This is a genomic window from Streptomyces sp. NPDC022910 (assembly GCF_055561075.1).
In genome coordinates this window covers 56520-112694 of the sequence record NZ_JBVHHL010000023.1, presented here as the reverse complement: position 1 = coordinate 112694, position 56175 = coordinate 56520, and the positions used below count along the sequence as shown (strand labels likewise).

The 56175-nt window shown below is 70.0% G+C and carries 48 protein-coding genes and 7 pseudogenes (2 of these 55 running past the window's edge); 24 read left to right on the top strand and 31 right to left on the bottom strand.

Annotation, left to right across the window (positions count from 1 at the left end):
* The 7 genes from ACZ3TS_RS22440 to uvrC all read right to left on the bottom strand — a co-directional run.
* Positions 1 to 216 carry the beginning of a phosphoglycerate kinase gene (locus tag ACZ3TS_RS22440; RefSeq protein ID WP_467620503.1) on the bottom strand. 996 nt of this gene lie to the left of the window's left edge, so only the first 216 of its 1212 coding nucleotides appear in the window; the start codon lies at positions 214 to 216; its stop codon lies beyond the left edge, outside the window.
* A gap of 150 nt (positions 217 to 366) precedes the next feature.
* Positions 367 to 1374 carry a type I glyceraldehyde-3-phosphate dehydrogenase gene (gene gap / locus ACZ3TS_RS22435; RefSeq protein WP_467620500.1) on the bottom strand — a complete coding sequence of 336 codons (1008 nt, stop codon included), beginning with the start codon at positions 1372 to 1374 and terminating at the stop codon, positions 367 to 369.
* 226 nt (positions 1375 to 1600) lie between these two features.
* Positions 1601 to 4558 (bottom strand): M14 family metallopeptidase, encoded by a 2958-nt coding sequence (locus ACZ3TS_RS22430; protein WP_467620496.1) that lies wholly within the window; start codon positions 4556 to 4558, stop codon positions 1601 to 1603.
* Between the two features lie 150 nt (positions 4559 to 4708).
* A complete protein-coding gene (gene whiA / locus ACZ3TS_RS22425) occupies positions 4709 to 5698 on the bottom strand; it encodes a DNA-binding protein WhiA (RefSeq protein WP_467620492.1) in 990 nt (329 codons plus the stop codon).
* On the bottom strand, positions 5689 to 6756 hold the full coding sequence (locus tag ACZ3TS_RS22420; RefSeq protein ID WP_467620489.1) for a gluconeogenesis factor YvcK family protein: 1068 nt from the start codon (positions 6754 to 6756) through the stop codon (positions 5689 to 5691). Before ACZ3TS_RS22420 ends, whiA begins: the two co-directional genes overlap by 10 nt.
* Complete coding sequence (gene rapZ, locus ACZ3TS_RS22415) at positions 6753 to 7766, bottom strand: RNase adapter RapZ (RefSeq protein WP_467620486.1); 1014 nt, start codon at positions 7764 to 7766, stop codon at positions 6753 to 6755. Before rapZ ends, ACZ3TS_RS22420 begins: the two co-directional genes overlap by 4 nt.
* Positions 7763 to 9796 (bottom strand): excinuclease ABC subunit UvrC, encoded by a 2034-nt coding sequence (uvrC, locus tag ACZ3TS_RS22410; RefSeq protein WP_467620484.1) that lies wholly within the window; start codon positions 9794 to 9796, stop codon positions 7763 to 7765. Before uvrC ends, rapZ begins: the two co-directional genes overlap by 4 nt.
* A 341-nt stretch (positions 9797 to 10137) precedes the next feature.
* On the opposite strand from uvrC, the gene ACZ3TS_RS22405 reads away from it, so the two are divergent.
* Positions 10138 to 11085, top strand: coding sequence for a hypothetical protein (locus ACZ3TS_RS22405; protein WP_467620524.1), 948 nt, complete (start codon positions 10138 to 10140; stop codon positions 11083 to 11085).
* 18 nt (positions 11086 to 11103) lie between these two features.
* On the opposite strand, the gene ACZ3TS_RS22400 is transcribed toward ACZ3TS_RS22405, so the two are convergent.
* Positions 11104 to 11532, bottom strand: coding sequence for a Rieske (2Fe-2S) protein (locus ACZ3TS_RS22400; protein WP_467620481.1), 429 nt, complete (start codon positions 11530 to 11532; stop codon positions 11104 to 11106).
* A gap of 181 nt (positions 11533 to 11713) precedes the next feature.
* Between ACZ3TS_RS22400 and ACZ3TS_RS22395 the strand changes: the two are divergent.
* The 3 genes and pseudogenes from ACZ3TS_RS22395 to ACZ3TS_RS22385 form a co-directional block, all read left to right on the top strand.
* Positions 11714 to 12166, top strand: a pseudogene (locus ACZ3TS_RS22395) (LacI family DNA-binding transcriptional regulator); the annotation flags it as partial.
* Positions 12167 to 12592: 426 nt separating this feature from the next.
* A pseudogene (locus ACZ3TS_RS22390) lies at positions 12593 to 13168 on the top strand (LacI family DNA-binding transcriptional regulator); the annotation flags it as partial.
* Positions 13165 to 14076 carry a carbohydrate kinase family protein gene (locus ACZ3TS_RS22385; protein ID WP_467620478.1) on the top strand — a complete coding sequence of 304 codons (912 nt, stop codon included), beginning with the start codon at positions 13165 to 13167 and terminating at the stop codon, positions 14074 to 14076. The pseudogene ACZ3TS_RS22390 and the gene ACZ3TS_RS22385, both read left to right, overlap by 4 nt.
* Before the next feature lie 173 nt (positions 14077 to 14249).
* On the opposite strand, the gene uvrA is transcribed toward ACZ3TS_RS22385, so the two are convergent.
* On the bottom strand, positions 14250 to 17285 hold the full coding sequence (uvrA, locus tag ACZ3TS_RS22380; RefSeq protein WP_467620476.1) for an excinuclease ABC subunit UvrA: 3036 nt from the start codon (positions 17283 to 17285) through the stop codon (positions 14250 to 14252).
* Positions 17286 to 17508: 223 nt separating this feature from the next.
* Here uvrA and ACZ3TS_RS22375 point away from each other — a divergent pair, with 223 nt between their 5' ends.
* From ACZ3TS_RS22375 to ACZ3TS_RS22365, 3 genes and pseudogenes are all read left to right on the top strand, one after another.
* Complete coding sequence (locus ACZ3TS_RS22375) at positions 17509 to 18213, top strand: maleylpyruvate isomerase family mycothiol-dependent enzyme (protein WP_467620473.1); 705 nt, start codon at positions 17509 to 17511, stop codon at positions 18211 to 18213.
* 22 nt (positions 18214 to 18235) lie between these two features.
* The gene (locus ACZ3TS_RS22370) at positions 18236 to 18892 is read left to right on the top strand and encodes an MBL fold metallo-hydrolase (protein ID WP_467620470.1); all 657 of its coding nucleotides are present in this window, start codon (positions 18236 to 18238) and stop codon (positions 18890 to 18892) included.
* Positions 18893 to 19168: 276 nt separating this feature from the next.
* A pseudogene (locus ACZ3TS_RS22365) lies at positions 19169 to 19526 on the top strand (ATP-binding cassette domain-containing protein); the annotation flags it as partial.
* A gap of 73 nt (positions 19527 to 19599) precedes the next feature.
* Here the strand turns inward: ACZ3TS_RS22365 and aroQ are convergent.
* Positions 19600 to 20073 carry a type II 3-dehydroquinate dehydratase gene (aroQ, locus tag ACZ3TS_RS22360; RefSeq protein WP_467620467.1) on the bottom strand — a complete coding sequence of 158 codons (474 nt, stop codon included), beginning with the start codon at positions 20071 to 20073 and terminating at the stop codon, positions 19600 to 19602.
* A gap of 102 nt (positions 20074 to 20175) precedes the next feature.
* Between aroQ and ACZ3TS_RS22355 the strand changes: the two genes are divergently transcribed.
* Positions 20176 to 20715, top strand: coding sequence for an LD-carboxypeptidase (locus ACZ3TS_RS22355; RefSeq protein WP_467620464.1), 540 nt, complete (start codon positions 20176 to 20178; stop codon positions 20713 to 20715).
* Positions 20716 to 20815: 100 nt separating this feature from the next.
* Positions 20816 to 22120 carry an MFS transporter gene (locus tag ACZ3TS_RS22350; protein WP_467620461.1) on the top strand — a complete coding sequence of 435 codons (1305 nt, stop codon included), beginning with the start codon at positions 20816 to 20818 and terminating at the stop codon, positions 22118 to 22120.
* Between the two features lie 11 nt (positions 22121 to 22131).
* Here ACZ3TS_RS22350 and ACZ3TS_RS22345 read toward each other — a convergent pair.
* From ACZ3TS_RS22345 to ACZ3TS_RS22320, 6 genes and pseudogenes are all read right to left on the bottom strand, one after another.
* A pseudogene (locus ACZ3TS_RS22345) lies at positions 22132 to 23233 on the bottom strand (calcium:cation antiporter).
* A 126-nt stretch (positions 23234 to 23359) separates the two neighbouring features.
* Complete coding sequence (locus ACZ3TS_RS22340) at positions 23360 to 24358, bottom strand: TerC/Alx family metal homeostasis membrane protein (RefSeq protein ID WP_467620458.1); 999 nt, start codon at positions 24356 to 24358, stop codon at positions 23360 to 23362.
* Between the two features lie 288 nt (positions 24359 to 24646).
* Positions 24647 to 26635 (bottom strand): TerD family protein, encoded by a 1989-nt coding sequence (locus ACZ3TS_RS22335; protein WP_467620455.1) that lies wholly within the window; start codon positions 26633 to 26635, stop codon positions 24647 to 24649.
* Between the two features lie 45 nt (positions 26636 to 26680).
* Positions 26681 to 27259: a TerD family protein gene (locus ACZ3TS_RS22330; protein WP_467620452.1), complete on the bottom strand. Its 579-nt coding sequence runs from the start codon at positions 27257 to 27259 to the stop codon at positions 26681 to 26683.
* Positions 27260 to 27419: 160 nt separating this feature from the next.
* Positions 27420 to 29558 carry an excinuclease ABC subunit UvrB gene (gene uvrB, locus ACZ3TS_RS22325; protein WP_467620449.1) on the bottom strand — a complete coding sequence of 713 codons (2139 nt, stop codon included), beginning with the start codon at positions 29556 to 29558 and terminating at the stop codon, positions 27420 to 27422.
* Between the two features lie 40 nt (positions 29559 to 29598).
* Positions 29599 to 30465 (bottom strand): MHYT domain-containing protein, encoded by an 867-nt coding sequence (locus ACZ3TS_RS22320; protein WP_467620446.1) that lies wholly within the window; start codon positions 30463 to 30465, stop codon positions 29599 to 29601.
* 277 nt (positions 30466 to 30742) lie between these two features.
* On the opposite strand from ACZ3TS_RS22320, the gene ACZ3TS_RS22315 reads away from it, so the two are divergent.
* Both ACZ3TS_RS22315 and ACZ3TS_RS22310 read left to right on the top strand, forming a co-directional pair.
* Positions 30743 to 31615: a glycerophosphodiester phosphodiesterase gene (locus tag ACZ3TS_RS22315; RefSeq protein WP_467620444.1), complete on the top strand. Its 873-nt coding sequence runs from the start codon at positions 30743 to 30745 to the stop codon at positions 31613 to 31615.
* 91 nt (positions 31616 to 31706) lie between these two features.
* Complete coding sequence (locus ACZ3TS_RS22310) at positions 31707 to 32261, top strand: methylated-DNA--[protein]-cysteine S-methyltransferase (RefSeq protein WP_467620441.1); 555 nt, start codon at positions 31707 to 31709, stop codon at positions 32259 to 32261.
* A gap of 35 nt (positions 32262 to 32296) precedes the next feature.
* On the opposite strand, the gene ACZ3TS_RS22305 is transcribed toward ACZ3TS_RS22310, so the two are convergent.
* On the bottom strand, positions 32297 to 32725 hold the full coding sequence (locus ACZ3TS_RS22305; RefSeq protein ID WP_467620438.1) for a VOC family protein: 429 nt from the start codon (positions 32723 to 32725) through the stop codon (positions 32297 to 32299).
* A gap of 98 nt (positions 32726 to 32823) precedes the next feature.
* On the opposite strand from ACZ3TS_RS22305, the gene ACZ3TS_RS22300 reads away from it, so the two are divergent.
* A complete protein-coding gene (locus ACZ3TS_RS22300) occupies positions 32824 to 33729 on the top strand; it encodes a pseudouridine-5'-phosphate glycosidase (RefSeq protein WP_467620435.1) in 906 nt (301 codons plus the stop codon).
* On the top strand, positions 33726 to 34631 hold the full coding sequence (locus tag ACZ3TS_RS22295; RefSeq protein WP_467620432.1) for a carbohydrate kinase family protein: 906 nt from the start codon (positions 33726 to 33728) through the stop codon (positions 34629 to 34631). Before ACZ3TS_RS22300 ends, ACZ3TS_RS22295 begins: the two co-directional genes overlap by 4 nt.
* A 26-nt stretch (positions 34632 to 34657) precedes the next feature.
* Here ACZ3TS_RS22295 and ACZ3TS_RS22290 read toward each other — a convergent pair whose 3' ends face one another.
* Positions 34658 to 35452, bottom strand: a complete 795-nt coding sequence (locus ACZ3TS_RS22290; protein WP_467620429.1) for a methyltransferase domain-containing protein — start codon at positions 35450 to 35452, stop codon at positions 34658 to 34660.
* 243 nt (positions 35453 to 35695) lie between these two features.
* Between ACZ3TS_RS22290 and ACZ3TS_RS22285 the strand changes: the two genes are divergently transcribed.
* Positions 35696 to 36823 carry a magnesium and cobalt transport protein CorA gene (locus tag ACZ3TS_RS22285; RefSeq protein WP_467620428.1) on the top strand — a complete coding sequence of 376 codons (1128 nt, stop codon included), beginning with the start codon at positions 35696 to 35698 and terminating at the stop codon, positions 36821 to 36823.
* Positions 36824 to 36845: 22 nt separating this feature from the next.
* Here ACZ3TS_RS22285 and ACZ3TS_RS22280 read toward each other — a convergent pair whose 3' ends face one another.
* From ACZ3TS_RS22280 to ACZ3TS_RS22270, 3 genes are all read right to left on the bottom strand, one after another.
* Positions 36846 to 37274 (bottom strand): CBS domain-containing protein, encoded by a 429-nt coding sequence (locus tag ACZ3TS_RS22280; protein ID WP_467620426.1) that lies wholly within the window; start codon positions 37272 to 37274, stop codon positions 36846 to 36848.
* A gap of 118 nt (positions 37275 to 37392) precedes the next feature.
* Positions 37393 to 37806, bottom strand: coding sequence for a PPOX class F420-dependent oxidoreductase (locus ACZ3TS_RS22275; RefSeq protein ID WP_467620424.1), 414 nt, complete (start codon positions 37804 to 37806; stop codon positions 37393 to 37395).
* Between the two features lie 58 nt (positions 37807 to 37864).
* On the bottom strand, positions 37865 to 38506 hold the full coding sequence (locus tag ACZ3TS_RS22270) for a nucleoside/nucleotide kinase family protein (protein ID WP_467620422.1): 642 nt from the start codon (positions 38504 to 38506) through the stop codon (positions 37865 to 37867).
* A 239-nt stretch (positions 38507 to 38745) separates the two neighbouring features.
* Here ACZ3TS_RS22270 and ACZ3TS_RS22265 point away from each other — a divergent pair, with 239 nt between their 5' ends.
* The 3 genes from ACZ3TS_RS22265 (at position 38746) to ACZ3TS_RS22255 (ending at position 41715) form a co-directional block, all read left to right on the top strand.
* Positions 38746 to 39435, top strand: a complete 690-nt coding sequence (locus ACZ3TS_RS22265; protein ID WP_467620419.1) for a DUF2293 domain-containing protein — start codon at positions 38746 to 38748, stop codon at positions 39433 to 39435.
* A gap of 207 nt (positions 39436 to 39642) precedes the next feature.
* Complete coding sequence (locus ACZ3TS_RS22260) at positions 39643 to 40119, top strand: anthrone oxygenase family protein (RefSeq protein ID WP_467620416.1); 477 nt, start codon at positions 39643 to 39645, stop codon at positions 40117 to 40119.
* Positions 40120 to 40224: 105 nt separating this feature from the next.
* Positions 40225 to 41715 (top strand): glutamate synthase subunit beta, encoded by a 1491-nt coding sequence (locus ACZ3TS_RS22255; RefSeq protein ID WP_467620413.1) that lies wholly within the window; start codon positions 40225 to 40227, stop codon positions 41713 to 41715.
* Positions 41716 to 41818: 103 nt separating this feature from the next.
* Here the strand turns inward: ACZ3TS_RS22255 and ACZ3TS_RS22250 are convergent, their stop codons facing one another.
* The 3 genes from ACZ3TS_RS22250 to ACZ3TS_RS22240 all read right to left on the bottom strand — a co-directional run bounded on the left by ACZ3TS_RS22250 (position 41819) and on the right by ACZ3TS_RS22240 (position 43840).
* Positions 41819 to 42634: an SAM-dependent methyltransferase gene (locus tag ACZ3TS_RS22250; RefSeq protein WP_467620411.1), complete on the bottom strand. Its 816-nt coding sequence runs from the start codon at positions 42632 to 42634 to the stop codon at positions 41819 to 41821.
* A gap of 91 nt (positions 42635 to 42725) precedes the next feature.
* Complete coding sequence (locus tag ACZ3TS_RS22245) at positions 42726 to 42980, bottom strand: DUF397 domain-containing protein (RefSeq protein WP_467620408.1); 255 nt, start codon at positions 42978 to 42980, stop codon at positions 42726 to 42728.
* Complete coding sequence (locus tag ACZ3TS_RS22240) at positions 42980 to 43840, bottom strand: helix-turn-helix domain-containing protein (protein WP_467620406.1); 861 nt, start codon at positions 43838 to 43840, stop codon at positions 42980 to 42982. The genes ACZ3TS_RS22245 and ACZ3TS_RS22240 overlap by 1 nt, the downstream gene beginning before the upstream one ends.
* Positions 43841 to 44095: 255 nt before the next feature.
* Here ACZ3TS_RS22240 and ACZ3TS_RS22235 point away from each other — a divergent pair, with 255 nt between their 5' ends.
* From ACZ3TS_RS22235 to ACZ3TS_RS22225, 3 genes and pseudogenes are all read left to right on the top strand, one after another.
* Positions 44096 to 44818, top strand: coding sequence for an ATP-binding protein (locus ACZ3TS_RS22235; protein ID WP_467620403.1), 723 nt, complete (start codon positions 44096 to 44098; stop codon positions 44816 to 44818).
* The gene (locus ACZ3TS_RS22230; RefSeq protein ID WP_467620400.1) at positions 44815 to 45273 is read left to right on the top strand and encodes a hypothetical protein; all 459 of its coding nucleotides are present in this window, start codon (positions 44815 to 44817) and stop codon (positions 45271 to 45273) included. The genes ACZ3TS_RS22235 and ACZ3TS_RS22230 overlap by 4 nt, the downstream gene beginning before the upstream one ends.
* A 120-nt stretch (positions 45274 to 45393) precedes the next feature.
* Positions 45394 to 46204 (top strand): annotated as a pseudogene (locus ACZ3TS_RS22225) (hypothetical protein).
* Between the two features lie 15 nt (positions 46205 to 46219).
* Here ACZ3TS_RS22225 and ACZ3TS_RS22220 read toward each other — a convergent pair.
* Positions 46220 to 46393, bottom strand: coding sequence for a hypothetical protein (locus ACZ3TS_RS22220; protein WP_199835986.1), 174 nt, complete (start codon positions 46391 to 46393; stop codon positions 46220 to 46222).
* Between the two features lie 193 nt (positions 46394 to 46586).
* Positions 46587 to 47960: an amidohydrolase gene (locus ACZ3TS_RS22215; protein WP_467620398.1), complete on the bottom strand. Its 1374-nt coding sequence runs from the start codon at positions 47958 to 47960 to the stop codon at positions 46587 to 46589.
* 136 nt (positions 47961 to 48096) lie between these two features.
* Here ACZ3TS_RS22215 and ACZ3TS_RS22210 point away from each other — a divergent pair, with 136 nt between their 5' ends.
* The gene (locus ACZ3TS_RS22210; RefSeq protein ID WP_467620396.1) at positions 48097 to 49050 is read left to right on the top strand and encodes an endonuclease/exonuclease/phosphatase family protein; all 954 of its coding nucleotides are present in this window, start codon (positions 48097 to 48099) and stop codon (positions 49048 to 49050) included.
* Between the two features lie 147 nt (positions 49051 to 49197).
* On the opposite strand, the gene ACZ3TS_RS22205 is transcribed toward ACZ3TS_RS22210, so the two are convergent.
* From ACZ3TS_RS22205 to ACZ3TS_RS22195, 3 genes and pseudogenes are all read right to left on the bottom strand, one after another.
* Positions 49198 to 50997: an FUSC family protein gene (locus tag ACZ3TS_RS22205; RefSeq protein WP_467620393.1), complete on the bottom strand. Its 1800-nt coding sequence runs from the start codon at positions 50995 to 50997 to the stop codon at positions 49198 to 49200.
* 687 nt (positions 50998 to 51684) lie between these two features.
* Positions 51685 to 51753: pseudogene (locus ACZ3TS_RS22200) on the bottom strand (DUF7873 family protein); the annotation flags it as partial.
* A 24-nt stretch (positions 51754 to 51777) separates the two neighbouring features.
* A pseudogene (locus ACZ3TS_RS22195) lies at positions 51778 to 52089 on the bottom strand (IS110 family transposase); the annotation flags it as partial.
* A 178-nt stretch (positions 52090 to 52267) separates the two neighbouring features.
* Here ACZ3TS_RS22195 and ACZ3TS_RS22190 point away from each other — a divergent pair.
* Positions 52268 to 52789: a hypothetical protein gene (locus tag ACZ3TS_RS22190; RefSeq protein WP_467620390.1), complete on the top strand. Its 522-nt coding sequence runs from the start codon at positions 52268 to 52270 to the stop codon at positions 52787 to 52789.
* 148 nt (positions 52790 to 52937) lie between these two features.
* Positions 52938 to 53354 carry a RidA family protein gene (locus ACZ3TS_RS22185; RefSeq protein ID WP_467620387.1) on the top strand — a complete coding sequence of 139 codons (417 nt, stop codon included), beginning with the start codon at positions 52938 to 52940 and terminating at the stop codon, positions 53352 to 53354.
* Here the strand turns inward: ACZ3TS_RS22185 and ACZ3TS_RS22180 are convergent.
* Positions 53311 to 54057, bottom strand: a complete 747-nt coding sequence (locus tag ACZ3TS_RS22180) for an aspartate/glutamate racemase family protein (RefSeq protein WP_467620384.1) — start codon at positions 54055 to 54057, stop codon at positions 53311 to 53313. The two genes, ACZ3TS_RS22185 and ACZ3TS_RS22180, sit on opposite strands and share 44 nt — an antisense overlap.
* A 2-nt stretch (positions 54058 to 54059) precedes the next feature.
* A complete protein-coding gene (locus ACZ3TS_RS22175) occupies positions 54060 to 55535 on the bottom strand; it encodes an NCS1 family nucleobase:cation symporter-1 (protein ID WP_467620381.1) in 1476 nt (491 codons plus the stop codon).
* Between the two features lie 152 nt (positions 55536 to 55687).
* Here ACZ3TS_RS22175 and ACZ3TS_RS22170 point away from each other — a divergent pair, with 152 nt between their 5' ends.
* Positions 55688 to 56175, top strand: the 5' portion of a protein-coding gene (locus ACZ3TS_RS22170) for a GntR family transcriptional regulator (protein ID WP_467620378.1). 184 nt of this gene lie beyond the right edge of the window; 488 of the gene's 672 nt are visible here — the first part of the coding sequence; the start codon lies at positions 55688 to 55690; the stop codon falls past the right edge of the window.

The window sequence follows — 56175 nt, the reverse complement described above, 5'->3', positions numbered from 1 at the left end:
GAATGCCGGGTCCGCAGCACCCTTGGGACGGCCCAGGTGTGAGGCGACCACCACCTTGGCGCCCGCGTCGGCGAGGGCCTTGACGGTGGGCAGGACGGCGCGGATGCGGCCGTCGTCGGTGATGAGGCCGTCGGCCAGCGGGACGTTCAGGTCGGCGCGGACGAAGACCCGCTTGCCGTCCACGCCTTCGGAGAGGAGTTCGTCGATCGTCTTCATAAGGGGACTCCTGGGGAGGGCTCTTGATCGTACGAGGGCTTGATGGATCTGCACGCGAGCCGGGGCTCGCTGTACGTGCGGCAGGGCTCGGGCAGCGCGACCGTGCGCTGCCCGAGCCCTGCTATCGCATCGGGATGCCTGCTTCGGCGATCAGAGCTGGTTGCCGACGAAGACCGTCAGGTCGACGAGGCGGTTGGAGTAGCCCCACTCGTTGTCGTACCAGCCGATGACCTTCACGTTCTTGCCCTCCTGAACCATGGTCAGGGAGGAGTCGAAGGTGCAGGACGCCGGGGCGTTGACGATGTCGGAGGAGACGATCTGGTCCTCCGTGTAGTCGAGCAGACCCTTGAGCTCACCCTCGGCGGCCTTCTGGAAGGCGGCGTTGACCTCTTCCTTGGTGACCTCGCGGCTGAGCTCGACGACCAGGTCGGTGACCGAGCCGGTGGGGACCGGGACGCGCATGGCGATGCCGTCCAGCTTGCCCTTCAGCTGCGGCAGGACCAGGGCGGTGGCCTTGGCGGCGCCTGTGGTGGTCGGGATGATGTTCTCGGCGGCGGCACGGGCGCGGCGCAGGTCCTTGTGCGGGAAGTCCAGGATGCGCTGGTCGTTCGTGTACGCGTGCACCGTGGTCATCAGACCCTTGACGATGCCGAAGTTCTCGTCGAGGACCTTCGCCATCGGCGCCACACAGTTGGTGGTGCAGGAGGCGTTGGAGATGACGTGGTGCTTCGCCGGGTCGTAGGTGTCCTGGTTGACGCCCATCACGATGGTGACGTCTTCGTTCTTGGCCGGCGCCGAGATGATGACCTTCTTGGCACCACCGGCGATGTGCTTCTCGGCGTCTTCCTTCTTGGTGAAGATGCCGGTCGACTCGATGACGATGTCGACGCCCAGCTCGCCCCACGGGATCTCGGCGGGGTTGCGCTCGGAGAGGACCTTGATCGTCTTGCCGCCGACGGTGATGGTGTCCTCGGTGTGGGACACCTCCTCCTTCAGCCGGCCGAGGATGGTGTCGTACTTCAGCAGGTGAGCGGTGGTCGCGGTGTCACCCAGGTCGTTGACAGCCACGATCTCGATGTCTGCACCCTGCTCCAGCAGCGCGCGGAAGTAGTTACGACCGATGCGGCCGAAGCCGTTGATTCCTACGCGGATCGTCACGAACCGATCTCCTCGTTGGTACGCCGACTTTCGACGCCGGCGAGCTGTATGGGATGTCCCCGACCACCCACGACCCTACCTCCCTGCGGCCCCCGCAGTGACATCGAGATGCCCCATACACGGCAGGGCGGTCCGTACCCGTCAGTAGAGGTACGGACCGCCCTGGGACAAGGGCCCGATCACTCGTTCCGGCGATACGGGACCATCTGCCATTGACCACTGTCCGTCAGTTGTTGAGTGCGGCCAGTGATTTCTTGATGAACGTCGCCCGGTCGGCCGCGGAGGCGACGTGTTCGAGACCGAAGCCCAGCAGCACGGTGCGGTCCGTGGTGACGGCTCCGTACGTCGAGAACAGAGCCCCGGCGCGTGCCCAGTCCTTGAGGACGGCAGGGCTGCCCGCCGGCGGTCCGGCCACGCTCCAGGCGCCGAGCGACGTCTCGAAGCCCTCGGTCTCGGTGGCCGCGCCGCCGACGACGAGCGAGGCGTCGTCGGCGAGGACGCCGTGGCCGCCGTTGCCCGGGTCGGTGATGTAGCTCAGCGCGACCTCGACCGTCTTGCCTGCGTACGCGCTCAGGTCGAAGTTCACCTCCTGCCAGCCGGTGGAGGCGCCGGTGAAGCTGTGCCATGTGCCGGTGGTGCCGGTCGCCGTGCAGCCGCTCGCCGCCACGGTCAGATAGTGCTTGAGCCACGGGTGCTCGCCCACGAGGAACCCGGCCTCGCACTCCGTCGGCACCGCGTCCCCGGTCGCACCGCCGGCCTCCGGCAGCGTCGTCCAGTCGTCGGCTCCCGCGGTGTGGATCTCCACCGCCGCGTGGTCGTAGCCCGGTTCGGTGTCCCACAGCAGCCGCGTGCGCAGGGCGGGTTTGGCGGCCGCGCCCACCTTGGTGAGGTCGATGGTGCGGGTGAGCCGCTTGTACGCGTCGTCGGTATGGACGGCGGCAACCATGTAGGAGCCCGTGTACGGCCCGTACGGGTTGACGGTTCCAGCGAACTGGCCCGCACCGGCACTCGCGAACTGGGGGTACGTGTCCACGGGCAGCTCGTCCGAGGTGACGCCGTATGTACCCGCCTTGTCCAGCGGGTTGCCGGCCGCGGCGCCGAGCGCACCGGTGAAGCCGTCGAGACCGCCTGAGCCGGTGAAGCCGGTGGCCCCCGGGGTCGACGTACGCGAGTAGGCGCCCAGGTAGTACTGGCTGAAGTCATCCGAAAGAGTGCCGTCACCGAGGTCGACGGCGCCGCCCGCCTGTTCGCCTGCCTCGATCAGCTTGCCGCCCTCGTTGAGGAACGCGCGCAGCTGGAGCTGGGTGGCGTTGCCCGGGACGCCCGCTCCCGTGTAGTGGACGACCGTCTTGAAGTGGTCCATCACTCCCAGCGCGTCGGGCGCGCCCTGAGTGGCGACGTCCCAGACGATCGCCTTGCGGCCGTTCGCCTTCAGGGCGTCCAGGTAGGTCTGCGCCTGGGTGGCCTTGGCCCCCTCCTCGGCGACCACCAGGGTCTCCGCTTCGGGCCGTTCGGCCACGGTGTAGGTGAAGTGCTGACTGGACGTCCGCTTGCCGTTCCTGGCCTCGCCGGTGAACCACACCTCGACCTTGTCGCCCGGTTCGCCGCCCTGGACCTTGGCCCGGTACTCATCGAAGTAGAGGTTGTCGTCGCCGCCGTAGGTCTCACCGCCCTTCCAGGGCCTGAGCGCCTGGTCCTCGACGCGGCCGCCGTTGACGCGGTACTTGAGCTCCTTGTCGCGCACGGACTTCCGTACCACGACCGAGACCTCCTGGTCCGCGCCGCGCGAGTACGACGTCGAGAACGTGGCCGGGGTGAAGTCGGGCGCGTCGATGCCGACCGAGGACGACGGCCGGTCGGGGTGTGAGGCCGTCTCGGCCACGGAGAGCGCGAAGGGGATGTTCTTCTCGAACTCCTGCTGGATCAGCTTCTCGTCGTCAGGGAAGTTGAAGACCGACTGGCAGTCGGCCGCGTTCCAGGTGTCGCTCGGATCGATGTTCGACGCCGTTTGGCAGGTCGACATCTCGGGTGTGAACATCGCCATGCCGTTGACGTTCGACGCATGGCCGTCCGCCTCGCCGTTGGTGGTGTACAGCTCCGAGGAGACCTGCGAGCGGTAGCCGGGGACGGCCGGGTTGTCCGGCGTGCCGGCGAGCGCCTTGTACAGGACGTCGTCCGGGGTCGGCGTGGCGACCTGCCAGCCCACACCGTAGAGGAGAAGTTCGGCGGCGGAGTGGTAGTTGATGCCGTACGAGAACCCGATGCGCTTCTCGAAGTGGTCGAGCGCCCGGGTCTCGGGCTCCGACCCGGGGCTCGCGCCCCGGTAGGTCTGGCTGGTGGGGTTGGGGGATGATCCCTCGTCGTCGTAGCCCCACTTGTAGGCGAAGTTGCGGTTGAGGTCGACACCGTCTCCGGTGCTGATGACTCCGTCGCCGTTGACGTCCCGCAGGTTCTTGCGCCACAGGCGGGTGGTGGAGTCCTTGAAGGTGTAGTCGTAGCCGTCGGGGTTGGCCGAGATGACGAACCACAGCTCGGTGGAGTCGACGATCTTCCTGATGCGCTTGTTCGTGGCGTAGTTGTCCAGGTAGTAGTGCATCAGCCGGCGGGTCATCTCCGGTGTGATCCACTCGCGCGCGTGCTGGTTGGAGACGTACAGCACCGAGGGCTTCGAGCCGTCCTCGGACTTCTTCGCGTTCTTGGTCAGTTTGAGGGCGAGGACGTTCTGGCCGTTGATCGTCGTGCCGATGGATTCGACCTTGGTGAGGTCGGGGTGGGCCCGGCCCGTCCTGACGATCTCCTCTTCGATGCCGCCCTTTCCGCTGTACGGTCGGAAGACGCCCTGGGCCGCGGCCTCGACCCGCGCCTCCGCCTTGGTCGAAAGCGTGTGCTCGGTGAGGGCGACACCCTGCTTCTCAAGCCTCTCGGCCTGCTGGTCGGTGAGGTAGACCTCGACGGCGGTCTTGCCGTTCCCGGTCACCTGATCGCCGAGTTCGTGGCCGTCCTGTCCGGCCTTGAGCAGCAGGGGTATCTGCTTCTGGGTGACTTCGGCGCGGAAGACCTTGACCTCGTCCCCGCCGGACTTGTGGGAGGAGCTTGTGGACTGCGCCTGGGCGATGGGTGCGAGGCTCGCTCCGCCGAGCAGAAGCGCGCCGACAGCGAGGATCGATCTCGCTCTGTGTCTCATGGACCCCCCTAGCAGTGGTTCACCACAGCGGCGAACAGTTGCCAGGCTCATGACAGTTCATGATCGAGTCAAGGGCTCCTCAAGGACAGACAGACGCCGGTGCCGACGTTCCAAATGGGCGTCGGCACCGGCGTGTTGGACCTTCAGGCGTCACCCTGCCAGGTTGTCCGCCATCTCCTCCGTGAGGTTGGACTCCGTGCCAGGGATCCCGAGGTCCGAGGCGCGCTTGTCGGCCATCGCCAGCAGACGGCGGATGCGTCCCGCGACCGCGTCCTTGGTCAGCGGCGGGTCGGCGAGGGCACCCAGTTCCTCCAGGGATGCCTGCTTGTGCTCCATCCGCAGACGGCCCGCGGCCGCGAGGTGCTCGGGGACCTCGTCGCCGAGGATCTCCAGGGCCCGGGCGACCCGTGCACCGGCGGCGACGGCGGCGCGGGCCGAGCGGCGCAGGTTGGCGTCGTCGAAGTTGGCGAGGCGGTTCGCGGTGGCGCGGACCTCGCGGCGCATTCGCCGCTCCTCCCAGGCCAGCACGGACTCGTGCGCACCGAGACGGGTGAGCAGCGCGCCGATCGCGTCACCGTCCCGGACGACGACGCGGTCCACGCCCCGTACCTCGCGGGCCTTCGCTGCGATCGACAGGCGGCGCGCGGCGCCGACCAGGGCGAGCGCGGCCTCCGGGCCGGGGCAGGTCACCTCGAGGGAGGACGAGCGGCCGGGCTCCGTCAGCGAACCGTGTGCCAGGAACGCGCCGCGCCAGGCGGCCTCTGCGTCGCAGGTGGCTCCCGACACCACCTGCGGGGGCAGGCCGCGGATGGGGCGGCCACGGCCGTCGACGAGGCCGGTCTGACGGGCCAGCTGGTCACCGCCCGCGACCACGCGCACCACGTAGCGGGAGCCGCGGCGCAGACCGCCGGGCGCCATCACGATCAACTCGGAGCTGTGGCCGAAGATCTCGAGAATGTCCCGCTTGACACGCCGGGCCGCCATCGCCGTGTCCAGCTCCGCCTCGATCACGATGCGGCCGCTGACCAGGTGCAGTCCGCCCGCAAACCGCAGGATCGCCGAGACCTCCGCCTTTCTGCAGCAGGTCCGGGTGACGGGAAGCCGGGAGATCTCGTCCTTCACCGCTGCCGTCATCGCCATGGGCCGATCCTTCCATGCATCCGAAAAATACGGTCGTACGCGGCGGCCAACAGCTCCGGGTCGTGCCGCGGGGTTCCGTCGGTCCGGGCCACCGGTGCCAGCTCGACCGCGGCGCCGAACCGCTTGGCGGCCTCGTTCAGCAAGGCACGGTCGGGTACGGCGGCCTGGTCGGCCAGCACCACGTCCAGGGCGAGTTTAGGGGCGTGTCGTCCCAAAACCTCCAAATGACGCTGCGGGGAGAAGCCTTCGGTTTCTCCCGGCTGCGGAGCGAGGTTCAACGAGAGTACCCGGCGCGCCTTGGTCTCCATGAGGGCGTCCAGGAGCTCCGGGACGAGCAGATGAGGGATCACCGAGGAGAACCAGGAGCCAGGACCCAGCACCACCCAGTCGGCGTCCAGGACCGCGGCGAGGGCCTCGGGCACGGCGGGCGGGTCGGGCGGCACGAGATGCACCGACTGCACCTCGCCGGGGGTGAGCGCGACGGTCGCCTGCCCCCGTACGGTGCCGATCTCGTCCGGGTGCTCCGGGTCGTGTCCCTTGACCAGCGCCTCGAGCTCCAGGGGTACGGCGGACATGGGCAGGACGCGGCCGTGGGCGCCCAGGAGCCTGCCGACGAGGTCGAGGGCCTGGACGTGGTCGCCGAGCTGCTCCCAGAGGGCCACGATCAGCAGGTTGCCGACCGCGTGTTCGTGCAGATCGCCCTTCGACTGGAACCGGTGCTGGATGACGCGGGCCCAGGTCTGGCCCCAGTCGTCGTCGCCGCACAGCGCGGCCAGCGCCTTGCGCAGATCGCCGGGCGGGAGCACTCCGAGCTCGTCCCGCAAGCGGCCGCTGGAGCCGCCGTCGTCGGCGACGGTGACGACGGCGGTGAGGTCGCCGGTGATCCGGCGCAGCGCGGCGAGCGAGGCGGACAGGCCCATGCCGCCGCCCAGAGCGACCACCTTGGGCTGGGTGCCGCGGCGGCGCGCCCGGCCGCCACGAGCCTCGGCGGGGCTACCTCCCCGTCCCTCGGACACCACCCGGCGCAGCCTGCTCAGCCGCAGAGTACGTCCGGTCACTCGCGCCCCATGTCCCGGTGCACGACCACGGTCTCCACTCCCTCGGCGGCCAGGCGGGCGGCGAGCTTCTCGGACATGGCGACGGAACGGTGCTTGCCGCCGGTGCAGCCGATGGCGATGGTCACATAGCGCTTGCCCTCACGGCGGTACCCCGCCGCGATGAGCCGGAGCAGCTCGGCGTAGCGGTCGAGGAACTCCTTGGCACCGGGCTGGTTGAAGACGTACGCGGCCACCTCCTCGTTGAGGCCGGTGTAGGGGCGCAGCTCAGGGACCCAGTGCGGGTTGGGCAGGAAACGCATGTCCGCGACGAGGTCGGCGTCCACCGGGAGACCGTACTTGAAACCGAAGGACATGACGGTGGCCCGCAGTTCGGGCTCCTCCTCACCGGCGAACTGGGCGTCCATCTTGGCGCGCAGTTCGTGCACGTTGAGGCTCGAGGTGTCTATCACCAGATCGGCGTCGCCGCGCAGCTCGCGCAGCAGCTCGCGCTCGGCGGCGATGCCATCGACGATGCGGCCGTCGCCCTGGAGGGGGTGCGGACGGCGGACGGACTCGAAACGGCGTACCAGGGCGTCGTCGGAGGACTCCAGGAAGACGATCCTCCGGGTGACGTTCTTCGCCGCCAGACCGGCCAGGGACTCGCGGAGGTTGTCGAAGAAGCGGCGGCCGCGGACGTCGACGACGACCGCGATGCGGGCGACGTTGCCCTGGGAGCGGGCGCCCAGCTCCACCATGGTGGGGATCAGCGCCGGTGGCAGGTTGTCGACGACGAACCAGCCGAGGTCCTCCAGACACTTGGCGGCCGTAGACCGGCCGGCGCCGGACATGCCGGAGATGATCACCAGCTCGGGGATGGCCGTGTCCGGTACCCCGGATGTTTCGATGCCCGTACTCACTTGTGCTCCGTTTTCCTGGCCCGCCTGCTGCTGCGACCGATCCTCACTCGTGTCCTTGTGAGCGGCCTGGCCCTGTGCTGAGCGTTCTTCTGCTCTCTGGTCGTGCTCGGTCATGTCTCCTGCCCCCGTCGCTCGTCCGGGGGACCCGCGGCCACGGGTTCCCCGGGGGAACCCGCCGTCGTCCCGGGTTCCTCCTCTTCCATGATCTCTCCAGTCGCCGTGTTCACGGCGGGTGCGGCCGGAGCCGCCTGGGCGAGGGCCACGGCGATCGTCTCGGCCGTCTTGCGGCCGATGCCGGGAACCTCCTGAATCTGGTTGATTGTGGCGGATCGCAGCTTTTTCACCGAGCCGAAGTGCTTGATCAACGCCTGTTTGCGGGTCTCACCGAGGCCCGGCACCTCGTCCAGGGGGCTCGACCTCAGACGCTTGGTCCGCTTGCTGCGCTGGTAGACGATCGCGAAGCGGTGGGCCTCGTCGCGGACGCGCTGGAGCAGGTAGAGGCCCTCGCTGGTGCGGGGCAGGACCACCGGGTCGTCCTCGTCCGGCACCCACACCTCCTCCAGTCGCTTGGCGAGACCGCACACGGCGATGTCGTCGATCCCGAGTTCGTCCAGCGCCTTCTGGGCGGCCGCGACCTGGGGCTGACCGCCGTCGACCACGACGAGCTGTGGCGGGTAGGCGAACCGCTTGGGCCGCCCGTCGTCCTCCGTCAGGGGGTCCCCGTCCGCCCACTCCCCCGTCTTCTCCTTCTCGGCGACGTAGCGCTTGAAGCGGCGGGTGATCACCTCGTGCATGGACCGGACGTCGTCCTGGCCCTCGAAACCCTTGATCTGGAAGCGGCGGTACTCGCTCTTGCGCTGCAGTCCGTCCTCGAAGACGACCATGGAGGCCACGACGTCCTCGCCCTGGAGGTGCGAGATGTCGTAGCACTCGATCCTGAGCGGCGCGCTGTCCAGGTCGAGGGCCTCGGCGATCTCCTCCAGGGCGCGCGAGCGGGTGGTCAGGTCGGAGGCACGCTTTGTCTTGTGCAGGGCGAGCGCCTGCTGGGCATTGCGCTGCACGGTCTCCATCAGCGCCTTCTTGTCGCCCCGCTGCGGGATGCGCAGCGAGACGTTCGACCCGCGGCGGCCGGTGAGCCAGTCCTGGACAGGCTCTATGGGGTCGGGCAGCGCCGGGACCAGGACCTCCTTGGGCACAGAGTCGCCCGTCTCCTCGCCGTAGAGCTGCTGAAGGGCGTGCTCGACCAGGGCGTCGGTGGTGACGTCCTCCACCTTGTCCGTCACCCAGCCGCGCTGGCCGCGTACGCGTCCGCCGCGCACATGGAAGATCTGCACGGCCGCCTCCAGCTCGTCCTCGGCGACTGCGATCAGGTCGGCGTCGGTCGCGTCGGTGAGCACGACCGCGTTCTTCTCCATGGCCTTCTTCAGAGCCTCGATGTCGTCGCGCAGACGGGCGGCCCGCTCATACTCCATCTCCTCGGCCGCCTCCATCATCTGCTTCTCCAGACGACGGAGGTGTGTGCCCGTACGGCCCGCCATGAAGTCGCAGAACTCCTCGGCCAGTTCCCGATGGTCCTCGGGAGAGACCCGGCCGACGCAAGGTGCGGAGCACTTGCCGATGTAGCCGAGCAGGCAGGGGCGGCCGGTGCGCTCGGCGTTCTTGAAGACGCCGGCCGAGCAGGTGCGCACGGGGAAGACACGCAACAGCAGATCCACGGTGTCGCGGATCGCCCACGCGTGCCCGTACGGCCCGAAGTACCGTACGCCCTTGCGTTTCTGGCCACGCATCACCTGGACGCGCGGGAACGCCTCATTCATCGTCACCGCGAGGTACGGGTAGCTCTTGTCATCGCGGTACTTGACGTTGAACCGGGGGTCGAACTCCTTGATCCAGGTGTACTCCAGCTGCAGAGCCTCGACCTCCGTGGACACCACGGTCCACTCCACGGACGCGGCCGTGGTGACCATGGTGCGGGTGCGCGCGTGGAGGTTCGCCAGGTCCTGGAAGTAGTTCCCCAGGCGCTGGCGCAGGCTCTTCGCCTTTCCGACGTAGATCACCCGGCGGTGCTCGTCCCGGAACCGGTAGACCCCGGGCGAGTCCGGAATCTCTCCCGGCTTGGGGCGGTAGCTGGAGGGGTCGGCCATGTCTCACACCCTACTGGCGGGGGCCGACAGCGCGGCGACCCTGTGGACAACGGCCGGCGGTGGCCCTGGGCGCGCCTGACGCGAGGACGGCCCGGAGCCCAGGGGCTCTCGCGCGGACGGCCGGGCGGACACCCCGAACCGGCCACGGGGCGCGGAGTCTTCCGTGTGGTGGGCATCGGGTGTTGTCGGGGCTTGGTCAACACGCTTCAATGCGGGAAACCCTCGGGCCGTGATCGGCGGGGTTCGCTTGTGAACGAGCCCCGCACGCCCCGGCCGGCCCGGAACGACCTCCACGAACGGACTGACCGGCCGTCGTGACCATTCACAGAAAGGCCCCCTGTATGCGGCACGGCACACAGTATGCGGACGTCGTCCCGGCGGAGTTGGAGGCGGCCCTGCGGGGCGGCCCCTTCCATGTCGCGCTGCGCGCCGCGATCGCCGCCCGCGGACTGCCGCTGCAGCGCGTACAGCACCATCTGTCGCGGTACGGGGTCAGGGTCGGCGTGACGAGCCTGAGCTACTGGCAGCAAGGTGCGCGCCGCCCGCAGCGACCCGAGTCCCTGCGCGCGGTGCGCGCCCTGGAGGAGATCCTCCAGCTACCGGACGAATCGCTGATCCGACTGCTGGCCGGGACCGACGAGCGGCCCGGACCTGACCGTCCCCCGGGCCGTTCGTACCGCTCCCTGGTGGAGGCCTCGGGCGTGCTGGAACGCCTCCTCGCCGAGCTGGAGGCCCCGCTCGACGGCGGACTGCACACCATCGGCCACCATGAGCGCGTCCGCATAGGAGCGCGCCGGGAGCTGCTGGCCCGCGAGTCCCACCACATCGTGCGCGCGCACAAGGACGGCGTGGACCGCTATGTCGCCATCCACCAAGGCGATCAGGGGTGCGCCCCGGAGCGTATAGCGGTACACGCGCTGGAGAACTGCCGCACGGGGCGTGTGCGCTGGCACCGCGACACGGGTGTCCTGGTCGCCGAGTTGCTCTTCGATATGCGGTTGCGCACCGGCGATACGTTTCTCTTTCGCTATGGCTTCGAGGACGGCACCGCCGGCGCCTCCTGCGAGTACGTCCGCGGCTTCAGCCTCGCGGGCGGGCAGTACGCGCTCCAGGTGAGCTTCGACGAGGAGGCGCTGCCGGCGCGCTGCCACCGGTTCACCCAGCACTCCGCCGCCGCCCCGCGCAGCGGCCGTCAGGAGCTGGCGCTGAGCGGACGTCACCGCTCGGTGCATCTGGTGGAGCCGCGGGTCCGGTCGGGGATCGTGGGGATCGGGTGGGACTGGGAGTGAACGGGCCCTCCTGACCCGTCAGGCCGCCGGGCCCGCCACGATCCCGCCGTTTTTCACCTCGACGGACACCTCGTGCAGCGGGTCGGTGGCCGGGGCCTGCACCACCTCACCGGTGACGGCGTCGAACCGGCTGCCGTGGCAGGGGCAGACGAGCGTCGTGCCGGACAGTTTGTTGATGGCACACCCGGCGTGCGTGCAGATCGTGCTGTACGCCTTCAGGGAGCCGTCCGCGGCACGGCTGACCACGACGTTCGCGTCCCGGTACAGCTTGGCGCCGCCCTTGGGGATCTCGCTCTCGGGTCCCAGCGCGACCGGCGCGGTCGGCGTCGCGGGCGTCGCACCGCCGTCACCACCCGCCGAACAGGCCGCGAGACCGAGCCCGGCGACCGGGGTGAGCGCCGCCCCGCGAAGGACGGTACGACGGGTCCCTGAGGGACGGGCGGACATGGGATCTCCACTGGTGAGGGCCGGTGTCCGCCGGGCGGCGGACAGCCCGACGATACCGGTGGCACTGGTTCCACCCTGGGCCGGGGCAAGGAGCTGCCGAAGCCGTCCGGAGACGTAAGCGTTTACGTCGGCTGCCGAATGGGATACCTTCCCGGCCAGACGGCCCGAGGAGGGGGACGCGATGGCAACCATGGCCGATGTCGCACGGAGCGCCGGCGTGTCCGTCGCGACCGTCTCTCACGTACTCAACGACACCCGACGGGTACTGCCCCACACGCGGCAGGCGGTGCTGGACGCCATCGACGAACTGGGCTACACACCGAACACCCTCGCCCGTTCCCTGGTGACCTCTCGCACCCGGTCCATCGGGCTCGCGGTCTCGGCGATCAGCAACCCGTACTTCACCGAGATCCTCCAGGGCGTCGAGGCCGGCGCACTGGAACACGGGTACGGGCTGCTCATCGCCGATCCGCACGACGACCCGGAGCGCGAACGCAAAGCCGTTCAGCTCCTGCACGAGCGCCGCGTCGACGGCGTGATCGTCGCCCCCTCGGCGGACCCCCGCGGACTCCTCGCCCTCCTCGCACGGCACGCCGTGCCAACCGTGTTCCTCGACCGTCTGGTCAATACCGCCCCTGGGGGGAGGTCCTCGCGGGGGACGACCACCGGGGACTGGTGTGAACGGGACGGGCAGAGGGCTTCGGGGGCCGCGTCCGCGCGGGACGGGGACGGGACCGCCGGGGGCACGTCCACGCGGGACAGGCCCGGGACGGTCGGCGGCGCGCCCACACGAGACGACGGGCACGGGACCGCCGAGGGCGCATCCGCGCGAGACGGGCACGCGGCAACCAGGGACACGTCCACGCAAGACGGCCACGGGACCCCCGACGACTCGTCCCCACGGCTCGGGAGCACGCAGGGCGCATCCGCGCGAGACGGGCACGCAACCAACGGAGCGTCCCCACGGCTCGGGCACGGGACCGACGGAGCGTCCCCACAGCTCGGGCACCGGACCGCCGACGGCGCGTCCCCACGGTTCGGGGAAGCCGGCGCGTCCTTCCGGTTCGACCAGGTCTGCGCCGAGAACGCCGAACCCATGGCCCGCCTGGTCACCCATCTCGCCGGCCTCGGTCACCGACGCATCGGTCTCGTCGCCGGCCTGCCCGGGTTCAGCACGACGACCGAGCGGATCAGCGGCTACCGTCAGGGCCTCGCGGCCGCCGGGCTGCCCTACGACGAGCGGCTGGTCGCCCAGGGCGACTCCGCGGCGGAGGGTGGCGAGCGCGCCACCGCCGCCCTGCTGGCGCTCGCGGCACCGCCCACTGCCCTCGTCACCGCCAACAACGCGATGACCATCGGCGCACTGCGCACCCTGCGCGATCGCGGTCTGTCCGTACCGGACGACCTGGCGCTGTGCTGCTTCGACGACTTCGCCTGGGCGGACCTGTTCTCGCCCCGGCTCACCGCGATCTCCCATCCGAGCAAGGAGATCGCCGCCCAGGCCGTACGGCTGCTGCTGGACCGGCTGGAGTCCCCTGGCCGCCCCTCGCGCATCCTGCGACTGCCCTGTGCGTTCGTCCACCGCACCTCGTGCGGCTGTCCCGACACCCCCTCCAAGAAGGGAACCCTCTCGTGATCGTCGTCGCCGGTGAGGCTCTCATCGACCTGGTCCCCCAGGGGGCGGGCGCACTCGCGCCCCTGAAGCCGGCGCTGGGCGGCGGCCCGTACAACACCGCCGTCGCACTCGGCCGGCTCGGCTCTCCCACGGCCTTCTGCTCCCGCACCTCGTACGACGCCTTCGGAGAGGCCCTGCTCGAAGGGGTGCGCCAAGCGGGCGTGGACGTCTCGACCGTGCAGCGCGGTACCGAGCCGACGACGCTGGCGGTCGCCACGATCGACGAGAACGGCTCGGCCGCGTACTCCTTCTATGTCGACGGCACCGCCGACCGGCTGTTCGCTGCACCGGCACGCCTTCCGCAGGGCACGCGGGCCGTGTCGTTCGGCACCTGCTCACTCGTCCTCGAACCGGGAGCGAGTGCGTACGAGGAGCTGATGCGCAGTGCCGCCGCACAGGGCGTGTTCACGGCGCTCGACCCGAACATCCGCGCCGGCCTGATCGCGGACCCCGACGCCTACCGGGCTCGTTTCAAGAACTGGCTGCCGTCGGTGTCGCTGCTCAAGCTCTCCGCGGAGGACGCCGAGTGGCTGGGCGGCACCCCGCGGGAGTGGCTGGCCTCCGGCCCCGGCGCCGTCGTGATCACCCACGGCGGTGACGGGCTGACGGCCTTCACCCGGGACGGGGCGGAACACTCCGTGCCGGGTGTGCGCGTCGACGTCGTGGACACGATCGGCGCCGGCGACACGGTCAACGCGGCCCTGCTGCACGGCCTGGCGGCCCGCGATGCCCTCTCCCCGTCAGCGCTGGCCGCCCTGGACGCCGACGGCTGGACGGATCTGCTGGGCTTCGCGGCCCGCGCCGCGGCGATCACCTGCTCCCGTGCCGGCGCCGAACCCCCGTACGCCTCCGAACTGGCCGGCCCGTGATCCGAGTTCAGCCACGTACCGCCCGCAGCCTCCCGGTGCGCGCCCGCTCGTCCGTTCGTCGAGCCGCAGGGACAGGACGGCCGACCGTACACTCGGCTGACCGCACAACAAGAGGTGCCCCGCGGGGAGTTCCCGCGGGGCACCGAGCAGTGCGCGACTTGGTCCCAGGAGGGTCAGGCCTTGCGTGCCCGCGTGGTCTTCTTCGCGGGTGCCGCCTTCTTCGTGACGCCGGCCGCCTTTTTGGTCGCCGTGTTGTTGGCCGTCTTCACCGCCTTGGCGGTCGCCGTCTTCTTGGCCGTCGACGCTGCCGCGACCGTCTTCGCGGCCGCCTTGCGCGGGGCCTTCACGGAGGCGGCGTCGCTGATGCGCTCGGCGCCGAGCACCTCGCGCAGGAACTTTCCGGTGTGGCTGGCCGGAATCCCCGCGACCTCCTCGGGCGTGCCCTCGGCCACCACGAGACCGCCGCCCGCGCCGCCTTCGGGGCCCATGTCGACGACCCAGTCGGCGGTCTTGATGACGTCGAGGTTGTGCTCGATGACGATGACCGTGTTGCCCTTGTCGACCAGTCCGCCGAGCACCTTGAGCAGCTTGCTGATGTCCTCGAAGTGCAGACCGGTGGTCGGCTCGTCCAGGACGTACACCGTGCGTCCGGTGGACCGCTTCTGCAGCTCGCTGGCGAGCTTCACACGCTGTGCCTCGCCGCCGGACAGGGTGGTCGCGGACTGGCCGAGGCGGACATAGCCGAGACCGACGTCGTGCAGGGTCTTGAGATGGCGGGCGATCGCCGGGACGGCCTCGAAGAAGTGCAGGGCCTCCTCGATCGGCATGTTCAGGACCTCGGCGATGGACTTGCCCTTGTAGTGGACCTCCAGCGTCTCCCGGTTGTAGCGGGCACCGTGGCAGACCTCGCACGGGACGTAGACGTCCGGGAGGAAGTTCATCTCGATCTTGATCGTGCCGTCGCCCGCGCAGTTCTCGCAGCGGCCGCCCTTGACGTTGAAGGAGAAGCGGCCGGGCTGGTAGCCACGGACCTTCGCCTCGGTGGTCTCGGCGAACAGCTTGCGGATGTGGTCGAAGACGCCGGTGTACGTCGCCGGGTTCGACCGCGGGGTGCGGCCGATGGGCGACTGGTCGACGTGCACGACCTTGTCGACGAGGTCGTCGCCGTCCACGCGCGTGTGCCGCCCGGGGACGCTCCTCGCGCCGTTCAGCTCACGGGCCAGGTGGGTGTAGAGGATGTCATTGACCAGCGTCGACTTTCCGGAGCCGGACACACCCGTGACGGCCGTGAACACGCCCAGCGGGAACGACACGTCGATGTCCTGCAGGTTGTTCTCGCGGGCTCCGTGCACCGTGAGCTTGCGGGACGGGTCGTGCGGGCGCCGGATGTCGGGCACCGGAATGGACTTCTTGCCCGACAGGTACTGGCCGGTCTGCGACTCGTCGTTGGCCAGCAGTTCCTTCAGGAAGCCACTGTGCACGACCTTGCCGCCGTGCTCGCCGGCGCCGGGACCGATGTCGACGACCCAGTCGGCGACCTTGATGGTGTCCTCGTCGTGCTCCACGACGATGAGCGTGTTACCCATGTCGCGCAGCCGCACCAGGGTCTCGATCAGACGGTGGTTGTCGCGCTGGTGCAGTCCGATGGAGGGTTCGTCGAGCACGTACAGGACGCCGACGAGTCCGGAGCCGATCTGGGTGGCCAGGCGGATGCGCTGGGCCTCGCCGCCGGAGAGCGTGCCGGCCGCGCGGTTCAGCGAGAGGTAGTCCAGGCCGACGTCCACCAGGAACCGCAGTCGCTCGTTGACCTCTTTCAGGACGCGCTCGGCGATCTTCTTGTCGCGGGCGTCGAGCTTCAGCTCCCTCAGGAAGTCCGCGCAGTCACTGATCGACATCGCGGAGATCTCGGCGATCGACCTGCCCATGATCGTGACCGCGAGGACGACCGGCTTGAGTCGGGTGCCCTGACAGGTGGGGCAGGGCACCTCGCGCATGTAGCCCTCGAAGCGCTCCCGGCTGGCGTCGCTCTCGGCCTCGCTGTGCCGGCGCTTCACGAACGGAACGGCGCCTTCGAAGGGAGTCGTGTACACGCGCTCGCGCCCGTACCGGTTGCGGTAGCGGACCTCGATCTGGGTCTTGTGGCCGTAAAGGAGGGCCTTCTTGGCACGCTGCGGCAGGCCGGCGAAGGGGATGTCGGTTCGGAATCCCAACGCGTCGGCGAGGGCGCCGACGAGACGACCGAAGTAGTCCTTGGTGTGCCCGTGCGACCAAGGGTGGATGGCGCCCTCGTCGAGGGTCTTCTCCTCGTCCGGGACGATCAGCTCGGGGTCGACCTCCATGCGCGTGCCGATGCCGGTGCACTCGGGGCAGGCGCCGAAGGGCGAGTTGAAGGAGAAGGAACGCGGCTCCAGCTCCTCGAAGGACAGGTCGTCGTACGGGCAGTACAGGTGCTCCGAGTACATGCGCTCACGCTCGGGGTCGTCCTCGGGGAGGTCGACGAAGTCGAGCACGACCATCCCGCCGGAGAGGCCGAGCGCGGTTTCCATGGAGTCGGTGAGACGGCGCTTGGCCGAGTCCTTCACCGTGAGGCGGTCGACCACCACCTCGATGGTGTGCTTCTCCTGCTTCTTCAGTGTGGGCGGGTTGGAGAGCTGGATCGTCTCGCCGTCCACACGCGCGCGGCTGTAGCCCTTGGTCTGGAGGTCGGCGAAGAGATCGACGAACTCGCCCTTGCGCTCACGCACCAGCGGCGAGAGCACCTGGAAGCGGCTCCCCTCGGGCAACTCCAGGACCTTGTCGACGATGGCCTGAGGCGACTGGCGCGAGATCGGGCGGCCGCACTCGGGGCAGTGCGGCTTGCCGATACGCGCGAACAGCAGACGGAGATAGTCGTAGACCTCGGTGATCGTGCCGACCGTCGAGCGCGGGTTGCGCGAGGTCGACTTCTGGTCGATCGAGACCGCCGGCGAGAGCCCCTCGATGAAGTCGACGTCCGGCTTGTCCATCTGCCCGAGGAACTGCCGAGCGTACGAAGACAGCGACTCCACGTAACGCCGCTGGCCCTCGGCGAAGATCGTGTCGAAGGCCAGCGAGGACTTGCCCGACCCCGACAGGCCCGTGAAGACGATGAGCGAGTCGCGTGGCAGGTCGAGCGAGACATTCTTCAGATTGTGCTCGCGCGCGCCACGGACGATGAGACGGTCGGCCACGCCGGTCCGCACCTTTCTTGAGAGAAGCGACAGGGGCGGGGACCCCGTGCTTTCTCAGACTAGGGGGAGCCACTGACAACGCCGGTCGGATTCCTGGGTTCATAACAATCCCCGGCCATCCAGCATGCCCGACGCCGCACTCGACCATATAGCACGTGCATTCGATTAGCGGGGCCGGTCCGCATCCTTCACCCGAAGGAGTGGCGGGACTAGGGTCGGGCCCATGATTGATCAGGCGCACGACCTGGCGTCTGTACGTGACGCGACCGAACGACTGCTCACCGCAGCCGCCAAACTGGACAACGCCGCCGTGGCCGAGCCGTCACGGCTGCCCGGCTGGACGCGTGGCCACGTACTCGCCCACCTCTCCCGCAACGCGGACGCACTCGTGAACGTCCTCGAAGGGCGTCCCATGTATGTCTCCGGTAAGGCCCGGGACGCCGACATCGAGCGGGACGCCCCGCGCCCCCTGGACGTCCAGCTCGCCGACCTGCGCGAGAGCGCGGCCCGCTTCCAGGAGGCCGGGGCCGCGCCCGCGGACTGGTCGCGCACGGTGGAGCTGCGCAACGGGGTCACCGACGCGGCGGCCCGGGTGCCGTTCCGGCGATGGGTCGAGGTCGAACTGCACCATGTCGATCTCGGGATCGGCTACGAGCTGGAGGATCTGCCGGTGGAGTTCGTGGAGCGGGAGATCGACTTCCTCGCACAGCGGTTCACGGACCATCCCGAGGTCCCGGGCATCGCGCTGTCCGCCCGGGAGGATCCGGGCCGTCTCGTCTGGCCCACAGGCCGGCAGGCCGACGACGAGCCGGTCACCGTGACGGGACCGGCCCCCGCGCTGCTCGGGTGGCTCTCGGGACGCACCCGGGGCGAAGGCGTGACCGTACTGGACGAAGGCATGGCACTGCCCGTACTGCCCCCGCTGTGACCTCGTCGGTAGGCTGACAGCCATGACGTACAGCGGAGCGGTGACGGTCGGCGGCCCGGCGGATGTGCACGAGCTGAAGGACCTGATGATCAGCAAGATCGCGGTCGGCCCGATGGACAACAACGCCTATCTGCTGCGCTGCCGGGCGACCGACGAGCAGTTGCTGATCGACGCCGCCAACGACGCGCACACACTGCTCGGCATGATCGGTGACGACGGCATCGCGTCCGTCGTCACCACGCACCGGCACGCCGACCACTGGCAGGCGCTCGCCGAGGTCGTGGCGGCCACCGGCGCGCGGACGTACGCGGGGCGCGACGACGCCGCGGGCATTCCCGTACCGACGGACGTCCCCGTCGACGACGGCGACACGATCCGGGTGGGGCGCGTGAAGCTCACCGCGCGCCATCTGGTGGGGCACACGCCGGGCTCGATCGCCCTCGTCTACGACGACCCGCACGGACACCCGCACGTCTTCACCGGGGACTGCCTCTTCCCGGGCGGCGTGGGCAACACGCACAAGGACCCGAAGGCCTTCGCCAGCCTGATCCACGACGTCGAGACGAAGATCTTCGACGTGCTTCCGGACGAGACCTGGGTCTACCCCGGGCACGGCAACGACACCACGCTGGGCTCCGAGCGCCCACACCTCCCGGAGTGGCACGCGCGGGGGTGGTGAGCGCCGGGTCCCGCGCGCTCGGCGTGCATCGACACGCCGCGCGAAGAGCGTGATCCACGCGTGAGGAGCAGAGGCATACGCCCCGTGTGAACGGTTCGCACGCGCTGGCGGCTCGCGCGCGCTCCCCGCCTACCTGGTTGCGCGGTCAACTGGTGGCAGCCCCGCCCAGGATGACGGCTCCTGGGCGGTATGGGCCGCCGATCCCTCGCTTCCGCCCTCGACCGGCGCCCCCCGGCACGTGCCCCTGCCGGAGCCCGTTCCCACCATGTGCATCGGATCTTGGAGAACATCACGCTCGCCCCGCGCCGTGTCCACGGTGTGGATCGGGCGACGGCCGAGGAGCACGCCCGCGAGCTCCTCGAGCGGCTCGGGCTCAGTGCCGGGGCGGCCGAGTTCCCGGACTGGTTGAGCGGCGGCCGGCAGCTACGCGCCGTGATCGTGCGCGCGCTGGGCGTACGCCCCCACTGCTGCTTCTGGACGAGATCACCGCCCCCTCGACCCGGAGCTCGTGGGTGAGGTCCTGACCGTCGTCCGGGATCTGAACGGGGGAACGGCCGAACAGGTCTTCGGCGATCCGCAGCAGGAGCGTACGTGGCGCTTTCCGCGCCGGATCGTGGAGGCGGGACGGCTCTGAGGCACTGGGGGTCTCCAGGACGACGGCGTGCCCGCGTCGCTCAGGACAGCAGAGCGCTGTTCTCCGGTATCTGTCACGCCTCCGGCTGTCCCGCCCCCGCGAGGGTCGCGACCCGCTCCACGCCGAACGCGTACCCCTGCACTCCGCATCCGGCGATGACACCGTCGGCGCGCAGGGAGACGTACGAGTGATGACGGAACTGCTCGCGCTGGTGGATGTTGGAGATGTGGACCTCCACCACCGGCAGTCCGTCACACGTGTTGAGCGCATCGAGGATCGCCACGGAGGTGTGCGAGTAGGCGGCCGGGTTGATCACGATCCCCGCATGGTTGAGCCGTGCCTCGTGGATCCACTCGACCAGTTCGCCCTCGTGGTTGGACTGCCGGAAGTCCACCGTGCCGCCGTAAGCGGCCGCCGACTTCACACACAGGGCCTCGATGTCCGCGAGCGTGTCGGACCCGTAGATCTCCGGCTGGCGCTGCCCGAGGAGGTTCAGGTTGGGGCCGTTGAGGACCATGATCGGGGCGTTGGCGAGAGTGCGGGGCACGGTTCCTCCGGTCCGTTCAGTCTGCCGGTCCATGCAGGACCGCTGCTCGGTCCCCGGTTTATCACGATCCGGCCGGCGGGCGACGACCCGTACCCTCACGCCATGACGCAGCTGAGGTACCCGCCCAAGCCCGCGCCCGGCGACCGAGTCGCCGTCGTCTCGCCGTCAGCCGGGCTTCCCGCCCTCTACCCGCTTCCCTACGAACTCGGCCTCGAGAGGCTGCGCACCGAGTTCGACCTCCAGCCGGTCGAGTACCCGGCCACCCGGAAGATGGGCGCGACACCGCAGGAGCGGGCGGACGACCTCCACGCGGCGTTCGCCGATCCGGCCGTCAAGGCCGTGATCGCGTCCATCGACGGTGACGACCAGATCACGGTGTTGCCCCTGCTGGACCGGGAGTTGATCCGCGCCAACCCGAAGCCGTTCTTCGGCTCGTTCGAGCACCCCAACAGCCCCGAGGCGGGCGCTCGTTACGCGGCGGAGCAGCGTGAGGCCGTCCTACGTGCCCTGAAGACATACTCTCCCGACACTGTGATCGTCTTCGATGTGGACCTCGGACACACCGACCCGCAGGTCGTCCTCCCCTACGGAGGCACCGTCCGCGTGGACGGTCCTGCCCGGCGCATCACCGTCACCTACTGACCTCCTGCTGCCTCCCGGCGCACGCCCGCCCCACCCACCACATGCGGCGAGCCCCCGCATGCTCCCGTAACCCCCGGTCACCGTGGGTAGTTGACGCGGCATGCACGACGTACGCACCGTAAGGGCTCCCTCGATGCTCCGGCTCGCGGCCGCCTCGCTCGCCGGAACGGCCATCGAGTTCTACGACTTCTTCGTCTACGGGACCGCGGCCGCCCTGGTCCTCGGCCCCCTGTTCTTCCCGACGTTCTCGCCGGTGGCGGGCACACTGGCGGCATTCGGGACCTTCGCGGCCGGCTTCGTGGCACGGCCGCTCGGCTCGGTACTGTTCGGGCACATCGGGGACCGGCGCGGACGGCGGCCGGTGCTCGTCGCCTCCTTGTTGCTGACCGGCGCCGCGACAGTGGCGGTCGGCTGCGTGCCGACGTACGAGACGATCGGTGCGGCCGCTCCCGTCCTCCTCCTCGTGTTGCGGTTTGTGCAAGGGCTCGGGCTCGGCGGGGAGTGGGGAGGTGCGGTGCTGTTGACCGCCGAGCACGCGCCGGCCGGGCGGCGCGGGCTGTGGTCGAGCTTCCCGCAGGTGGGCCCCTCACTGGGGTTCGTACTGGCCAACGGCGTGATGCTGGGACTGTCGGCGACGCTGTCGGACGCGCAGTTCGCCGCCTGGGGGTGGCGGATTCCGTTCTGGGCGGCGGGGGTGCTCGCGGCAGCGGGTCTGTGGCTTCGCGGTTCGCTGGTGGAGAGCCCGCACTTCCTGAACATCGACGACCACGCACGCGTGCCGCTTGCCGAGGTCCTGCGCGGCCACTGGCGGCTCGTCCTGCTGACGGCCGGCGCGCTCACGGTCGGGTACGCGGTCTTCTACACCGTGACGACCTGGTCCCTCGCGTATGCGACGGAGCGGCTCGGCGTGAGCCGTTCGGTCATGCTGGCGTGCGTCATGGGCGCCGTCGTGGTGCAGGGCGCCCTCACTCCATTTCTGGCACTTCTCAGTGACCGTCATGGGCGGCGCACGCTGTGTCTGACGGGCTGCACGGGCGTCGTCCTGTGGATGTTCCCGCTGGTCGCGCTGCTGTCGACGGGCGAGCCGCTGCTGATGTTCCTGGGCTTCCTGGGGGCGATGCTGTCCTTCATCACGATGTTCGCGGTGATCGCCGCCTATCTGCCCGAGCTGTACGAGCCCCGGGTGCGCTGCACCGGCGCGGCGGTGGGTTACAACCTCGGAGGTGTGCTCGGCGGTGCCCTCACGCCGATCGTGGCCACCGCGCTGGCCCAGCACGGGGGCCAGGTGCCCTGGGGTGTCGGCGCCTATCTGACCACCGTGGCCCTGATCAGTCTGGGATGCTTCGCCCTGCTGCCGGAGACCCGTCCCGTGCCGGTCGCGGTCACCGAACCGGCTCCCGGCTGAGAGACCGCGGGCTACGGGTTGACGGCCAACTCCAGGTATGCCGCGAGCAGCACCAGGTGGACGCCTCCCTGAAGCGGCGTGGCGCGCCCGGGTACCACCGTCAGAGAGCTCACGACCACGGTCAGAGCGAGCAGCACCATGTGGACGGGGCCGAGGCCGAGAACGAGCGGTCCGGACAGCCACACGGACGCCAGGGCGACAGCGGGAACGGTCAGACCGATGCTGGCCATCGCCGAGCCCAGGGCGAGGTTGAGGCTCGTCTGGACCCGGTCGCGGCGTGCCGACCGCAGCGCGGCGATGGTCTCGGGCAGCAACACCAGCAACGCGATGATCACACCGACGACGGCTTGCGGCAGGCCCGCCGCCGCAACACCGGACTCGATGGTGGGCGACACGCCCTTGGCCAGTCCGACGACGCCGATGAGGGCGAGGCCGAGCAGGCCCAGGCTGAGGGCCGCAGTGCGAGCGGACGGCGCGTCGGCGTGGTCGTCGGCGGTGATCACCTCTCCCTGCCGGGTGATGGGGAGGAAGTAGTCGCGGTGGCGCACGGTCTGGGTCGCCACGAACAGGCCGTACAGGACAAGTGAGGAGATCGCGGCGAAGGCGAGCTGGGGCGCGGAGAACCCCGGGCCGGGCTTACTGGTGGTGAACGTCGGCAGGACGAGGCTGAGGGTGGCCAGCGTCGCGACGGTGGCGAGGGCGGCTCCGGTGCCCTCGGCGTTGAAGACCGCGATTCCATGCCGCAGTGAGGCGACCAGGAGGCTCAGGCCGACGACGCCGTTGCAGGTGATCATCACCGCCGCGGAAGACGGTGTCGCGGGCCAGGGTCGCGCCCTTGTCGCCACCGTCCGCCATCAGGGTGACGATGAGCGCGACCTCGATGACCGTGACGGCGACGGCGAGAACGAGCGAGCCGAAGGGCTCACCGACCCGATGCGCGACCACTTCGGCGTGGTGGACCGCGGCCAGGACGGATCCGGCGAGCACCAGCGTCACCAGGGCGATGGCAGGGCCGGGCAGATGGCGACCCCAGGTGAAGGCCAGCAGGACCACTGCGACCACCGGTACGACAGCCGTCCAGCGGCGATGGACCGAAGCCCGACGATCATGCAGCGATCCTCGCAGACGCCCCCGGGCGCCGCATTCCAGGTCCGGCAGCGGCTGCTCCGCGCGGGGGCCTCGCGAGGGGTACCCGGCGGTTGGCGGTGGCGCCCCTGGCGATGTCCAAAATCGACAAGGTCACGCCTCGGCACTGTCCTTCGGAGCGCCCTCGGCGTTCTGCTTCGCTTCGACCGCCTCCTTACGCCTGGAGGCCGTCAGGCTGGTGATCGTCGTGACGATCAGGACCGCACAGATCACGCCGAGCGACACCGGTATGGAGATCTCGGGCACATGAACCCCGGACTCGTGAAGAGCGTGCAGCACCAGCTTGACGCCGATGAAGCCGAGGATGATCGACAGACCGTACGAGAGGTGGACCAGCTTCCTGAGCAGGCCGCCGATGAGGAAGTACAGCTGCCTCAGGCCCATCAGCGCGAACGCGTTGGCCGTGAAGACGATGTACGGGTCCTGGGTCAGGCCGAAGATCGCGGGTATGGAGTCGAGGGCGAAGAGCACGTCCGTGGTGCCGATCGCCAGCATCACGACCAGCATCGGCGTCATGACCCGCTTGCCGTTCTGCCGGATCCACAGCTTGGTGCCGTGATAGCGGTCGGCTACGCCGAAGCGGCGCTCAGCGGCCTTCAGCAGTTTGTTCTCCTCGTACTCCTCGTTCTCCTCCTCGGCCCTGGCCTCCTGGATCAGCTTCCAGGCGGTCCAGATCAGGAACGCGCCGAAAAGATAGAAGACCCAGGAGAAGGACGCGATGATCGCGGCGCCCGCGGCGATGAAGACGGCTCGCAGCACCAGGGCTATCAGCACACCGACGAGGAGTACGCGCTGCTGGTACTGCGAGGGCACCGCGAACTTCGCCATGATCAGGACGAAGACGAAGAGGTTGTCGACGCTCAGTGACTTCTCGGTGATGAAGCCGGCGAAGAACTCTCCGGCCGGCTGGCCGCCGCCGAAGACGAGCAGCCCCAGTCCGAACAGTCCGGCCAAGGTGATCCAGACGATCGTCCAGATACCGGCTTCCTTGATCGACACGTCGTGCGGCTTGCGGCCGATGAAGAAGTCGACCGCGATCAGGACGGCGAGGCCCACGATCGTCAGGACCCACAGGGTCAGGGAAACATTCACTGCGCCTCCGGCAGTACGTCACGGCAATTGTCAGCGTCGTCGCTACCGGAGGTCTCTTCCACCCGCGTGCCCTGGGCGCGTGGTGCGCCCGGTGCGGTGCGGGCCGACGCCCCGGGATCTGGCCTGATCCGTATTGACGGGTACGCCGCAGCAGACAGGGAGTACTCCCCTCCGTGTGGATGAGAGTACCCGAAGCACCAAGGAAAGGTAAAGAGATCGGTAAAGAAAAGACCAAACCCCGAGGTCAGAGGGGCTTTACTTGCTCTTGGCGAGAACCCCGGTCCTGGATCAACGGTTCCAGGAGCGGCGCATCTCGGCGACCTGGGCGAGTACCTGTCGAAGCACCTGACTGTCCCGTGGAACGCGGGGCGGCTCGTACGTCCAGGCGTGGCCGACCCAGGGGTCCGCGAGGTGGTCGTCCGACACAGGAGTGAGCCGGAGCAGGGAGCGCCAGAGCGGGTCGAGCAGCGGCCCGTAGGCGGCGGCCTCGTCCCGGTCGGCGACCATCATCAGGCGGACACCGACGGCCGGGCCCTCGTCCGCGAGATAACGCAACTGGGTCACGGCCCGGTCGTCGAAACCGTGCGGAAAGTCGTTCACGAGCAGCAGTTGTTCGGCCGTGTCGAGGCCCGGTGGCAGCGACTCGGACGCACCACCGCGCACCGCCATCTGCACCAGGTCGACGCGCTGTGCCAGCCTGGTCAGCACATCGGCCACGCCCTGGGCGCCGGCGGCGGGCGGAGCGGCGAGCACACCCGACTGCACGAGAGGTGCCAGCGCAGGGGTACCCGAACCCGCCGGGTCGATGACGTGCGCCGCGAACTCGCCGGGCGGGTACACGGCGAGCAGCCGCGACGCGTGCGCCACCGCCGCTTCCATGGCGAGGCCGCGCAGCTCGTCCGGGTCCGCGAGCGAATCGAACGAGCCGGAGCGGCCGCTGTCGATCCACAGCCCGCGCTCCAACGGCAGTCTGACCAGCATGGGGATACGCAGGCTCTCGCTCTCGGGCAGGTGCAGATCACCGAGGCGCACGGCCATGGGTACCTCCATCGGAACCCGATAGCCGTGCCAGACCGGGTTGTCCCAGCGCGCGAACGCGGGAGGCAGAGCGGGCTCGACGACATCGGACTCGGCGATGAGCTGGGTGAGGTCACGGTCGAGCGCCGCCCTGGCCTGGGTGACGAGCTGGGTGTGCTTGGCCTGGGTCGCCTCGCGTGCGGCGACGCCCTGTCCGCCGATACGGCTGCGCGGATCGGACAGGACCCTGTCCAGCTCCTGCTCCATGCGTGAGTCGGCGAAGTCGACGGCGCTGCGGTATGCGGCGGCCGTCCGCGCCAGGTCTTCGAACATCCCCCAGACCTGGTTGTAGAGCCGCTCTTCCATGGACCAGCCGGTCGCGTCACCCGCGACGGGCTGCATGGGCTGCCCGGGCGCGGCAGGGGGTGCGGTCGGCGGGGGTGGGGGCGGCGGCGCGGTCCGCCGACCCGGGTGCGTGTAGTCGACCGGTCCGCCGGATGCGGGTTGGGGGACAGGGCTCGTCGCGCCGGTGAGGTCGTACGGAGACCCCTGCTGGGGCCCATCGGGCGCACCTTGCGGCGGTACATCGGGCGCACCCTGTTGCGGCGGTACTGCGCCGGAGGCGCCCTGGGGTGCCGCGGGGGCCGGCGTCTGGCGTGTGCGGTCGCTCCCCGGCATGCGCTGCGGGGGCGGTGCCACCGAGCGGGCCAGGCCCTGAACCACCGCTTCGTTGATGCTGCCCGCGAGTTGCCGGGCCTCCGGCAGGCCCTGGTCGGTGAAGAGCGCGGCGAGGCCGCCCGCGTATCCCTGGCCGACCGCGCGCACCTTCCAGACGTCCTGTCTGCGATAGAGCTCCAGCGCGATGACGGCGGACTCGGAATCCAGCCCGGTGATGGTGTAGCTGGCGACCTCGGCGCCGTCGAGACCGGTGACCGCGACGAAGGGCGCGGCGACGGCACCGAACCGCACCGGACCGCCGGTCTCCGTCGGCAGAGCGAGCAGCACATTGACCCGGTGCACGCTCTTCGGCAGGGCGTCGAGGTCGAACGCGAGACGGTGGTCGGCCGCCGCCTGCTTGGACACCTCCAGGCCTGGGAGGGTGGGCGCGCCGGGATGAGCCACCCACTCGCTGCCGCGCACCTTGCCCTGCTCGTCGCTGAGCGTGGCCCCGGCCACGATCGGCTTGCCGGCCGACACCCGGACCTCAAGTCGGACCTGGGGAAGCGGGTGGTTCTGCCCCCGGACCAGCTCGGCCGTCATCGCCTCGTCCCCCTACGTCGCTTCGTGTTCCAGGCGTCCGGCCGCCTACAGGTGGGGCAGAATCGCCGGCATCAGGTCCTGGAAGGTGCGGCCGTTGGTGGGGGTACCGAGAGCCGTCATGGTCCAGCCCGTACCCGAGCGGTGCACCTTGGCCATGATCTGCGCCGTGTACGCGCCGCCGCCCGCAAGGGTGTAGCGGGCCAGCTCCTGGCCGTTGGTCTCGTCGACAAGGCGGCAGAACGCGTTCTGCACCTCCTGGAACGTCTGGCCCGTGAACGAGTTCACGGTGAAGACGATCTGGTCGATGTGGACCGGGATGCGCTGCAGGTCGACGAGGATCGCCTCGTCGTCGCCGCCCTGGCCCGCACCGCCGACGAGGTTGTCACCGGTGTGCCGCACGGAGCCGTCGTCGCTGACGAGGTGGCGGAAGAAGACGACGTCCACGGGCTGCTTGTCCGCGAAGAGCACGGCGGACGCGTCGAGGTCGATCTCCCGGGTGCGCGAGCCGAACAGCCCACGCCGGGGGGCGGCCTGCCAGCCGAGCCCCATGCGCACCGCGGTCAGCGTGCCTCCGTCGTTCTTCTGCAGACTGATGGCCTGACCCTTGGTCAAGTTGACGGTCACGCGCTGTTCCCCTCTCGAACTGTCCCCTGTTGACCGCGGACTCCGCGGATGCCAAAACCCTACGCAGCGGCACTGACAGTGCCGAACCCCGCACCGCGCTTTGTGTCGGTCTTGCAACACACTGCGCGGACACCGGGGTCCGGCAAGATTGGCGGGGACGTCAGGCCAGGCCCGCCTCCCTCATCTGACGCAGTTCCTTCTTCATCTCGGAGACCTCGTCGCGCAGCCGGGCCGCGATCTCGAACTGCAGGTCCGCGGCGGCGGCCCGCATCCGTTCCGTCAGCTCCTCGATCTGCTCGGCGAGTTCGGCCGCGGGGCGGTCGGTCGGAACCGTCTCCTTGGCCTTGCCCTTGACCGCCTTCGCGCCCTTGATCGCCTGGCTGCCGAGCGAGGGCACCGGGCTCTTGGCGCCCTTGCCGTCCTTGGCCTTGCGGTAGCCCGTACCGAGCAGCTGCTCCGTGTCGACGTCCTCTCGGGCGATCTGCGCCACGATGTCGTTGATCTTCTTGCGGAGCGGCTGCGGGTCGATGCCGTTCGCCGTGTTGTACGCGATCTGCTTCTCCCGGCGGCGGTTGGTCTCCTCGATGGCCTTCTCCATCGCCGGGGTGATCTTGTCGGCGTACATGTGGACCTGGCCGGAGACGTTTCGCGCGGCACGGCCGATGGTCTGGATGAGTGAGGTTCCCGAGCGCAGGAAGCCCTCCTTGTCGGCGTCGAGGATCGCCACCAGGGACACCTCGGGCAGGTCGAGGCCCTCCCGGAGGAGGTTGATGCCGACCAGGACGTCGAACTCGCCCGACCGCAGTTCACGCAGCAACTCCACGCGGCGCAGGGTGTCCACGTCGCTGTGCAGGTAGCGCACCTGGATACCGAGCTCGAGGAAGTAGTCGGTGAGGTCCTCGGCCATCTTCTTGGTGAGCGTGGTGACCAGGACGCGCTCGTCCTTCTCGGTGCGCTTGCGGATCTCGTGAACCAGGTCGTCGATCTGGCCCTCGGTGGGCTTGACCACGACCTCGGGGTCGACGAGGCCGGTGGGGCGGATGATCTGCTCGACGAAGCCGTCCCCGCGCGAGAGCTCGTACTTGCCGGGTGTCGCCGACAGATACACGGTCTGGCCGATGCGCTCCTGGAACTCCTCCCACTTCAGAGGCCGGTTGTCCAGAGCGGACGGCAGCCGGAAGCCGTGCTCCACGAGGGTCCGCTTACGGGAGGCGTCGCCCTCGTACATAGCACCGATCTGCGGCACGGTGTTGTGCGACTCGTCGATGACCAGCAGGAAGTCATCCGGGAAGTAGTCGAGCAGCGTGTTCGGCGGGGAGCCGGGCTCGCGCGCGTCGAAGTGCATCGAGTAGTTCTCCACACCGGAGCAGGTCCCGATCTGGCGGAGCATCTCGATGTCATAGGTCGTGCGCATGCGCAGCCGCTGGGCCTCCAGGAGCTTGTCCTGCTTCTCCAGCTCGGCCAGGCGCTCCTCCAGCTCCTTCTCGATGCCGTTTATCGCCCGCTCCATGCGCTCGGGGCCCGCGATGTAGTGGGAGGCCGGGAAGACATACAGCTGCTCGTCGTCGCTGATCACCTCGCCGGTGAGCGGGTGGAGGGTGGAGAGGGCCTCGATCTCGTCGCCGAACATCTCGATCCGGACGGCCAGCTCTTCGTAGACCGGGAAGATCTCGATGGTGTCGCCGCGGACCCGGAAAGTGCCACGCGCGAACGCCACGTCGTTGCGCGTGTACTGGATGTCGACGAAGCGGCGCAGCAGCTGGTCGCGGTCGATCTCGTCGCCGACCTTGAGGGTGACCATCCGGTCCACGTACTCCTGAGGAGTACCGAGCCCGTAGATGCAGGAGACCGAGGCGACCACGATGACGTCGCGGCGGGTGAGCAGCGAGTTGGTCGCAGAGTGCCGCAGGCGCTCCACTTCCTCGTTGATCGAGGAGTCCTTCTCGATGTACGTGTCCGACTGCGGGACGTACGCCTCGGGCTGGTAGTAGTCGTAGTACGAGACGAAGTACTCGACCGCGTTGTTCGGCAGGAGCTCGCGGAACTCGTTGGCCAGCTGGGCGGCCAGCGTCTTGTTCGGCGCCATCACGAGGGTGGGGCGCTGGAGCTTCTCGATCATCCACGCGGTGGTGGCGGACTTGCCGGTGCCGGTCGCGCCGAGCAGGACGACATCCTTCTCACCTGCGTGGATGCGCTTTTCCAGCTCGGCGATGGCCGTCGGCTGGTCACCGCTCGGCTGGTAGGGGCTGACGACCTCGAAGGGCGCCACCGTGCGTTCGATCTGTGAAACGGGCCGCATGCCATCCACCGTACGACCCCGCACTGACAACGGGGTCGGATCACCGGTTCTGCGGGGTGCGGGAGCCGCGGTGTCCGGCGCGCTGGCCTGTGCGGGACAGCGGGCGCCGGCCGGTGTGAGCGATCTCGGGGTGGGCTGGCACGCCGGGCTTGCGCTCCGCCGGGGTCCAGTCGGGCTTGCCCATGACCATCAGCGGGTCGAACATCACCACGACGCCGGCCAGGCAGAGGAAGACGAGCGGACCGATCATCAGCGGGGCGAGCAGGGCGGCGGGTGAGTCGCCGGCCGGCGTACCGGACGAGGTGTGCAGATGGACCCGGAGGGCGGCCATGCCCGTGTAGTGCATGCCGCTGACCGCGAGTCCCATGACCAGGCTCGCGCCGATGCTCCACAGGAATCCGCGGATCTGTCCGGCCGCCCACAGGGCGGCGGTCGCCGCGACGACCGCTATGACGACGGAGGCGGCGACCGTGAGGGTGTTGTAGGCGAGGACACCGTTGAGGCGCATCCCGGCCATACCCAGGTAGTGCATCGAGGCGATTCCCAGGCCCGTGATGGTGCCCCCCGTGAAGAGCGCCACCCCCGTCGCCCCCCGGTAGCCGACGATGAAGACGCCGACGCCGACCATGACGATGGCGACCGCGAGGCTCGCGAACGTGATCGCCCTGTCGTAGTGGATGGGGGTCCCCTGTACGGTGAAACCCATCATCGCGACGAAGTGCATGGTCCATATGCCGGACCCGATCGCGGCCGACCCCAGGGCGAGCCAGCCGGCCCGCCAGGACTGGGCGACCAGCATGGATCTGGCGGTGCAGCGTAGTCCGAGCGCGCCGCCGAGGCAGGCCATGAGGTACGCCACCACGGGTGTGACGAGTCCGTACCTGAAGCCGTCGACGGTGCCCTGCATACGCGGCTGTCCTCCCCACACTGATGCGTTCCAGATACGGCAAATGCCCCCGTCCCCAGGACCGCGACGACGGTCAGGGTTGACGCAGAGAGTATGACCCCCGCCGGAACGGTCGAACGATTTTCCGGCAAAGAATCACGGCGCTGCCGCACTTGTGCGGCGTCTGTGAGCAGCTTTGGGCAACTCCAGTCAATCTGTGGTTTTCCTGCACCCACACCTCTTTACTCTTTGCTGTCACTCTGGTGCTGTATGTGACCAACCGACGCGAGGAGTACACATGCACGCGCGTGCTGCCGCCGCCACGACCACCGCGTTCTTCGGACTCAGCGTCGCCATACTGCCCAGCCCTCACGCCGATGCCACCGGCGGTGACGGCCCGGTCGTCGTCGCCCACCGCGGCGCCTCCGCGTACGCACCCGAGAACACCCTGGCCGCCGTCGACAGGGCTGCCGCCATGGGCATCACCTGGGTCGAGAACGACGTGCAGCGCACCAAGGACGGCCGGCTCGTCGTGATCCACGACGCCACCTTGGACCGCACCACCGACGTCAAGCGGCTGTTCCCGAAGCGGGCCCCCTGGCGGGTGAAGGATTTCACCGCCAGGGAAATCGCACGCCTGGACGCGGGGAGTTGGTTCGGACCCCAGTACGCGGACGCGCGCGTGCCGACACTGGGCCAGTACATGGAGCGCGTGTCGCACCACCACCAGAAGCTGGTCCTGGAGATCAAGAACCCTGAGCTGTACCCGGGAATCGAGCGACAGACCCTCGAAGTCCTGAGCAACAAAGGCTGGCTCGACCCGGACCACCTCAGGAACAGGCTGATCGTCCAGAGCTTCAGCAGGGACAGCGTGCGGAGGGTCCGCGAGCTGCGGCCGGGGGTCAGGACCGCGTACCTGGGCACGCCCCGGGTGACGGAACTGACGGCCTACGCGCGCTTCGCCGACCAGATCAATTCGGAGTACACCAGGCTCTCCCCCCGCTACGTCTCCGCCGTCCACGCGCTCAAGGGCCCGCATGCAAAGCCGGTGAAGGTCTTCGCCTGGACCGTCAACAGCTCGGGCGAGGCCCGGCGAGTGGCCGGCTTCGGCGTGGACGGCATCATCACGAACACGCCCGACGTGGTGCGCAGAGCGGTCACCGCCTACTGAACCGCCTTCTGAACCGACGCGCCCGGAGGTGCGGACGTCGCCCCGACCACATCCGCGGGGCGTTGTCAGTGCGGCGCCGTACGGTGGGCGCATGGACAGTCATGGGCAGTACGAGCAGCAGTTGGTGTGGGCCGTCGTCGCGACCGACATCGGTCCGCTGCTGCTGGCCGCCACGCGCGACGGCCTGGTGAACGTGGTGTTCCACGCGACGGACGCCGTGCGTGACAAGTCGCTGGAGCGGCTCGCGTCCCGGCTCGGCACGGACCCGGTCGAGGATCCCGGCTCACCGCTCCTGGCCGATGCGATACGCCAGGTGGCGGCATATTTCACCGGTGAGCTGCGTGACTTCGAGCTGCCGTTGGACTGGTCCCTGATCACCGGGTTCAACCGCCAGGTGCTGCGCGAGCTGGCGTCCGGCGTGCCGTACGGCACGGTGGTGGGCTACGGCGACCTGGCCGGCCGGGTCGGTCAGGCGGGCGCGGCCCAGGCCGTCGGGGTGGCCATGGGTTCGAACCCGCTGCCGGTGGTGGTGCCGTGCCACCGCGTGGTCGAGAGCGACGGCGGCATAGGCGGGTTCGGGGGCGGGCTGGAGACCAAGCGAAAGTTGCTGGCGATCGAAGGGGTGCTGCCGGAGCCGCTGTTCTGAGCCGGGTCCCCCCGCGGCGGGGGCACCCGTGTGCGCTACTCGTAGTGCCGTGCCTCGAAGACGTTCCCGTCAGGGTCACGGAAGTAGAAGCTGCGCCGGGCCGCGCCGCGGGCGCCGAAGGAGTCGTGAGAGAAGTCGGAGACGGGGACGGCCCGCTCCTCCAGGCGTGCCCTCAGGGAGTCGAAAGCATCCTCCTTGAGGGACACGCACACATGGTTCACGGGATGCCCAGCACTCTCCGCAGCCCCTGGGACCATTCTCGTGTCCTCCGCCAGGGAGAGAGGAGCGAGGTCGAAAATCGTCTCCTCATTGAGCCGCACGGACGGGAACGACTCCTTGCCCTCGGCGAAATCAGTGACCCTGAGAGGCTCCAGACCGACCGCCTCCTCGTAGAAACCGGCGGCGGCGACCGGCTCCCGGACCCACAGGACGACATGGTCGAGACGTGGCGAGTTGTCCGTCATGCCTCCAGGCTGGTGTCCTTCCCCACAGCTCGCAAGGGTTTGGGCGGGGATGCCTCCCGCCAGAGATGAGGAAAGACCGGAAGACAGGAGGCACGCGCGTGCTGGTGGTGTCCGAAGAGGTACGGGAGGCGCTCGCCGCGCACCGGCCCGTGGTGGCTCTGGAGTCGACGATCATCGCCCACGGGCTGCCGCGCCCGCGCAATCTCCAGGTCGCGCTGGAACTGGAGCACGTCGTCCGGGGAGAAGGCGCTGTACCGGCGACGATCGCCGTCCTGGACGGCCGGGCCCATGTCGGCCTCGACAAGGAGCAGGTGGAGCGGGTCGCGAACGAGGACGGCATCCGCAAGCTGGGGCATCGCGATCTGCCGCTCGCGGTCGCAGCAGGAGTGAGCGGGGCGACGACCGTGTCCGCGACGGCGCTGCTGGCCTCACTCGCGGGGGTGCGGGTGTTCGCGACGGGCGGGTTAGGCGGCGTCCACCGGGACTGGACGGTGACCCAGGACGAGTCCGCCGATCTGAGGCTGCTGGCACGGACCAGGATCACCGTGGTGTGCGCCGGCGTGAAGTCGATCCTGGACGTACCGGCGACGCTGCAGCGTCTGGAGACGCTGGGCGTCGCCGTGGCCGGTTACCGCACGGATCGCTTCCCGGGCTTCTATCTGTCCGACTCGGGACATCCGGTCGACTGGACCCTGACGTCGCCGGGACAGGTGGCGGAGGTCATGCGTGCGCAGGACGCACTGGGCGGTCCGGAGTCGGCGCTCATCGTCGCCAATCCGGTCCCGCCGGAGGAACAGCTCGACCCCGGTCTCCACGCGCGCGTGCTCGCCGACGCGCTGCACGCGTGCGAAGAGGAGGGCGTCACCGGTCAGGCGGTCACGCCGTTCCTGCTCGACCATCTCGTCCGGCACACCGACGGGGCCTCGCTGAGCGCCAATCTGGCGGCGGTACGGGGGAACGTACGGCTCGCGGCGCGGATCGCGGCGGCCTGGGCGGGGGCGTGAGCGGGGCACTGCTCGTCGTCGGGGACGTCATCACGGACGTCGTCGCCCGGCACCGCGGCCCGCTCGCGTCGGGCACGGACACGGTAGCCGCCATCCGGACGCTGCCCGGTGGCGCGGGCGCGAACGTGGCGTGCTGGGCAGCCCATTGGGGCTGCCCGGACGTACGGCTGCTGGGACGCGTCGGGGCCGAGGCCGTGGCCTGGCACGAGAGAGAGCTGGCGGCGTCGGGCGTGCTACCCCGCCTCGTCGTCGATCCAGAGGCGCCCACGGGGACGGTTGTCTGTCTGGTGGACGCGGGCGCCTCGGCCGAGCGCACGTTTCTCACGGACAGCGGGGCGTCGCTGCGGCTGTCACCCGGTGACTGGGCGGACGCGTTGCTCGACGGTGTCGTACGGCTGCATCTGTCGGGCTATCTGTTCTTCTCCGAGCCGAGCCGGGCGCTGGCGACGGTGGCCATGGAGGCGGCCAGCGCGCGGGGGGTGCCGGTGAGTCTGGATCCGGCGTCCGCGGGATTCCTCAACGAGTTGGGCGTGGACAGGTTCCTGGCTCTCACCGAGGGAGTCGACGTGCTGCTGCCCAGCCGGGGTGAGGCGTGTCTGCTGACCGGACTGCCCGACCCGGCGGACGCGGCGGCCAAGTTGAGCCGTCATGTCCCTCTGGTGGTCACCAAGCAGGGCGCGGAGGGCGCGCTGGTGGCCGCATCGGGAGCCGTGCGGGCCCGGATTCCGGCGGTGCCCGCCATCCCTCGGGACACGACCGGGGCAGGCGACGCGTTCACCGGAGCGTTCCTCGCGGCGCTGCTGACGGGGGCCGAGCCGGAGGTGGCGGCCGCGGAAGGGTGCAGAGCGGGAGCCATGGCGGTGGAGAAGGTGGGAGGGAGACCCGCGAAGGGCGCCAAGTAGGCCCCGGGCCTACGAGCCGCGTGCCCCTACTCCTTGTATCCCCACGCCGAGATCATCGGGGCCGTTGCCAGATCCATCGTGCCCGAGGCGACATTGGACAGATGGCGGTCGACCTCCTCGTTCGTGGCCAGGCCGGCGGAGACGAGGCGGTCGCGGATCTGACGGACCGTCGCGACTTCGAGGGCGGCACAAGCCGGCGAGGTGACGGGGAAGTACGCATCGGCCTCCACGCGACGCAGACCCGCCTCGCGAAGCAGGCGAGGGAGTCTGCGGCCGTACGACAGGTCGGCGCCGCGTTCGGCGAGGAGCGTGCGGAATCCCGTGCGCAGGCGGTTGGCGAGCTGCTGTTCGGGGCCGTGCTCGTCCGGGCAGATGAGGGGCTGGAGCGCCGGGTCAGCATCCTCGACCAGGATCCGTCCGCCCGGGCGCAGCGCCTTGACCATCGATCGCAACGCCCGCTCCCGGTCCGGCACGTGAACGAGGACGAGCCGGGCGTGCACGAGATCGAAGTCCTCCCCCGGCGGTTCCTGGACACCCACGTCATGGGTCTGGACCTCGATCGGGGAACGCGCGGCCGACGCCGCCCACGAGGTGTCGATGTCCGTCGCGACGACCTTTCCGGTCGGGCCCACCTTCTTGGCGAGCCAGGAGATCACAGAGGCGCCGCCGGCGCCGACCTCCCAGCAGCGCCAGCCGAGTCCGATGCCGAGGTTCTCGATGTGGCGGAACGTCGTGGGATCGAAGAGGGCGGAGAGCGCGTCGAAACGCCGGCCCGCCTCGGTCTGCCGGTTGTCGAGGAGATACCCGTCGGTTGGCGTCATGGGGAGATCATCCCAGTCGACCTGCTCGTTCGTGCGCGACGACGCTCCGCGCGGGCCCCGCACACAGGGCCTCGTGCGGCCGCGGGCCCCAGCCGCACAAACGCCCTACAGCAGCCCTGCAACTCGCATGACAAAGCGGAATGTTCCGTTTCCACAGGCTTTTCCGGCGATCGAGTCGGACTGGCAGACTGGCTCGCGACGGCGCAGAGTGCGGCGCGAGGAGATCCACGCAAGGAGATCCAGATGTCCATGGCAGGGAATCTGCGGAAGGTGACGAGCCTCGGCAGGGTCGGCGGCCTCCGCAAGGTGGCGCGGTTGACACGGCGTCGTGCGCGCGTCGACCTGAGCCACCCCGCCCGGTCACCGCTGGGCTCCGCAGTGGTCAACTGCGTGACGTACCAGGACGGCGTGCGCGTTCCCGGCGGCCGCGATCTGGTCGAGGCAGTGGAGCGGGTCCGCAAGAGTGACGACGGCTTCGTCTGGCTCGGCCTGCACGAGCCGACGGACCGGGAGTTCTCGGGCATCGCCGAGCTCTTCGACCTCCACCCGCTGGCGGTCGAGGACGCGGTGGAGGCGCATCAGCGCCCGAAACTTGAGCGGTACGGGGACACGCTGTTCGCGGTCTTCAAGACTGTCTGCTACGTGGAGCACAAGGAGTTGACCGCGACGAGCGAGGTGGTGGACACCGGCGAGATCATGGTGTTCATCGGCCCCGCCTTCGTTATCACGGTCAGGCACGGCCGGCATGGTTCGCTCGGCCCTCTGCGCGAGGAGCTGGAGGCCAACCCGCAGCAGCTCGCGAAGGGGCCTGCGGCGGTCCTGCACGCGATCGCCGACCACGTGGTGGACGACTATCTGAGCGTCACGGACGCGGTGCAGGAAGATATCGACCAGGTCGAGACGGATGTCTTCGCGGAGAACGGCGCGCGATTGGATCCAGGGCGCATCTACCAGCTCAAGCGCGAACTCCTTGAGTTGAGGCGGGCAGTGGCACCGCTGGACCGTCCCATCCAGGAGCTGGCCACCAGGCCGATCCGGGTGATCGACCCGGAAATACAGGCGTACTTCCGGGACGTCTCCGACCACCTGCTGCGCGCCACCGAGCAGATAGCCGCCTTCGACGAGCTGCTCAACTCGATCCTGCAGGCACATCTCGCGCAGGTGAGCGTCGCGCAGAACGCGGACATGCGGCGGATCACGGCGTGGGCCGCTCTCATCGCCGTGCCGACCATGATCACCGGCGTCTACGGCATGAACTTCACCTACATGCCCGAGTTGCACTGGAGAGTGGGCTATCCACTGGTCCTGGTCGCGATAGCCGTCGGCTGCCTCGTCCTGTACCGGGGGTTCAAGCGCAACGGCTGGCTGTAGTGCGCCGGGTCAGCGCGTCGGGTCAGCGCGTCGTGGTCCTCGCGTAGACGCTTTCGACCCAGGTGGCGAGCTGATCATCCGTCAGATGCTGGGCCAGGTCGGACTCGCTGATCATGCCGACGAGACGCTTGTTCTCGATGACGGGAAGCCGGCGGATCTGGTGCTCCTCCATCTCGTTGAGCACTTCGTCGACCTCGGCGTTCGCGTCGATCCAACGCGGCGTGCCCTGGGCCATGTCACCCGCGGTCACGCGTGAGGGGTCGTGGCCCATGGCCACGCAGCCGACGACGATGTCGCGGTCGGTGAGGATGCCGCAAAGCCGCTCGTTCTCGTCACTGATGGGCAGTGCACCGACGTTGAGTTCGCGCATCAGCTGGGCGGCTCGGTCCAGGGTCTCATGGGCGGGGATCCACTGGGCACCACGGTGCATGATGTCTCCGGCGGTGGTCATGGAGTACCTCCCGATGCCGGACGGCCGGCGCGACACAGGACGTACCGCATGTCCCGGCGCCCTTCATTCTTGCCGTGTCCCAGGGGAAATGCACCCGGAGCGACCGGGCGGCCGACGCTCAGGCCGAGAAGCGCACGATCTTCCGCGGGACGACGCGGATGATCACACGGGCCTCGTCGTCCCGCTCCCCGGGAGGATCGATGCCCAGGTACTTGTGCGATAGCTCGTACGGGAGACGCTTCTCGTCGTCGGGAAGAATCTCGACGGTGCCCCGGATCTCGACCGAGGTGTAGGGGTCGGCGAGATCGAAGACCGAGAGGCTGACGCGGGGGTCGCGGCGCAGGTTGCGCACCTTCTGACGGCCGTCGGCCGAGGAGAAGAGGACGGCGTCGCCCTCGCGCTTGATCCAGACGACCGAGTTCTGGGGGGCACCGTCGGGGCCGAGGCTGGCCACGCTGGCGAAGTTCTTGCCGTCGAGGAGGGCGCGGACGGAGTCGTCGAAGACGACCGTGGAGCCGGAGGGGGAAGTCATGGAACCAGGGTAACTACATGCACATGCATGTAAAGCGTTTTTCGGAGTCCGGCGTGAGTCAGCCGTTCCAGGCAGGGTGGCGCGGGTCGTCCGCGCGGATCATCAGGTCCGCGGCGGCGCCCGGGTCCGTCTCCGTCTCGTAGCGCTCGAAGGCGGGGAGTGTCCAATGCTCCGACTCCGGGGTGCGGCGGCGGAGCGCGCCGGGAGAGAGGAGCACATGGACGGTCAGGTCGAAGGGGAACCAGTGTCGCAGGAGGAGGGGGCCATGGAGCAACAGCACTCCACCGGGTGGGAGTTGGACGTAGGGGCTCCGGGTGGCCCGGTCTGTGACCGGGTCCCACAGGTCTGGCAGCACGCGGCCGTCGCCGCCGGGGTCGAGGGGTCCGAAGACCTCGCGCCACAGGGCGCCGGTGTCGAGCCAGCCGTCATAATAGGACTCAGGGTCCCGGCGACCGTACTCGAGGCGGACGGAGGCGGGGCGCAGGAAGCCCTCCGTGCCGACGACGAGCGAGGGCCGACCGCGTATACGCAACGCGTCGGACACTCGCTGGGCGAGGTCGCCGGGATTGGCCGCCGGGGCTCCGTCGAACGCGATGCGCGGCCAGAGGCTGCCGTCGGAGGGCTTCAGGTCGAGCAGGCGCTCGGCGAGGAGGTCGCCGAGCCGTTCCCAGGTGATCGCTTCCAGTCGCACACGGCCCATGATGCCGCGCCCCGACGGCGAACCCACCGCACGGCCGCCGACGGGAGGGCGGGTGCACCTCGATGGCGAACCGGCGGCACGACATGTGACGGAACGGCGACGCTGTGCACACGCGGCGGCGGGGTGAGATGTCGGAACCCGGGTCACCGGCACCACTCGTCGGGCCACGCCCTGCAGGGTCACCGGACCGTTTCGTTCCTTAGCGATGGTCGCGCCGGCGGGAGGGGAATGAAGCGGTTATGGCGCCGATCTCAACTCCTCAGCCCCGGAGCGGACTTCTGGTGTTCCAGCCGGTCAAGCGGCGGCACTGTGCCCAGTGCCAGAGGGGACCGTTGCCGTTGGTGGTACTGGAGGACGCGGCGCCCCGGTGTCTGGACTGCGCGGACCTCGGGCATCTCGTGTTCCTGCCGCGGGGCGATACGGCACTGACTCGGCGCTCGCGGGAGGCGAGCGCGCTGTCGGCGGTGGTGGTGCGGTTCAACCGGCGCCACGGCCGGTACGAGCGGCAGGGGGTGCTCGTCGAGGAGGCGGCACTCATGCTGGCCGAGGAGCGGTGTCTGGCCGACGCGGAGGTACGGCGCAGGCGCCGGGCGCGGGACGCCCGGCGGCGGGCGGCGGAGGACGTGCGCTTTACGGAGGCCTTCACGCGGGAGATCCTGCGGCTGTTTCCCGGGTGCCCGGCCGGGCGGGCGCAGGAGATCGCGGCGCATGCGTCGGTGCGCGGAAGCGGGAGGGTCGGGCGCAGTGCGGCCGGGCGGGCGCTGTCCCCGGAGGCGGTGACGGCCGCGGTGCGGGCGGCCGTACGGCACACGGAGACGCCGTACGACGAGCTGCTGATGGGCGGGGTACCGCGGCCCGAGGCACGGCGGCGCATCGCGGACAGCGTGGAATCGGTGCTGCGGGAGTGGGGGCTTCGGGAGGCGGCGTGATCCCGGGCGGGGCCGGGTGGGCACGCGCAGCGGCTCCGGAGGTGACACATGCCGCCGCGTGGTCCCGCTCGGCGCGGTCCGTTGGACGCGGGCGCATGCGCCCGCGCCGCCCGCGCATGGTCACCGGTCTCGTGCGACGTTTCACTTCTAGTGACAGGCGGGGGTGGGAAGGATCTCTGCGTTCAGGGGAGCGAGGCGGGAGTTGACATGACGGATGGGCCGTACTTCGTGCTGATCGTGCTCGGGGTGCTCGGAACCGGGCTGGTGGCGGGGGTGTGCTTCGGGTTCTCGGCATTCGTGATGCGTGGGCTCGGCACGCTGCCGCCGGCACAGGGGTTCGCCGCGATGAACGCGATCAACAGGGCGGCGATGACACCGGCGTTCATGATCCTGTTTGTGGGATCGGCGGTGCTGTGCGCCGTGCTTGCCGTGGTGACGTTCGTGTTGTGGCCCGACGCCAGGGTGGAACTGCTGCTGGGCAGCGCCCTGTATCTGATAGGTGTGTTCGGAGTGACTGCTGCGGCGAACGTTCCCCGCAACGAGGCGCTCCTGCGGATGGACTCCGGCTCTCCGGAGGCGGCCGTGTACTGGCGTCCCTACATGAGCGAGTGGACGATGTGGAACCACGTCCGCACCGCCGCGTCGGCCGGTGCCGCGGTGTCCTACGTCCTCGCCCTCAGCTGAACCCCTGGGCCAGTCGCACAGGCCCCGGTGCCGAGCGGCGTGCGGGGCGGCGGCGTCGTATTGTGGCAGGAAACGATCCCGTACGCGTACGCAAGGGGGACGGCCATGGCCGATCCCAAGGGATTTATGTCCACACCCCGCGAGGAGTGGCCCCGCAGGCCCGTCGAGGAACGGGTGCGGGACTGGAACGAGGTGTACGTCCCGGGTGCGTTGCTGCCCATCATCAGCCGGCAGGCGAACCGGTGCATGGACTGCGGGATCCCGTTCTGCCACGAGGCCTGCCCGCTCGGGAACCTGATCCCCGAGTGGAACGACCTCGTCTCGCGCGAGGACTGGCGGGCGGCGAGCGACCGGCTGCACGCCACGAACAACTTCCCGGAGTTCACGGGGCGGTTGTGTCCGGCGCCCTGTGAGGCGGGATGTGTGCTCGCCATCAACCAGCCCGCGGTCACCATCAAGAACGTCGAGGTGGCCATCGCGGACCGGGCCTGGGAGGAGGGGTTCGCGCCGCCGCGCCCGCCGGAGCGGCTGTCGGGGCGGACCGTTGCGGTCATCGGGTCGGGGCCTGCGGGGCTCGCAGCGGCCCAGCAGCTCACCCGTGCCGGACACACGGTGGCGGTGTACGAGCGGGCGGACCGGATCGGGGGGCTGCTGCGGTACGGGATACCGGCGTTCAAGATGGAGAAGCGGCATCTGGACCGGCGCCTGGAGCAGATGCGCGCCGAGGGGACGAAGTTCCGTACGTCGACGGCCATAGGGAAGGACATCGGAGCCGCCGAGCTGAGAGCCCGGTACGACGCCGTGGTAATCGCGACCGGTGCCACGGCCTGGCGCGAACTCGACGTGCCCGGGCGTGAGTTGGCCGGGATACACCAGGCGATGGAGTACCTTCCGCTGGCCGACCGGGTGTGCGAGGGGGATCTGGAGGTCTCGCCGCTGTCGGCGGCCGGGAAGCACGTCGTGATCGTGGGTGGCGGGGACACCGGGGCCGACTGTCTGGGGACGGCGGTGCGCGAAGGGGCCGCGTCCGTGTCCCAGCTGGACATCTACCCGCTGCCGGAAGCGGACCGGAACGAGGACACCGAGCCGTGGCCGACGTATCCGAAGATCTACCGGCTGTCCGCCGCCCACGAGGAGGCGCGGGATCTGCGGACTGCGCCCGCGGCGAACGCGGACGCGCGGCTCTTCGCGGCCTCCACGCTGCGCTTCACGGGAGACGCGGACGGGCACGTACGGGCGCTGCACCTGGTCGAGGTGGACGCCCGGCGGCAGCCGCTGCCGGGCACCGGGCGGACGCTCCCCGCCGACCTCGTGCTGCTCGCGCTGGGGTTCTCGGGACCCGACCGCGGGGACGGGCTGATCGACCAGCTCGGGCTGGCACTCGACGCGCGCGGGACGATCGCACGGGACCAGGACTTCGCGACGAACGTGCCCGGCGTGTACGCCGCCGGGGACGCCGCGCGCGGACAGTCGCTGATCGTGTGGGCGATAGCGGAGGGGCGGGCCGTGGCGGCCGCGGTGGACCGGCATCTGAGCGACGGGGCGACACGCCTGCCGGCGCCGATCGGGCCGTACGACCGTCCGATGACGGCGTAAGCACGCGTCAAGGAAGCCAGGTGAGCGGCCCGGCATTGCGGTGGTGCCGTGAGACGCCCGGAAGTCGCCCCACGGCTCATACGGCCCGGCTGTGACGCGGCGACTACGGCTTGCGGCCCACCGCCCCGTAGCCGGGGATGACGCCGTCGTCCTGTCCGGGCACCGGGTCGCCCAGTTCCGGGTGCCACTTGTGGACCACCTCGACACCGGGTTCGACGAGGTCGAGACCGTCGAAGAAGCGGGCGAACTCGTCGCGCGAGCGAAGCGCCAGCGTGACTCCGGCCGCCCTGAGCTTCTCCGTCGCCGCCGCCGACTCCTGCGGCGTGAAGTCGGCGGTGGCATGGGTCATCATCAGATAGCTGCCGGAGGGCAGTTCGGACAACAGCCGATCGACCAGTTCGTGCGCGCCGTCCTCGTCGGAGACGAAGTGCAGCAGCGCGACGAGGGAGAGCGCCACGGGCCGGCTGAGGTCAAGGATCCGCTTGACCCCCTCGACGATGGTGGCCGAGTCCCGCACGTCGGCCTGCAGGTACTCGGTCACCCCCTCGGGCGTGCTGCGCAGCAGGGCCGCCGCATGGGCCAGCACGATCGGGTCGTTGTCGCAGTAGACGACGCGGGCGTCCGGCGCGATCTGCTGGGCGATCTGGTGAAGGTTGGGCTCGGTGGGGATGCCCGTGCCGATGTCCAGGAACTGCCGTACACCGTTGTGGGCCAACCAGCGCGTGGCGCGGTGCATGAACGCGCGGTTGACCCGCGCCATCACCGGCACCCTCGGGTCGAGGGCGAGCATCTGACGGCCCATCTCCTCGTCGACGGGATAGTTGTCCTTCCCGCCGAGGTACCAGTCGTACATGCGCGCGGGATGCGGCTTGCTCGTGTCGATGACGACGGCGTCCTGGGCGGGGTCCTGCCCGGTCATGAGGAACTCCGTGAGTCTGTAGGACAGTCAATGATCAACTGAAGGCCAATTTAGTAGATGCGGTGAACAACGTCGCGAATCAACAAGGGAGTTACGAGAGCAGGAAGTCTGCCTCCCCCGCCTTCGCCCCCTGGATGAACGCGGTCATCTCGTCGGAGGTGTAGATCAGCGCGGGCCCGTCCGGGTCGGTGGACTGGCGGACGGCGATCCGGCCGTCGGCGAGCTTCATCGCCTCCAGGCAGTTGCCGCCGTTGCCCCCGCTCCACGGCTTGTGCCAGCCCTCGCTGCCGAGTTCGCGGGCGGGCATGCCGTTGTAGACGCGTTTGCGTGGTGTGGTGCGTTCCATTACAGCTCCTTGCGGAGATCCTCGAGGATCTCCTTCGTGCGTTGTGCCGTAGCGGCCTGAGCCGCCATGCGGTCCATGACCTCGAGGTGGGTCGCCACCTCGGCGCGCCCGTCCAGGTAGACGGCTCCGGTCAGGTACTCGCTGTAGACCATGTCCGGCAGCTCTGACATGGCAAATCGGAACAGTACGAAGGGCCCGTACGTGCCGGGATGCGGGCCCGAGGAGAACTCGAGCACCTGCAGCGTCACATGGGGCAGCTTCATGACCTCCAGCAGCCTCTCGACCTGGGCGCGCATGACCCGGGGGCCGACGACCGCGCGGCACAGGGCCGTCTCGTCCATCACGGCCCAGGTGCGGGGCGCGTTCTCACGTGTCAGCAGTTCCTGGCGCTGCATGCGCAGCGCCACGTGGCGCTCGATGTCCTCGGGTCTGGTCTGCCCGATGGCGCCCGACTTCAGGACGCCCCGGGCGTACTCTTCGGTCTGCATGATTCCGGGCACGAAGTGGGGTTCGTACTGGCGGATGAGCGCGGCGGCGCCCTCCAGGCTGACGTACATCGAGAACCAGCCCGGCAGGATGTCGTGGAACCGCTGCCACCAGCCCGGTCTGTTGGCCTCCTCGGCCAGTTGGACGAAAGCCTCGGCCTCCTCGTCGCCCACGCCGTACGACTTCAGCAGCAGCTGGAGGTACGGGATCTTCAGGGTGACCTCGGCCGTCTCCATACGGCGGACGGTGGCTGGTGCGACACGCAGGATGCGCGCGGCCTCCTCCCGCTTGAGACCCGCACGTTCCCGCAGGTCGAGCAGGCGTCGGCCGAGCACGACCTGACCGACCGTCGGCGCCGACCGTGGCTCGCTCACCTCGCACCTCTCACGTCCTCCTGTGTCCTGACAGCCCGGACGGCGCCGTTCGAAACCGCACCGGTCAACGCCCGCGTTCGAACTCGATACGCGAACTCCCGACGCGAGCGGCGGACGTGCAAGCCCCCGCTACGGATCCCAACTGGCGCCGTTCGTCGTGCCGTTGCGAGCAGTGTGCCATGCAGCCTCGCGGAGGCACACTGCACTCTGCAATTTTCAGAGTGACACTTGCCAAGTGTTCACGCCAAGGCGATAGTGGCAAGCGTGATTCCGTCCGCGCCGTTAGGAACAGACGCCGCCGCAGACCGGTCCGGGCCGGGCGGCGCCGCACACGTGCGCCCCGGCGCGGCCGCCGAGCGCCGGTTCCGCTTCGAACTGGCCGCACATCCGGGCTCCGTCGCACGGGCCCGGCAGCTGACACACGCCCGGCTTTCAGCCTGGGCGGTGTGCGAGGACACCTGCGACACGGCGGCTCTGGTCGTCTCCGAGCTGGTGACCAACGCGATCGTGCACACCGCCGGAGAGCACGTCGTCTGTGAACTGCACGACGCGGACGACGTGGTACGCATAGACGTACGGGACGAGGGATGCGCTCCGGGCGGGCCGCACCCCGGTCCGCAGCGCCCCGAGGAGGAGCACGGGAGGGGACTGCTTCTCGTCGCGGCCCTGTGCCGGGCCTGGGGCGCCCAGGAGGCGGGCCCCGGGCTGCTGGTCTGGGCCGAGCTGGCACGGGAGGCCGACCAGCCGCCGTCCGGCGAGCGGCCCCACCCGGCGCAGCCGTCCCGGGACCTGTCGTGTTCCGGCGGCAGGTCCCGGGCGACCGAGCACACGACCGCGCGGTACGACCTCGGCTGGAGCGTCAGGAAACCGCCGGTGAACGGAGAGGCACGGTCCGACCTGGGCTGGAGCGCGAAGCGTCCCCCTGCCGACAGCCGGGGTTCCGGGGCGGACGCGTCCTGGGGGGCGGGGACCGAATGAGTGAGAGGGGTGCACGGGCCGCAGGGCCCGGGACCGCGCAGGTCCTGACCCTGGACTCGCTGGTCCGCCTCAGGCGGGAGCAGCGGACACCCGAAGCGGTGTCGAGGCGGCTTCCCCTGCCCGACGGCATGACCGTCCCGCTCGGTTGCGACGCGGTGGCCGTGCCCGCCCACTACGGGCCTCTGCTGCTGCCCCGGCTGCCGCGGGTGGGCTGTGTGTACGCCGACCGGGCCGACTGGTGGTGGATCGTGCCCTCCGACTCCGATGTCGCACTGGACTGGCCGACGCCCTCTCGCTACGTGACGGGCGCGCTCCTCCCGGACGTGCCGGACACCCCCGGTCTCATCCACTGTCCGGCCGACAACGTGCCCTACACCCCGCCGATCCCGCTCTATCTGGCACTGTGCCGGGTCACAGGCACCACGCCGGCGTGGTCGCGTCCGCTCAGCGCCTGACCGAACGACTGCTGCCTCTGTCCGAAATCGCCCGCCGTGACGAAACTCCGGGGCCCTGGTGGATGGAGAGCTGCTTCCTGGGGAGACCCTCGTTCGTCCGCACTCGGGGGAGGTCAACGCGTGGCGAGGAAATCCCGCAAGGCTCGCAAGGAGAAGGCCGATGAGGCCGCTCCGGTCACATCCGACTCGGAGTTACTGCTCTTCGGCGGTCCGCTGCGCTACGACACGGGTTGGTCGCAGCACTCCGACGCGTTCCTCGAGCTGAACTTCCGGGCCATGGTCGTGCGCCTGCCGTCGCTGCTCGCGTCGAGCTTCCGGCTCGCCTGGCAGGCCGACCGGCATGCCGCACGTGTAGTCCTGGGCGCCGAGGCGGGCCGTGGTCTGGCGCAGGCGGTGAGTCTGCTGGCGGTCAACGTGCTGGCGCGGCTGATATCGGGCGGCCCGGTCGAGGACCGGCTGCGCGGCGCCGTCCCGGCGCTGGTCGCGGTCGCCGTGGTGATGCTGCTGGCCGTGTTCCGCGTGCACGGCGTCGGCCCCTTCCTGCTGCGTCACTTCCGCTCGATGTCGGAAGCCGCCGAGGCCGAACAGGCCCGGCTGGCCCGGCTGGCCCGGTCTGTTGGCCGCCGCGTGGACGGGCGTGGCCACCGTGGCGACGTACGCGACGCTCGGCTGGCTGCTGCTCGCCGGTGCCGAGCTGGAGGTCTTCGACAAGATCCGCGCGCTGGCGGGCTCCGGCCAGACCGTCGTCCTCATCACCCACCGGCTGGCGTCGGTGCGCCACGCCGACCTGGTGCACGTCCTGAACCGGGGGCGGCTCGTGGAGTCCGGCCCGCCGGACGAGCTCCTCGCCGCGGGCGGCGTCCACGCCGAGTTGTACGCCCTGCAGGCCGAGCAGTTCACGGCGAAGGTCACCAGCCGGGAAGCCGACTGAGACCGGGGGCGTCGACTACTCCGCGGCATCGGCTCCCGGCACGATCACCAGGAACGCGTCCGTCGCGAGATCCATGACGACCTCCGCGGGCTGCCCCTCCAGGCGGCGCGCCTGTGCGAACTCCTCCGCGGGCCACGATCCACGCGGCCCGCCGGCCGGAAACCGCTCCAGCACCGTTCGCCCGTTCACCCTGCACCTCCTTGCAACGCCGTGTTCCGGCGAGCCGATCCCGGTCGGCTCACAAAGTTAAACGCCTACCCTCACATGAACGGCTCGTGAGGTGACGGTACTGAGACACATTCGACACTCGGTCAACACGGAATTGCGAGGAATTCAGAGAAATGATCCGCTTTGTCGAGCGGTGCTGACCCTGTGGTGCGGATCATGTGTCGTACTTTTGGATCCGCCTGCCGTGGCCGCGGTCGACGAGCGCGGGGAGCCGGTCCCACAACTCGCTCAGGGTCGACGGCAGATCGATGGTCAGCAGCTCACGGTCACGCATGAGGACGCGCCCGTCGACGATCGTGGTGCGGACGTCCGACGCGCGGGCGCTGTGCACGAGGGTGGCGGCGAGGTCGTGGACGGGCTGCGTGTGCGGTCCGGAGACGTCGACCAGCACGAGGTCCGCGCGGCGCCCCGGCGCGATGCTGCCGATACGGTGGCCGAGTCCGACGGCTTGGGCGCTCTGCAGCGTGGCGTGGTACAGGGCTTGACGGGACGTCAGCCAGCGGGGGTCGCCCTCGGCCGACTTCTGCGCCAGGGAGGTGAGCGCCATGGACTCCCACACATCCAGCGAATTGTTGGAGGCGGCTCCGTCCGTGGCGAGTCCGACCGGGATCCCGAGGGAGCGCAGGGCCCGTACCGGTGTCGTGGTGGGCCAGGCGAACTTGAGGTAGCCACGGGGCGCGGTCACCACGGCCACGCTCCCCCTCGCGCGTTCCAGCACAGGCAGGTCGCGCTCCACGATGCCGGTGCCGTGCGCGATGAGCAGGTTCGCGTCGAGAAGTCCGGCCGCTCCCAGGACCTCGATGGGCGTACGTCCGTGTCGCGCCAGGCTGTTGTCGGTCTGCTCACGGTTCTCGGCGGCGTGGATGTGCACGGCAAGTCCGTGCTGGTGTGCGAGTTCGGCGGTGGCCTCCAGGTCCGCGTCGTCCACGGTGTACGGGGCGTGCGGGGCGAGGGCCGTGGTGATGCGCCCGTCGGCGGCACCCCGGTGTCGTAGCGCGAACTCCAGTGACCTGTCGCGCCCCTCGGTGCCCTGCGAGGAGAAGAACGCCTCCCCCAAGTGGGCGCGGAGCCCGCAGTCAGCCACGACGGAGGCGACGGCGTCCATGCAGAAGTAGTGGTCGGCGAAGCAGGTGACACCGCCGCGGATCATCTCCGCGCAGGCGAGCCGGGCGCCCAACTCCACGTCCTTCTCGCTGAGATTGGACTCGATGGGCCACACGACGTCGTTGAACCACTCCTCCACGGGCAGGTCCTCGGCGATGCCGCGCAGGGCGACCATCGGGGAGTGCGTGTGGCAGTTGATCAGTCCGGGCAGCGCCACCTGCCCACGTGCGTCGATCCGCTCGACGGCGGGCAGGTCCCCGATGTCCGCGGCGGGCGTCACCGACTCCACGGTCCCGTCCCGCACGACGATCGCGGCCTCCTCCGCGAAGCCGATGCCCTCATGATCGTCGTGCACGAGGACGGTGCATCCGGTGATGACGAGGTCGGCGGGCGCGGTCGGCGGGTCGGCCGGAGTCGACGTCATCCCGACACCGTACGACGTGCTCGTACCCCTGGGCGAGGTGGAGCGCGCATCCCGTCGCCGCCCTGTTCCCGTGCCGGATCCGCGCGCACGCTGGCCTCACCACAGCCCGCCACCCGGCTTCTGGAAGGAGCCCGGCATGCTCCTCGGCACCTGGAACCTGGAGAACCTGTACCGGCCCGGCGGCCCGTTCGGCCCCAAGGACAAAGCCGCGTACGAGACCAAGCTCGCCGCCCTGGCCGCCGTGATCACAGAGCTCGATCCGACGCTGCTCGGCGTCCAGGAGGTCGGGGACCTGGAGGCACTCGAGGACCTGGCCGGGATGCTCGACGGCGAGTGGCACGTCACCCTCTCCCGGCATGTGGACGACCGCGGCATCCGTGTGGGCTTCCTCAGCCGTCCGCGGCCGCGTGTGCTCGCCGACACGAACGGGTTCCCCGAGCGGCTGCGGCCCGTGCAGGGTGACGACGACGGGACGCCCGTGGCGCACGCCGGCCGGGGCTTCCTGGCGGTGGAGATCACCGCGGGCACGCTGACGCTGACGGTCGCGGTGGCCCATCTGAAGTCGAAGCTGCTGTCGTACCCGGGCGGCCGGTTCCAGCCGCGCGACGAGGGCGAACGAGCCCGCTACGGCGCGTACGCCCTCTACCGGCGGACCGCCGAGGCGACGGCGCTGCGCACGCTCGCCGACGAACTGCTGGCCGGCGACGGGAGCACCCGCGACGTGGCGGTGCTGGGCGACATGAACGACGAGGTGCAGGCGGCGACCACCCAGATCCTGCTGGGCCCGCCCGGCTCCGAGATCGGTACGCCCGGTTACGAGCATCCTGACCGGGGCGACTCCGTGCGCCTGTGGGACGTGGCACCGCTCATCCCCGTGGACCAGCGGTACTCGCGCATCACCTCGGGGCGGCGCGAACTCATCGACCACATACTGGTGAGTCATCGACTGGTCCAGCGCCTCACGGCGGCGGGCACCGGCCTGCCGGGCGAGGACGCGCTCCGGCTGCCGTCGGTCGGCGCCGACCCGGGCGGGCGACGCGGAGCACCGGGATCGGACCATGCACCGGTGTGGGCGCGCCTGGGGACGTGAGGCGTGTCGTACCGCTGGGTCCTGTCCTCACACTCCCGTCGTCCGCCCGGTGGGCGGGCCTCGCGGCGGCTGGGGCACCTCCCGCTCGAGCGAAGCCGAGAGTGCGTGCATGGCGTCGCGAGCCAGGCGGGAGTGTGACGACAGGTCCTAGACCGCCAGGGGCAGGGGCTGCGGTTCCGTCGCGCCGATGCCCGCCTGCTGCCGCCGCTCGGCGAGTTCGGCCAGGAGTTCGGTGAGCCGCTCCCGGTGGCGGGGCGTGAGCCGTCCCGCGTCGTCGAGGTGCACGGCGCACGCGGTGGTCGTGTCCACGAGCCGTTCGAGAGTCGCGGCCACCTCGTCCATGCCCTCCGTGTGCCGGGCGAGGGCGGGTAGTTCGGCGGCCGCGAGGTCGAGCGCGGCGCGGGCCTCGGCGAGGGCACGGTAGGCCTCGCGGCGCAGCGCCCAGCGCCCGGCCCGGTCGTCCTCGCGGGTCAGTACGTGTGCGAGGTAGGCGTGCGCCTCGTCCATCGCGCGCACCAGTCGCGCCCGTACGGTGCCGCCGCGCTGTCCAGGCGCCGGCAGATGCCCGACGAGCAGCACGATCCCGCAGGCCACCAGCGTCTCGCCGATCCGGCTCCAGGACGCCGCCGGCTCCCCGCCGACCATGACGAGGGCGAGGACGAGGGCGGTGACGACGGCGGTCTGCGCGGCGAAGTGGCGCGTGGCGACGGGGATGAGCGCCCCGCACAGGGCCACGACCGCGATGAGCCCGGCGGGACGCGGCAGCACCGCGGCGAGTCCGGCGAACACGACGGCACCCAGCACCGTCCCCGCTGCCCGGCACAGCACGCGCGACACCAGCGGCCCGAGGTCGGGCTTGACGAGGAAGACGGCGGTGGCGGGCAGCCAGTACCAGTGCGCGTGGTGCCCGTACCACTGGGCCCGGTGCAGGGCCTGCGCGACCGCCGCGCTGGCACCGAAGCACAGGGCGACACGGAGTCCGTACTCCCGCCCGCCGGTGCCCAGGACGATGCGCAGCACGGACGTGGCGGCACGCCGCCGGGTGTGCAGGTCACGTCCGTCGCCGCCCCGGTCGAAGGCGTCGGCGGCGTGCAGGAGGGCGTCGTCGAGGGCGCGCAGCGCGGGTGCGCTGCGGGCGGGCGCGGGCAGCGGACCGGTGGGCGTGTTGCCGCGCACCGCGGCCGCGAGTCGGCGGGGCCCCTCCGCGGCGCGCTCGGGCACGGTGTCCCCGGCCCAGGCGAGCGCGGTGGCGGCCTCGGCGAGCGGCAGGGCGGCGGTGTACTGCGCGTGCAGGCGCCGTTCGGCGGAGGAGGACGCGTACCGGCGCAGTCGCGGACCGGCGAGGGCGTCCTGCGCATGGTCGAGGGCGGCGGTGAGGGCGGCCCGTCGCCCGGGGGCCTGCGGGGTTCCGGTGGCCACGAGGAGGTCGGCGACGGCCTGGTACACCCCGGCGACGGCGACGCGTTCCCCGTCGAACCGGTAGTCGCCGGCGGTCGCGCCGGGCGTCGGCAGCACCAGCCGCAGCGCGAGCAGCCAGCCGGCACCGGCGAGGTAGAAGAGGGCGCGCTGCCACCCGGGCTCGGGCAGCGGCATCCCGGCGCCGACGGCGGAGGCGACGAGCAGTTGCGTCCCGGCACCGGAGGCGACGGGCCCGACCGCGCTGACGGCTCCTGCGACGAGTCCCAGGCCGGTGAGCACGAGGGTGAGGACCACGGCCCCGGTGTGCTGGCCGGCGTACGTCCCGACGAGCAGCCCGACGGCCCCGGCGAGTGCGGGCACACCCAGCCGCTTCACGGAGGCCCGCCGGCTGCCGGGCCGGTCGTTGACACCGGCGAGCATGGCGCCGAGGGCGGCGACGACACCGGCCGACGCGCGGCCGGCGAGGACGGCGGCGAGCAGTAGGGGCCCGGCGGCGAGAGCCCCCCGGACGACGGCATTCCAGGGCATCGGCCCACGCTGGGCGCGCAGGGCGTGTGCGAGCCAGGGCGGCAGGGGCAGAGCGCGAACGGCGATGGGCGGGCGCGGGGGCACGGAGCTCCTGTCGGGTCGAGGGCGGGTGTGCCTTCGGGCGACGGTGGCCGGGCGGTGTGGGTACCACGGTAGGGCGCGTGCCGGGAGCGGATGGGACGTACAGGTTTCGGCGGTGTGAAAGGAGGGGCGGGGCCGCGTTCTTTATGAACGCAATCGTGAGGGCGGGGCTCCCGGGCCGCTGCGGGACAGGAGCGGGTCCGAGTGCGTAGTCGGCCCCCGGGCCCTGTAATGCCGCCCATGTGGGCACGCCGTCACGCTCGAGGACCAAGGTCAGTCGTGATGTCGCCGCGTCCTGCCTTTGGACCATTGCGCATCGAGCTGCGCGAGCTGGACTTGAACCAGCACTTCGACGTCCGGGGCCCGGGCCCGGTCGATCCGGCGATCGGCGGCGAATGCTGAGTCTGGAGCGAGAGTCTGAGATTGATCGCGGTCTGCCTCTGCCGAATTGGGCTACCGGCGGCGGGAAGTTGTGCCGCGGGGAGGATTCGAACCTCCACTGGAACCGCGCAGTCGCGACAAGCTTCAGCTTCAGCTTGCGCTCCTCGCGCACCCCGGCCGCCGTTCGTGGTGGCCGGGGAGTTCTGGAGGCTACCCGAACAGGTAGGGGTGCTTTTCGGTGGCCTCCGCCTTCACGTGGTTCCGGGGCACCTTCTTCGTACGCAGCGTCCGCACCGACTTGCCGATGCGGCGGCGTTCGGCCCGGTCGGGCCGGTTGACTTCGACGACATGGTGCCCGTGTGAGATCGCGGCGCGGGTGAAGCCGGCTCCGTAGGAGGAGGTGCCTTCCACGCCGATCGCGATCACGTGGCCGTGGGCGGTGAGGAAGGCCAGGGCCGCGGCGTATCCGGCGGTGGTGGTGGTGGTGAACTCGGCGTCCGCGAGGTGGCCGCCGTTGTCACTGATGACCGCGACGTGGAGGGTGTCGGCATGGGAGTCGACCCCGCCGAACACATCCTGGTGCGCTGTGTCCGGTGCCGCCGTCGATATGTTCCGCCCGGCCGGAGCCATGAGAACAGGTCCCCGCGGCCGGACAGAACAGCGGCAGGACAGCCCAGCAGGACGTCAGTCAGTACCCGACCCACGGCCACCGGAACCTGAGTATCAGCATCAATGTCAGTGCCGCGCGTTACCAATGAATCATGTCGTCACGGAGCGTGACGAAAGACGGAGTGACGGGGGCGCAGTCATGGCCGGATACGAGGAAGAGGGCAGCCGACGGCACGTGTCGCAGGCGGAGCTGCGGGAGGCGCTGCGATGTCCAGGGCAGGCGGTGCTGGAGCGGATCAGGACCGAGCCGATCGACGTACCGCGTCTGGACCCGGGGACGTTGGCGCTGCGGGCCGTGGAGCACCGGGCGCGGACGGAGAGGGAGCGGCGGCGGGCCGGTGGTGCGGTCACGGGAGCCGGAAGCAGCCCGCTGGCCCTCCTCGGCGGCGTCCCACCCGGCGCCTCGGGCAGTGCCCCGCCATCCGTCCCCGCCGACCGCTCCGCACTCGACCCCTGGAAGGTCGACTATCTCCGGAAGCGACTGCGCCACTACGACCAGCTCCTGGAGGGACTCCCCGGACAGGGGGGCGCTTCCGAGCGGGCGGAGGCCGTGGCTCTTCTGCGGCGGCGGATCTGCGCGGCCATCGCCGAGGCGTACCCGCCCCTTGCCCAGGAGTGCGAGAGGCAAGCACGTGGTCAAGGCGATGGTCGCACGCCGTGATGGGACGGGCCGGGCCGCGAGGCTCTACTCGTGGCCGGACGCCTGGATGAATTCGGATGCGGTCGCCGTGCCGAACCCGCATGATCGGCGGGTTGCGGTTCCACCGGCGCACGGCCGGTCCGGACCGCACCCGTTCTCCGGGAGTCTCATGCTGAAGCGCGTCACCGTTCCCGCCCTCTTTCCGCCACCTCACTACGCGCACGCGTCCCTCGTGGAGGCGGGAACCCGGCTCGCGTTCCTCGCCGGGTCCGTGCCGCTCGACGCCGAAGGGAAGCTCGTGGGCGAGGGCGATCCGGTGCGACAGGCCGAGCAGGTGCTCGCCAACCTCGACGAGCAGTTGCGCGCGGTCGGCAGCGACATGGCACATGTCGTGTCGACGGATGTCCATGTGGTGAGCAGCGAGCCCGCGGTGCTTTCCGCGGTCTGGGACGTGGTCGAGGCCTCGGGGCTCAGCACCGGGCCGCACTCGTCGACGCTCATCGGCGTGGCCTGCCTCGGGTACACCGGCCAACTGGTGGAGATCACGGCGACGGCCGTCGTTCCCGAGGGCCGTGAGGACGCCTAGCGCCCCACTCCCTCCTCTTCGGCAGTGGCTTCGCCCAGCCGCCCGCTCGACTCGTCGTCAGTCCCAGGGACACCAGTGACTCCGCGAGTTTCACCGCCGCCGCCACTCCGTCGACCACAGGCAGCCCCAGCTTCTCCGCCACCGTCCGCTGCAGTCCGGTCATCCCGGCGCAGCCCAGTACCAGGACCTCGGCGCCGGCCTGCCGGGCCCGTTCGGCCGCGGTCATGAAGGCCTCCTCGGTGCGGGCCGCATCCCCGAGGTCGAGGACGCCGAGGCCGGTGCCGACCACGGCCGCGCAGTTCTGCAGGACGCCCGCCGTGTACAGGCTGTCCTCGATCTGGCCGCGTGAGCGCTCCAACGTGGTCACCACCCCGTACCGCCGGCCCAGCAGACAGGCCAGATGTGCCGCCGCCTCGGTGATGTCGACGACCGGCACGTCCAGCATCTCCCGCGCGCCCTCGCGCCCGTGTTCCCCGAACCCGGCCATGACCACGGCCTCGTACGGGCCCTCGTAGGTGCGCAGCGCGTCGAGGACGGCGGCGGCCGAGAGGTAGCTGTCGAGCCAGCCCTCCGCGGACTCGGGCCCCCATGCCGGGGTCAGTCCGGTGACGGTGGTGCCCGGACCGGCGGCGGCCCGGGCACCTCGTACGATCTCCTCGGTCATCTCCTGCGTGGTGTTGCAGTTGGTGACGACGATCCGCACGCTCAGCCCTCCACGACGGCGGCTGCCGGAGCGGGCTCCGCCGCGCGCTCAAAGCGGCAGAGCACCGCGTACAGCGCGGCGGCCAGCGCGGTCCCGATGAACCAGGAGTAGGGGGCCACGGCGCTGAAGTCCTTGACCAGCGCGAGTACCGCCGCGACCGCCGCCGAGGGAAGGAACGCCCACAGCGCCTTGGGGTTGACTCCCTTGCGGTAGTAGTAGCGCGATCCGGGCTCGGCGCTGAAGAGCTCGTCGACGTCGATGCGGCCACGCTTGACCCAGTAGTAGTCGAGCATGATCACGCCGAACAGCGGGCCCAGGAAGGCGCCGAGGCCACCGAGGAAGTAGTTGACGACGGTGGGGTTCGAGAAGAGGTTCCAGGGGGTGACGACCAGCGCGGCGACCGTGCTGATCATGCCGCCGACCTTGAAGCTGATCTTCTGCGGCCAGACGTTGGCGAGGTCGTAGGCGGGTGACACGAAGTTGGCGACGATGTTGACGCCCATGGTGGCGACGGCGAAGGTGAACGCGGCCAGCACCAGGACCCAGGTGTTGCCGACCTTGGCGACGAGCAGTGCGGGGTCGGTGATGGCCTCGCCGAACACCTCGATCGAGCCGGCGGTGACGATGACCGACACGATCACGAAGGCGGTCGAGTTGATCGGCAGGCCCCAGAAGTTGCCGCGCTTGACGGTCCGGTAGCCGGGTGCGAAGCGGGAGAAGTCACAGAAGTTGAGCATCAGGGTGCCGTAGGTGGCGAGGACGAGCCCGATGGCGCCGAACCACTGCCGCCACTGCTCGCCGGTGGAGACCGGGTGCGGAGTCGAGGTGAGCGAGATGGTCCAGTCGGCCTTGGCGAGGATCCACACGGCGAGGGTGATCATCACGAGCCAGATGGCGGGGCCGCAGAAGTCCTGGAACTTCCGTACCGACTCCATGCCCTGACTGATGATCAGCGCCTGGATGAGCCACAGCGCCGCGAACGACGTCCAGCCCAGCGCGTCCAGACCGAGGAACGAGTGGTGGGTCCACGACTTCAGCCCCGGCCAGGCCGCGAGCAGCATGACGTTGACGGCGACGGAGGCGAGGTAGGTCTGGATGCCGTACCACATGATGGCGATCACGGCCCTGATCAGAGCGGGGATGTTGGCGCCCCACACACCGAAGCTGATCCGGCTGACGACCGGGAAGGGGACCCCGTGCCGCTGGCCGATCTTCCCCATCAGGTTCATTCCAAGATAGATGAGCACGAAGCCGACGAGCAGAGACGTGAAGATCTGCCAGACGTTCATGCCGAGGACCAGCAGACCCGCGGCGAAGGTGTAGTTGCCGAGGTTGTGGACGTCGGACATCCACATGGCGAACAGGTCGAAGACCTTCCACTTGCGCTCGGTGGCGGGCGCAAGGTCTTCGTTGGTCAGGCGAGGATCGGGGACGAACGCTGGGGCGCCGGTGGCTTCGGCGCGGTCGGCGAGGGACACAGGGCCTCCATGGACGAGGGGACGGAGGAGGACGGCTTGCCGGGCGTTTGGTATACCAAACTGCTGACATGGTCCCGCCGTCAAGCGTCCCGACCGATGTCCGTGCCGTTACGGCTCCGTAAAAGCCCCCTCGTGTCGGCGAAGATGAGCCCATGACGAAGATCGAGCCCCTGGGCGCGGTGCGCGAGCGCGTCCTGGCGGCGCTGCGGCAGGAGATCATCGCGGGCCGGCTGCGCCCCGGCGACCGCCTGGTCGAGCGCGAGCTGGCCGAGCGCTTCGGGGTCTCCCGTGTCCCGGTCCGCGAGGCGATCCGCGCGCTGGTCGCCGAGGGGTTCGTCCTCTTCGAGACACCGCGCAGGACGGTCGTGCGCCGGCTGACTCCGACGGACGTCAAGGAACTCTTCGAACTGCGCGAGGCCCTGGAGGTCTACGCCGCCGGGCTCGCCTCGGTCCGGGCGACCGCGAAGAGCCTGGCGGAACTGGCGGAACTGCTGAACCAGGCGGCGGCCGCGACCGCCGCCGGGGACGCCGAGACGATCACCGACGTCAACACCCGCTTCCACGACCGGATCCTGGCCATGGCGGGCAACAGTCTGCTCATCTCCGTCATGGAGCCGGTCGATGGCCGACTGCGCTGGCT

What these genes read in the sequence shown, in the direction of transcription:
- ACZ3TS_RS22285 (WP_467620428.1), top strand. Translation starts at nt 35,696, where the DNA reads ATGTCCATGGCAGGGAATCTGCGGAAGGTGACGAGCCTCGGCAGGGTC.
- uvrC (WP_467620484.1), bottom strand. Translation starts at nt 9,796, where the DNA reads ATGGCCGACCCCTCCAGCTACCGCCCCAAGCCGGGAGAGATTCCGGAC.
- ACZ3TS_RS22185 (WP_467620387.1), top strand. Translation starts at nt 52,938, where the DNA reads ATGCTGAAGCGCGTCACCGTTCCCGCCCTCTTTCCGCCACCTCACTAC.
- ACZ3TS_RS22190 (WP_467620390.1), top strand. Translation starts at nt 52,268, where the DNA reads ATGGCCGGATACGAGGAAGAGGGCAGCCGACGGCACGTGTCGCAGGCG.
- ACZ3TS_RS22290 (WP_467620429.1), bottom strand. Translation starts at nt 35,452, where the DNA reads ATGACGCCAACCGACGGGTATCTCCTCGACAACCGGCAGACCGAGGCG.
- ACZ3TS_RS22260 (WP_467620416.1), top strand. Translation starts at nt 39,643, where the DNA reads ATGACGGATGGGCCGTACTTCGTGCTGATCGTGCTCGGGGTGCTCGGA.
- ACZ3TS_RS22215 (WP_467620398.1), bottom strand. Translation starts at nt 47,960, where the DNA reads ATGACGTCGACTCCGGCCGACCCGCCGACCGCGCCCGCCGACCTCGTC.
- ACZ3TS_RS22350 (WP_467620461.1), top strand. Translation starts at nt 20,816, where the DNA reads ATGCACGACGTACGCACCGTAAGGGCTCCCTCGATGCTCCGGCTCGCG.
- ACZ3TS_RS22210 (WP_467620396.1), top strand. Translation starts at nt 48,097, where the DNA reads ATGCTCCTCGGCACCTGGAACCTGGAGAACCTGTACCGGCCCGGCGGC.
- ACZ3TS_RS22315 (WP_467620444.1), top strand. Translation starts at nt 30,743, where the DNA reads ATGCACGCGCGTGCTGCCGCCGCCACGACCACCGCGTTCTTCGGACTC.
- ACZ3TS_RS22375 (WP_467620473.1), top strand. Translation starts at nt 17,509, where the DNA reads ATGATTGATCAGGCGCACGACCTGGCGTCTGTACGTGACGCGACCGAA.
- ACZ3TS_RS22275 (WP_467620424.1), bottom strand. Translation starts at nt 37,806, where the DNA reads ATGACTTCCCCCTCCGGCTCCACGGTCGTCTTCGACGACTCCGTCCGC.
- ACZ3TS_RS22335 (WP_467620455.1), bottom strand. Translation starts at nt 26,635, where the DNA reads ATGACGGCCGAGCTGGTCCGGGGGCAGAACCACCCGCTTCCCCAGGTC.
- ACZ3TS_RS22370 (WP_467620470.1), top strand. Translation starts at nt 18,236, where the DNA reads ATGACGTACAGCGGAGCGGTGACGGTCGGCGGCCCGGCGGATGTGCAC.
- ACZ3TS_RS22405 (WP_467620524.1), top strand. Translation starts at nt 10,138, where the DNA reads ATGCGGCACGGCACACAGTATGCGGACGTCGTCCCGGCGGAGTTGGAG.
- ACZ3TS_RS22250 (WP_467620411.1), bottom strand. Translation starts at nt 42,634, where the DNA reads ATGACCGGGCAGGACCCCGCCCAGGACGCCGTCGTCATCGACACGAGC.
- ACZ3TS_RS22245 (WP_467620408.1), bottom strand. Translation starts at nt 42,980, where the DNA reads ATGGAACGCACCACACCACGCAAACGCGTCTACAACGGCATGCCCGCC.
- ACZ3TS_RS22430 (WP_467620496.1), bottom strand. Translation starts at nt 4,558, where the DNA reads ATGAGACACAGAGCGAGATCGATCCTCGCTGTCGGCGCGCTTCTGCTC.
- ACZ3TS_RS22400 (WP_467620481.1), bottom strand. Translation starts at nt 11,532, where the DNA reads ATGTCCGCCCGTCCCTCAGGGACCCGTCGTACCGTCCTTCGCGGGGCG.
- ACZ3TS_RS22255 (WP_467620413.1), top strand. Translation starts at nt 40,225, where the DNA reads ATGGCCGATCCCAAGGGATTTATGTCCACACCCCGCGAGGAGTGGCCC.
- ACZ3TS_RS22205 (WP_467620393.1), bottom strand. Translation starts at nt 50,997, where the DNA reads ATGCCCTGGAATGCCGTCGTCCGGGGGGCTCTCGCCGCCGGGCCCCTA.
- ACZ3TS_RS22280 (WP_467620426.1), bottom strand. Translation starts at nt 37,274, where the DNA reads ATGACCACCGCCGGAGACATCATGCACCGTGGTGCCCAGTGGATCCCC.
- ACZ3TS_RS22320 (WP_467620446.1), bottom strand. Translation starts at nt 30,465, where the DNA reads ATGCAGGGCACCGTCGACGGCTTCAGGTACGGACTCGTCACACCCGTG.
- ACZ3TS_RS22270 (WP_467620422.1), bottom strand. Translation starts at nt 38,506, where the DNA reads ATGGGCCGTGTGCGACTGGAAGCGATCACCTGGGAACGGCTCGGCGAC.
- ACZ3TS_RS22265 (WP_467620419.1), top strand. Translation starts at nt 38,746, where the DNA reads ATGGCGCCGATCTCAACTCCTCAGCCCCGGAGCGGACTTCTGGTGTTC.
- uvrB (WP_467620449.1), bottom strand. Translation starts at nt 29,558, where the DNA reads ATGCGGCCCGTTTCACAGATCGAACGCACGGTGGCGCCCTTCGAGGTC.
- rapZ (WP_467620486.1), bottom strand. Translation starts at nt 7,766, where the DNA reads ATGACCGAGCACGACCAGAGAGCAGAAGAACGCTCAGCACAGGGCCAG.
- ACZ3TS_RS22230 (WP_467620400.1), top strand. Translation starts at nt 44,815, where the DNA reads ATGAGTGAGAGGGGTGCACGGGCCGCAGGGCCCGGGACCGCGCAGGTC.
- ACZ3TS_RS22355 (WP_467620464.1), top strand. Translation starts at nt 20,176, where the DNA reads ATGACGCAGCTGAGGTACCCGCCCAAGCCCGCGCCCGGCGACCGAGTC.
- whiA (WP_467620492.1), bottom strand. Translation starts at nt 5,698, where the DNA reads ATGGCGATGACGGCAGCGGTGAAGGACGAGATCTCCCGGCTTCCCGTC.
- ACZ3TS_RS22305 (WP_467620438.1), bottom strand. Translation starts at nt 32,725, where the DNA reads ATGACGGACAACTCGCCACGTCTCGACCATGTCGTCCTGTGGGTCCGG.
- ACZ3TS_RS22310 (WP_467620441.1), top strand. Translation starts at nt 31,707, where the DNA reads ATGGACAGTCATGGGCAGTACGAGCAGCAGTTGGTGTGGGCCGTCGTC.